Here is a 53,817-nt window from a genome sequence, read left to right as displayed (position 1 = left end):
TCCCACCTGACCCCATGCCGAACTCAGAAGTGAAACGCCGTAGCGCCGATGGTAGTGTGGGGTCTCCCCATGCGAGAGTAGGGAACTGCCAGGCTCTAAATTCAAAGCAGTAAAAGCCAGAATGTGACATCTGGTGGTAATAAGAAAGAAATTCGGTGGAGCGGTAGTTCAGTCGGTTAGAATACCTGCCTGTCACGCAGGGGGTCGCGGGTTCGAGTCCCGTCCGTTCCGCCACTTAATTAAGCCCTGAGTCTTCTAGACTCAGGGCTTTTTCGTGCCTAAAACTCATGAAATTTTCTCTATTATTGCTTTTTACGCAATTATCTTCTGCATTTATCCATCTTTTTCACCAAAGTTAAACCCTTCATAATCCTCGAAAGACAAAGATATATCTCCCAACGAGGTTAATAATGACAATTCCTGCATTTGGTTTAGGTACTTTCCGTTTAAAAGACGACGTAGTTATCGCATCAGTAAAAACAGCGCTTGAATTAGGTTACCGCGCGGTCGATACAGCACAAATTTATGATAATGAAACTGCTGTGGGACAGGCGATTGAAGAAAGTGGTGTTGCACGTAGTGAGCTGTTTATCACCACCAAAATCTGGATCGAGAATCTTAATAAAGAGAAATTAATCCCAAGCTTGAAAGAAAGTCTGCGCAAATTGCGTACAGATTATATCGATTTGACTCTAATTCACTGGCCATCACCAAACGATGCTGTGCCGGTAGCTGAATTTATGCAGGCTTTACTGGAAGCAAAAAAAGAAGGGCTGACGCGCAATATAGGTGTTTCTAACTTCACTATAGACCTGATGCAGCAGGCTGTTGATGCGGTGGGGGCTGAAAATATAGCGACCAACCAGATTGAGCTTTCACCGTATTTGCACAACCGTAAAGTCGTTGATTGGGCACATGAACATAACATCCATATCACCTCTTATATGACGTTGGCTTATGGTAAAGCTCTGGAAGATGAACTGATATGCCGCATTGCTCAAAAGCACAATGCAACTCCTGCGCAGGTCATCCTGGCATGGGCAATGAAGTTGGGTTATGCGGTGATTCCTTCATCTACAAAACGTGAGAATCTGCAAAGTAATCTCCAGGCGCAGACTCTCACGCTAGATGAGGAAGATATGATTGCTATAAGTGAACTGGACTGTAACGATCGATTGGTTAGCCCAGAAGGTTTGGCTCCAGACTGGGATTAATTTTCCATCACAGCCCCTGCGGGGGCTGTTGAACGTGCTCACTTAGAAAATCGATAAACGCCCGAATGCGGCTGCTAACGGCGCGATCGCTGTAATACACTGCACTAAATGGCATTTCTACAGGCAATAGTTTGTCTGCCAGTAACTCTACGAATGTCCCTTCAGCAATTTCTTTATTAATCATATAGTCAGAAAGACAGGCGATACCATTCCCGGTGAGGCAAAGCTGTTTGAGTGTTTCTCCACTGTTCGATGTTATTCCCGGTATGATGTCATAACGCAGCCCATCGGCCTGTGCAACTGGCCACTTATTCAGGCTCTCCGTTTCGGAGAAACCAAGACAAATATGATCCTGAAGATCCTCAGCACATTGTGGCATACCGAACTGCGCTAAATATTCCGGTGAGGCAATGATTTTACGACGGCTGTAAAAAAGAGGCCGCGCCCGTAACGTTGAGTCTGTCAAAGTGCCTGCTCGTATCGCTACATCGACTTTTCGCTCAATCAAATTAATAAATGTCTCAGATGAGATGAGGGAAAGTGTCACCTCCGGATAGCGCTCACGAAAGGGCTTAATCAGCGGCATTAAAAGATGAAGCATGACAGGCGTTGCAGCGTCGATGCGTAGTAAACCACGCGGGCTTTGTCGGGTCTCCATCAGCTCATTTTCTGCAGCAGCCATTTCCTGCAAAATCTGTTGAACACGGCGGAAGTAACGCTCGCCTTCCTCTGTGAGACTCAATTGGCGCGTTGTACGATTAAGCAGGGTTACACCTAATTTCATCTCTAATTTCTTTACCGAGCGGCTCACTGCTGAATTCGCCAACTCGAGTTGATCTGCTGCGCGACTAAAACTCCCGCTTTCTACGACAGCGACAAAAATCGACAGTTCTTCTGAGGTGGCCTTCATTATTGCTCCTGAGACAATATTCTATTGAGATTTTGCATATTTTTGTTATTTAACCATCACGCCATACTGCGTGTCATCAAAAGACACCCGTTATGGAGTAAATCATGCCTCTGGCGCTTTGGGCACTGACTATCAGTGCATTCGCAATCGGTACTACTGAGTTTGTCATTGTTGGATTAGTGCCAACAATTGCTGATCAACTTTCAATTTCGCTCCCTTCTGCTGGGCTGCTGGTTTCAATTTATGCGTTGGGCGTGGCTGTTGGCGCCCCTGTCTTGACGGCTCTGACAGGGAAACTTCCTCGTAAACAGTTGCTGATTGGTTTGATGGCGCTATTCACCGCGGGGAATTTGTTAGCGTGGCTTTCGCCAAACTACGAAACGCTGGTTGTGGCTCGCTTGTTAACCGGCCTTGCACACGGTGTTTTCTTCTCGATTGGTTCAACTATTGCAACCAGTCTGGTACCTAAAGAAAAGGCTGCTACCGCAATCGCCATTATGTTTGGTGGTTTAACCGTTGCATTGGTTACAGGTGTGCCCCTCGGAACATTTATCGGCCAGCATTTCGGATGGCGTGAAACATTTCTCGCCGTTTCAGCTATTGGTGTTATTGCCTTGATCAGTAGCACGATTCTGATTCCAAAAAATATTCCAACACGTGCAGTTGCCAGCTTAAAAGATCAACTGAAAGTGATGACACATCCCCGCCTATTGATCATTTACGCGATAACAGCTTTGGGCTACGGCGGTGTGTTTACCGCATTTACCTTCCTGGCTCCGATGATGCAAAACCTTGCGGGTTACTCACCAGCGGCAGTGAGCTGGATTTTGCTGGGCTACGGTGTCTCTGTGGCTATAGGTAATATCTGGGGCGGGAAACTTGCCGACCATCATGGAGCAGTACCCGCGTTAAAATTCATCTTTGCAGCACTTGCCGCATTACTACTGGTCTTCCAATTTACTGCGAGTTCACATATTGGCGCTTTAGTGACGGTGTTAATTATGGGCGTCTTTGCATTCGGTAATGTACCGGGATTGCAGGTGTACGTTGTGCAGAAAGCAGAGTTATATGCGCCAAACGCTGTGGATGTTGCCTCTGGACTGAATATTGCCGCTTTTAACGTCGGGATTGCATTAGGATCTGTTATTGGTGGTCAAACAGTTCAAAGTTTTGGTTTAGCTCAGACTCCGTGGATTGGGGCCGTAATTGTTGTTGGTGCACTGTTCTTAATTACCATCAGTGGTCGACTAGATACACGTCGTGAAGTTGCTATCAGTTAGTCAATCAGAACAAGGCTGTTAGCAATTACTTACGGTCTTGTTCGTCAATGGTTTGAATTGGTCGTTGAAACTCGACACCAAAGTCCCTATAACTGAAAGACAGCCTTCGATTTGGAGGCTTCTTTGGTTACAGAGGTCATTAGTAAAAACGTGCGCAAAAATACTTATGCCATGAGATATGTTGCCGGTCAGCCAGCGGAACGCATTCTGCCTCCTGGCTCGTTTGCAACTATTGGTCAGGCATTGCCGCCCGGGGAACCTTTACCAAGTGAAGGCTCACTAAAAGTATTGGTGTGGAATATCTTCAAACAGCAGCGTGCAGAATGGCTTTCTGTACTGCAAAACTTCGGTAAAGATGCTCATCTTGTTTTATTGCAGGAGGCTCAAACTACCCCTGAGCTGGTAAAGTTTGCCACCAGTAATTATCTGGCTGCCGACCAGGTTCCGGCATTTGTCCTGCCTCAACACCCATCGGGTGTTATGACACTTTCCGCTGCTCATCCTGTTTATTGTTGCCCACTACGTGAACGTGAGCCGATTTTACGCTTGTCTAAATCCGCATTAGTGACCGTATATCCACTGCCTGATGGTCGGCTGTTGATGGTTGTGAATATCCACGCGGTCAATTTCAGTCTCGGTGTCGATGTCTACAGTAAGCAGCTTGGGCCGATTGGCGATCAAATTGGCCACCATAATGGGCCGGTTATTATGGCGGGCGATTTTAACGCCTGGAGCCGTCCACGCATGAATGCGCTTTACCGCTTCGCTCGTGAAATGACTTTGCGGGAAGTGCGCTTCACTGATGACCATCGCCGCCGTGCTTTCGGTCGTCCACTTGATTTCGTGTTTTACCGTGGTTTGAACGTTGCAGAAGCCTCTGTTTTGGTGACCCGTGCGTCCGATCACAATCCTCTACTAGTCGAATTCCGTCCCGGCAAACCTGAGCTGAAGTAAGGTAAGTCAGGTCTGCCATTGGGCAGACTATGTGCTGCCCTTACTTACAATCATCTGCAAGGACAACAACATGACAACACAATCTCACCATGACAAAGTCGATCAACAGTTTGGCTCGCAAGCCAGTGCCTATCTGACAAGTGCTGTGCACGCTGCTGGTCGCGATCTGGAGCGTCTGAGCGCGCGTCTGGCAGATTTTCCTAATGCACGCTTGCTCGATATGGGGTGTGGGGCAGGGCATGCGAGCTTTATTGCGGCCGCTCAGGTGAAAGAGGTGATTGCTTATGATCTCTCAGAACAGATGCTGAGTGTGGTCAATGATGCTGCTAAAACGCGTGGCATCTTCAACATTACGACTCAACAGGGTTATGCAGAAGTGTTGCCATTTGATGATGGCTCTTTTGATGTGGTGATTAGCCGCTATTCAGCTCATCACTGGCATGATGTTGGTAAAGCATTGCGTGAAGTAAAACGAGTCCTGAAACCTGGTGGTGTAGTTATTTTTATGGATGTGATGTCCCCAGGCCATCCAGTTCTCGATATCTGGCTGCAAACGGTTGAAGCATTGCGCGATACCTCGCACGTTCGGAATTATTCCAGTGGCGAGTGGTTGAGCCTGTTTAATGATGCGGGCTTGGTCTCGCAAAACCTGTTATGTGACCGGTTGAATCTGGAGTTCACATCCTGGATTTCCAGAATGAGGACACCAGCCGCTCTGGCTGAAGCTATTCGCATCTATCAAAAGAGCGCATCGGATGAAGTGCAGCATTACTTTGAATTGCAGGCCGATGGTTCATTCATCAGTGACATTATTATGCTGGAAGCAAAGCGAGTGTAGTTCAGTGCGGGCATCAGACATAAAAAAGGCACCTAAAAAGGTGCCTTTTTCTTTGATTAACAATCAAGTATCAGGTGTAGAGTTGTTGCTAACGAATAGCGTCAACTGATCTCCAGGTTTCAGATCGTCTGTATCGTCGTTCCAGCGCAGAACATCCTTGATGTTCACACCGTGACGTTTCGCGATACTCGACAACGAGTCACCCTTACGCACCTTATAAGTGATGCTATCGTTCTTAACTAAACTCTGTGCGTCATTTTTGACGCTGAGTGTTTGGCCGACTTTAATGTGTGCGCCGCGTATGCCGTTCCAGCTTTGCAAATCTTTTGCACTCACGCCTAAGCGTGAAGCAATGCTCGATAAGGTATCACCTGAACGAACACGGTAAGATTTGCTGCCACCTGCAGTACTGCGGTTATCAGCAAATAGCCGAGGCTGCACTGCTGCAATTTCACCAGAAGCCAAAGAGGCTTTTAGCTGATCGGCATGCTTTTTAGGTACCATTACATAACGTTGATTCTTGCCAACGGTCGAGGTTTTCACCCCGGCGTTGAATGTCTTCAGCGTGCTTAATGATATACCAGCCATTTCGGCAACCTGCGTAAGCTCAACCGGATCGCTGACTTCTACACGTGCTAATGCACGGCTTTCGTCAGTAGTTGGTAAGCGTACACCGTACTTTTTGCTGTTTTTGAGAATATCACTCAAAGCCAACATTTTTGGTACGTAAATTTTGGTTTCCCGTGGCAGTGAAAGCGACCAAAAATCCGTAGATAAGCCACGAGCTTTATTCGCTTTCATTGCCTTCAGTACACGACCTTCGCCGCTGTTGTACGCCGCCACGGTTAATAACCAGTCGCCGTCAAACATCTTGTTCAGACGCTGCATCATATCGAGTGCGGCAGTGGTCGAAGCCACTACATCACGACGTGCATCGTATGCTTTGGTCTGTTTTAAACCATAATTTCGACCCGTACTCGGTACAATCTGCCAGATGCCAGCGGCATTTGCAGAAGATGTAGCGTGGGGGTCAAAAGCGCTCTCCACTATGGGTAGCAGTACTAGTTCCATTGGCATGTTACGTTTCTTAACTTGCCCGGCAATCCAGTACATATACGGCTCTGCCCGTAATGTTACATCGTGGAGATAGCTCTTATTCTTCAGGTACTTCTGTTTCTGTTCGCGGATCCGGATATTCTCCGGTACCCCCATCTTTAGCTCGTCGCCAATGAAGTTCCACAAGTTTTGGTTATCCGCGAGGTATGTCCCATCGTCCATCCATCGCGAACCTGTGTACTTTCCTGCTTCACCTTGACCAGCTGCAGACAGACTCTGTGCGTGCTGTTGGATGTTGCCGTCATGCCTTGACGCCTGGCACCCCACAAGCAAAACAGAGGCGAGTAATATCGCTTTTGCCTTCATGTGTGTGTCAAATGGTTGCTTAAAAGACGAGCAAGAATACCTTCCACTTTAAAACAACACAACCAAAAATTTAGAAACTATCCTTCTTTGTCCGTAACCAGGCGAAAATTTGCCGTGGTTGTTGCAAGTTTGTTTCTTTGTTAATTTTATCTATTAAATCAATATCATCCGTTCTAAGGAATAAATTTATTTCGCGCTCATTTGCTAAAGAACTCGGCAATGTTGATTGGTTTTTTGCGCGTAACTCATTAACTTTTCGACAGTATCGGTTTAACTTCTCATCGTCTGGAAGGATAGATAAGGAAAACTTCATGTTTGAAAGAGTGTACTCATGAGCACAACAAATTAACGTGTCACCGGGTAGCTTGTTAAGCTTTTGAAAAGAATCAAACATATCATTTGCAGTGCCTTCAAAAAGCCTGCCGCAGCCGCCAGAAAACATCGTGTCGCCGCAAAAAAGATAAGGTGCGCTATAGAAACAGATATGTCCTAAAGTGTGACCTGGTGTGGCAATTACAGTAAATTCATACTCCAAAATATTGACCAGATCGCCGTCTTTAACTACCCGGTTCGTTCCCTTATCTTGTGTCTCCTCGGGGCCGTATACCACAAGGCCTGGGTACTTTTTGAGAAGTTCTTTTACGCCGCCAACGTGGTCGTTGTGATGGTGGGTCAGTAAAATAGCTTCTGGTTGCCAGTGGTTATCCTCAATGGCTTTTAATACTGGATGAGCATCGCCCGGGTCGACGATGATACATCTGCCTTGCTCATCATTCAGAACCCAGATGTAGTTATCCTGGAACGCAGAAATACTGTTAAGATTCATAATTCAACCTCTCTGAATTGCGCTAAGTAGGTAGTGATGAAACCGGCAAGGATACCTGAAAATTTCATTTCGCCTCATCATTGGGGAGAACTGCCCTGGGGCGAGTACTACCGTGAGGCTCTGGAAAGCCAACTCCAGCCATGGCTCGCCAAAATGTTTGGTTTCCATCTGCTGAAGATAGGGAACTTAAGCACTGAAATTAATACTGAAGCTTGTGCTATTTCACACCAGGTGAATGTTGCCTTACAAGGTGAACGGCTCCAGGTGAATGCCGATCCGCTGTATTTACCTTTTGCGGGTAAATCAGTCGATGCATGTATGTTGGCTCATACATTGCCGTGGTGCCAGGATCCGCACGGGTTATTGCGTGAAGCTGACCGGGTACTCATTGATGATGGCTGGCTAATTATCAGCAGTTTCAACCCGGTGAGTTTATTAGGTTTAGGCAAAGTCGTGCCATTTATCCGCAAACGTGCGCCATATCGCTGCCGAATGTTTACGCCAATGAGGATGTTCGATTGGCTGGCATTGCTGAATTTTGAAGTGATGCACCAACGTAGTTTCCAGGTTTTACCCTGGAGTAAACAAGGTGGGAAAATGCTCAGTACCCATCTTCCTGCGTTGGGATGCATGCATGTCATTGTGGCGCGTAAGCGGACATTGCCCCTTACGCTCAATCCAATGAAAAGCCGGAAAGCAAAAACGCAAATCCGCTCAGCTGTGGGGGCGACACGGCAATTTAGTGAAACAACTAAGGTTTCGCCGTCTCTGGCTGATAACCCACATCCTCGAGAGTTGGATTAGAAGCTGCTTCACGGGCGAGTTCATCACAACGTTCGTTTTCAGGGTGACCGGCATGGCCTTTCACCCATTCCCAACTAATTTTGTGCTCGCTTAAGGCCGCATCCAGTCGCTTCCATAAATCGACATTTTTGACTGGTTTTTTATCGGCCGTTTTCCAGCCACGTTTTTTCCAGTTATGAATCCATTGGGTTATACCCTGACGAACATATTGGCTGTCGGTGCTGAGCACAACGTCACAAGGTTCGACCAATGCCTCAAGTGCAACGATTGCCGCCATCATTTCCATGCGATTGTTTGTGGTCAGGCGAAAGCCGACGCTAAAAATTTTTTCGTGCTGTTTATAGCGTAAAATAGCACCATATCCACCCGGGCCCGGGTTACCAAGGCAAGAGCCATCGGTGAAAATTTCTACCTGTTTGCGCATCTCTGGTAGACTTCCTGTGATTAAAAAACCAAGTCTGACATAAACGAGCGCTATGAGCACAGCAATTACACGACAGATCGTCCTCGATACAGAAACCACCGGTATGAACCAAATCGGTGCGCACTATGAAGGGCACCGCATTATAGAAATCGGTGCGGTTGAAGTCATCAACCGCCGCCTGACGGGTAATAATTTCCACGTATACCTGAAACCTGATCGTCTGGTAGACCCGGAAGCCTTTGGTGTGCATGGAATTGCCGATGAGTTTCTGGCAGACAAACCAACCTTCGACCAGGTTGCTGATTCGTTTATGGACTATATTCGCGGCGCAGAGCTAGTCATCCATAACGCATCGTTTGATATCGGCTTTATGGATTATGAGTTCGGCAAACTCAAACGCGATATCCCCAAAACCAATACCTTCTGCAAAGTTACCGACAGCCTCGCACTCGCGCGTAAAATGTTCCCGGGCAAGCGTAACAGCCTTGATGCGCTTTGCTCTCGCTATGAAATAGATAACAGCAAACGAACGTTGCACGGCGCATTGCTCGATGCCCAAATCCTTGCCGACGTCTATTTAATGATGACGGGAGGGCAAACTTCTCTGAAGTTTGCGATGGAAGGGGATGTGCAGCAGCGTAACGGAGACAATGGGATTCAGCGTGTTGTGCGCCGTAGCTCCGGTATACGAGTTATTCGTGCCAGTGATGCAGAACTGGAAGCGCATGAATCTCGACTCGACCTGGTGGAAAAGAAGGGCGGCAGTTGCCTTTGGCGTATATAAAAACAGCTGCAATGTATTAAAAAACACCGTTTGGGTGAAATTAACGGCAAACGATTAGTTTAATAAGAAAAAACGTTGACGCTCATGAGCCCTATACGTATTATCTGCCTCGTTCCCGACGGGGAACAAACGCGGAGCGGTAGTTCAGTCGGTTAGAATACCTGCCTGTCACGCAGGGGGTCGCGGGTTCGAGTCCCGTCCGTTCCGCCACAATCAGAAAGCCTGAATCAGAAATGATTCAGGCTTTCGTCGTTTTATTCCTTCGAAACAACAACCTGCCCATTGTATCCCACAGCGTCACCCACTTTATCTGCCCGTGCCAGCCAGCGGTAACAGCCTGCACTCATGAATGCGCCGATAAACCAGCTAAAGTTCGCCACTTCGTGTAACGAAGGGATAAAGCTGATGATTAAACCAACCGCAACCGAAGGCAGCAGCGCGAGAATCGCTTTTGGGTTAAAACCACTTTTGTACCAGTAGCGGCCTTTTGGCGTGTCATCGAACAAGTCATCGACATAAATTTTGCTGCGTTTGATGATGTAGAAATCAGTCAGCAGGATACCGAACAGCGGCCCAATGAACGCCCCCAGCACATCCAGCGTGTAGTGGATAAGCTCCGGTGACTGGAACAGGTTCCACGGTGTCAGCAGAACAGAACCCACGGCTGCAATCATCCCACCGGTACGGAAGCTGATTTTCTGTGGTGAGCAGTTTGAGAAGTCGAAAGCAGGTGATACGAAGTTCGCCACGATATTAATACCGATAGTGGCGGTAATCATGGTCAGTAAACCAATTGCCATCGCGAGGCTATTGCCCACATGGCTGACCGTTTCGATAGGGTCGGTGATCATGCGGCCAAACAGTGATTGTGTGCCGGAGACAATCACCACGGTCACGATGGAGAACAGCAGGAAGTTAAACGGCAGACCCCAGCGGTTACCACGACGGATCTCTTGCATACTTTTGCCGTAGCGCGAGAAGTCACCGAAGTTCAGCAATGGACCGGAGAAGTATGAAACCACCAGCGCGGTTGCGGTCAGCATCTGCCAGGCCTGCTCACCAGAAGAGAGTTGTTTGCTGGCAAGCGTAAACGAAATTCCATCAAAACCGGTTTGATACAAAATCCAGCCCGCCAACGCCATCATCACGATGTATACCGCCGGCCCTGCGATATCAATAAATCGTTTGATAGCATTCATGCCGTGCCAGAACACCATCGCCTGCAGCACCCACATAATGCCAAAGCAAACCCAACCGAGATGCGACAGGCCGAGGAAATGCCCGGTAGTCATTGGTGCAAGCGACGGCCAGAATTTCAACATAACCAGCATCAAAGCATTTGCCGCCAGATAAGTCTGGATACCGTACCAGGCAAAGGCGATTAACCCGCGAATCACGGCCGGAATATTGGCACCAAATACACCAAATGCCTGGCGGCAAATCACCGCATAAGGTACGCCTGCCATTTGGCTCGGTTTCGCGACCAGGTTCGCACACAGTTGCACAATGCAAATCCCTACTAGCAAGCAAAGTAAAACCTGCCAGCTTGCCAACCCCAGTGTGAAGAAGCTGGCTGCGACCACATAGCCGCCCATACTGTGCACATCGGACATCCAGAATGAAAAAATATTGTACCAGGACCATGTCTGGTTACGCGTGGGTGCCAGATCCTCATTACACAGGCGTGGGCTGTACCCTGAGTTGGCACTATCGGTCATCGTAGTCGTGTTGTGTTCAGTGCTTGGCATGATATCTGCTCCCTAATAAAAACAGATGCTGACGGATTGTATGAAACCTTTGTTGCATGAACCGGGCCAGGTTTTATTTTTCAGCAAGCAGGCAGAATACAGAGGCTTTTTAGAGTGCTATCGGCGTATATTGAGGCTCTACGCGCTATTGCATCGTGTATGAGTTGTGCACTGATAGTGCAAAAAAACATTTTTATGCCCGGAAATGGTGCTGACCATCGGGGAGTAAACTAAAAGGAATGAGCATGACGAAACATTTGATTCAGGTGATCAACCCCAATACTAACGTGGCGATGACGCACACCATTGCGCAAGCGGCACGCAGTGTCGCTGCCCCTTCCAGCGAAATCATCGCGGTTTGCCCAACACAGGGTGTGGAATCTATAGAAGGGCATTTTGATGAAGCGGTCGCGGCTATCGGTGTGCTTGAGCAAATCAAACTGGGTAAAGAGCAGGGCGTGAGTGGCCATGTCATCGCGTGTTTTGGCGATCCCGGTTTACTGGCCGCGCGTGAACTCGCCAGCGGCCCGGTGGTTGGCATTGCAGAAGCCGCGATGCACGTCGCGACTCTGGTGGCGACACGCTTTTCTATCGTCACCACGTTACCGCGCACCGTAATCATCGCGCGTCATTTATTACGCCAGTATGGGTTCGAGCACCACTGCGCCGCACTGCATGCGATCGATTTACCGGTGCTGGCCCTGGAAGATGGCACGGGTCTTGCTCAGATGAAGGTACGCGAGCGTTGTATACAAGCCATGAAAGAAGATAACAGCGGAGCGATTGTGCTCGGTTGTGGCGGGATGGCAAATCTAGCCCAGGAACTGACCGCTGAACTCGGCATTCCCGTGATTGATGGCGTCACTGCTGCGGTGAAAATGGTGGAGTCCCTCATCGCGCTTGGGCTTGGAACCAGTAAACACGGCGACCTTGCGTATCCAAATAAAAAGCCGTTATCCGGCTGTTTTGACATGCTGAGTTGATATTCTGGCTCGGCTCATAAGGAACCGAACCATGAATGAAGTACCGAAAACTAAAAACTATCACTTCACTGAAAACTACCCGCGTGACATGAAAGGTTATGCGGGTAAGCCACCCCATGCGCAGTGGCCGAATAATGCCCGCGTTGCTGTGCAGTTCGTTCTCAATTTTGAAGAGGGCGGTGAAAACCACGTTCTGCACGGTGACAGTGGCTCGGAACAATTCCTTTCCGATATCATCGGTGCTGCAAGTTTCCCCGATCGCCATATGTCGATGGATTCGCTCTATGAATACGGTTCTCGTGCCGGGTTCTGGCGCATCCATAATGAGTTCCAAAAACGCGGCCTGACCATGACGGTATTTGGCGTAGCAATGGCGCTGGCGCGTAACCCTGAAATTGTTGACGCGATAAAAGCGGCAGATTACGACGTGGTAAGCCACGGCTGGCGCTGGATCCACTATCAAAATCTGGATGAGGCAACTGAGCGCCAGCATATGCACCAGGCCATCGAAATCCTTGAAGATTTGTTCGGCAGCAAACCGCTCGGTTGGTACACCGGCCGCGATAGTCCGAACACGCGCAGGCTGGTGGCAGAAAATGGCAGCTTCCTTTATGACAGCGATTATTACGGCGATGACTTGCCATTCTGGAGCAAAGTCACCTGTAGCGATGGCTCGATAAAACCGCATCTGGTGGTGCCTTACACGCTGGATGCTAACGATATGCGCTTTGCGACTGCGCAAGGTTTCAATACCGCCGAGCAGTTTTACACCTATCTGAAAGACAGTTTTGATGTGTTGTACGAAGAGGGGGAAACGGCGCCGAAAATGATGTCTATCGGTATGCACTGCCGTTTACTTGGGCGGCCGGGTCGTTTCAGAGCGTTGCAGCGTTTTCTCGATTACGTGCAGCAGCATGATGATGTGTGGATTTGCCGTCGTCAGGAAATTGCCGAGCACTGGGCGAAGACGCATCCGTTTAGTGAATAGATCGTGAATAGATGATATGGCGGCGGGTGACGTTTCGTTTCCCGCCCACAGTCTTTAGCTCATCACGCTGACATGTGCTGCGACAATGCGCCAGCCATACGGAAATTTGACCCAGGTTTGCATCTGACGGCCAATTTTGTCGCTTCCTTCACGGGTGAATTCAGTGCTGGCAACGGCCATATCATCGCCGTAAGTGGTGATAGTGGTGTTTTGCAAAAGCCGGTCTAACCCTTGTGACGAACGGGCATTTCTGAACGCTCTTATCTCATCAATACCGTAGAGGTTTTCACTCGCACCAAAGCGAACGGTGCGGGGATCGGCCCAAAACAATTCATCTAAGACCGCAACATCGTTGCTGATCAACGCCTGTTCGTAGCGGTAAAATGCGGCACTCACCTCATTGACGATTGCCGGGCGATCGATATTGTCACGCATCATAGTATTTACCTTACCTGGTGAGTTTTCCCTACCAGCATACCCTGTATTTCAAGTAGATGGGCGGCTTGCAAGCAGATATCTTCCCGCCATGGCGGCGCAATCAGCTGCACGCCAATGGGATGCCCGCTTGCAGTCATTAACGGCACCGTAACTACCGGTAAACCGAGGAAAGAAATAGGCTGCGTCAGCATGCCCATACTGGCTTTGACAGGAAGATCAGCGCCGTTGATACGCATGGTTTGCTGACCAATCAGTGTGGCACAACGCGGTGTTGCCGGGGCGATAAGCAGATCATACTTTTCAAAGAGCGGCAGGGTATTATCGCGGAACCATGTCCGGAAGCGCTGCGCCTGAGTGTACCAGGCTGATGGCGTCATTGCGCCTGCTAAAAGGCGCTCGCGGGAATTGAGTTCGAAGCGTTCAGCATGTTCGCGCAAAGCAGGTAAATAATGGTTTCCCCCTTCCGCAGCAGAAAGCAAAAATGCTGCCGAACGGGCGAGTTCCGCTTCTGGCAAGATAATACATTCCAGTGCTTCAAGCCGATGGGCGACGGTTGCGACCGCCGTTTTCGCATCATCATCACACCAGTTATCAAAAAATCCCCCCAACACCGCACAGCGTAAACTCACCGTCTGCTTGAGCTTATCGGCGACCGGTTCAATGTTGCGGGCTGCCTGGAAATGATCGGCAGGATCAACTCCCTGGAGCGCATCATAAACCCGCGCCAGATCATCCACGCTGCGTGCAAGAGGGCCGATATGATCGAGACTGGCAACAAAAGGCTGGCTGCCGCTACGCGAGAGACGGCCAAAAGTAGGTTTCAGGCCAAAGACTCCACATAGCGAAGCCGGAACCCGAATCGAACCATTGGTATCAGTGCCGAGGCTAAAGTTGACCATTCCAGCGGCGACGGCTGCGGCTGAACCGCCGGATGAACCGCCTGCAATTCGCGTCAGGTCATGGGGGTTTCGGGTTGCCCCGTAGTGACTGTTTTCGGTGGTAAACCCGTATGCGTAGGCATCCATATTCAGTGCACCTGAAAGCATCGCACCGGCGGCACTGAGTTGTTTGATGGCAAAAGCGTCATCGTGTGCCGCGGGCTGGGTACTAAAAAGCTCGGCACCTGCAAGCGTTGTTACATCTTTAATATCAAAGAGATTTTTTACGGCATAGGGCACGCCTGCCAACGGCGGAAGCGTTTCCCCACGTGAGCGCTTTTGGTCAATGGCTGCGGCTTCTTGCAACAAACGCGCTGAGGTGACTTCGGTAAACGCATTAATTTCAGGATTAGATTGCGCTATTTTGGCCAGCGTCAGGTGCGCCAGTTCCTGAGCTGAAAATTCGCCACCAGCTAACCCTTGCTGAATGTCGCGAATAGCAAGTGGATTCATAGTTTGTAAACCCCGGCGACTTCCAGGCGTTGTGGTAACGGGAAATCCATCAGCGGTTCAGCCAGCCCGGCCATGCGCGTCAGTTGCACTTCCAGTTCTTTACGGCGAGTTTCATCCAGCGGGACGTTAAGCAATTGCTCCATTATCTGAATGTATGCGGGCCAGTTGATGGTTTGTGATGTCATATCTTTCTCCTTAGAATCCTGCGGCGCTGCCATTGCTGCGTGGGTCGTATGCGCCTTCAAGCATGCCGTTGGTGTGGCGCACAATGGCACCTGCGTGACCCACTGCCTCGCTGAAATCTGGCAGCGCTTCGACTTCATGTCCCAACTCACGCAGTGCGGCGAAAGTTTCTGGGCTGAATCGGCCTTCTAATTTCAGGCTGTCAGAGGCTTGCCCCCATGTTCTGCCCAGTAACCAGCGCGGGGCGGTCACCGCTTCTTGTAACGGTATGCCCTGAATCACATGGCGCGTAAAAATCGCCGCCTGCGTTTGCGGTTGCCCGTCGCCACCCATTGAGCCGTAAACCATGGTTCTGCCATCGGCAAGCCGTGCGGCTGCCGGGTTCAGGGTATGGAACGGTTGTTTACCGGGTGCCAGGCTTAACAGGCTATCTGGCTTGAGGCTGAACGCAGCCCCACGGTTTTGCCACAGTACACCGCTTTTAGGCAGCACCACGCCGCTGCCAAACTCGTGGTAAATACTTTGAATAAACGATACCGCCAGCCCGGTGCTATCAATTACCCCCATCCAGACGGTGTCGCCTGGGCCTTTGCCTGTTCCCCAGTTGGCCGCTTTGGTGTCATCAATTTGTGCGGCAAGAGCGGTGAGTGGTGCATGCTCCAGCAAGCTTTGAATTGATGTGGTGATATGGCGTGGGTCGGTGATGTATTTATCGCGCAGCGCGAATGCTTTTTTGGTGGCCTCAACGATGCGATGAACGGTTTGAGTTTCGTTGGCCTGCGCCATATCTAAATGGTCGGTTATCCCCAGAATCGCCAGCGAAACCAGGCCCTGCGTCGGCGGGGTCATATTATAAATATCACCCTGCTGGTGGCTAAGATGCAGAGGAATACGGCGTTTAGCGCGCTGCGCCGCGAGATCCTGCAAATTTATCGGCATCCCTAAATCCGCTAACTCTTCGGCGATGAGCGCGGCTAACGGCCCACGATAAAAACTATCAAGCCCTTCCACGGTCAGGCGTGTCAGCGTTTGTGCAAGACGTGGCTGGGTGAAGCGGCTACCCGCTCGGGGAATTTCACCGCGTTCTAAAAAGGTCTCGGCAAACCCGGCAATATTGACCAGCTCATCATATTTACTGTGAGTCGCCAGCGCCTGAGATTGCGTGACCGGAATACCGTCTGCCGCGTAGCGAATCGCATCGGCCAGTAAACGTGAGAGCGGCAGTTGCCCGCCACCAAGCTGTGCTGCGATTTTTAACGCTTCATCCCAACCGCTGAGGGTTCCTGGCACCGTTAACGCGGATTTAGGTCCACGATGCGGGATAGCGCTTTCACCTGCGTAGAACTCCAGACAGGCGAGCGAGCCCGCAGCTCCACTGGCATCAATCGCAATTGGTTCGCCTTCTGGCGGTACAATCAACCAGAAACCATCACCGCCAATGCCATTCATGTGGGGATAAACCACGGCGATCGTTGCCGCCGCTGCCACCATCGCCTCGATGGCATCGCCACCATGGCGCAACACGGATAATGCGGTTTCACTGGCTAAATGGTGCGGAGTAACCGCCATGCCGGAAGGTGCCAAATTGCTTTGCATCATCGTTTTATCTCTCAGAACGGAAGCCTGGGTAGAGAGCTAAGCAAGAGATGTTCCAGGTTGACTCGGTTAGTTTCACTGTGCCAGGCTCGAGTGAAACAAAAGTTACAGAGGTCATGATGAAACAACTAGATGAACGCCTAAGAGCGACATACGAGCAGCTTTCTCCTCAGGAACAGCGTGTTGCTGCGTTTATTGTCGATCATTTTGATGACCTGATTAGCTACAACAGTGCAGAACTTGCCCGCCTTTCGGGCGTATCAAAAGCCACGGTAAGCCGCCTGTTTAAGCGCCTTGGCTATGATCGTTATAAAGATATGCGTGAAGAGCTGCGCACGCTACGCCAGAGCGGGATGCCGCTGACAGAAAACCGTGATGCGGTACAAGGTAACACGCTACTGGCGCGGCATTACAAGCAGGAAATGGCCAATCTAACGCAATGGATAAGTCTGCTTGATACGCAACAATTTGCCGAGGTTGTCACGGCGCTTAACGCATCAAAACGGGTCTTTATCATCGGGTTAAGAAACTCATGGCCCGTTGCGATGCACTTGCGCCAACAGCTGTTACAGATTCGTAGCGATGTCTGGTTGCTGCCGCAGCCCGGCCAGACGCTGGCTGAAGAGGTGGTGGACATTAGCGAGCACGATTGTGTTATCGCCATCGCTTTTCGCAGGCGGCCGCGCATCATCAAACCTTTGCTGGCAAATCTGCATAAGCGCCAGGTGCCGCTGCTGGTGATGAGTGAAGCGCAGGGTTCTGGCCTGACGCCGTATTGCCGCTGGCATTTTGCCGCGCCACTCGACAGCGTTTCTGCCTTCGACAGCTACAGCAGTGCAATGAGCCTGGTCAATCTGTTATCTAACGCGGTACTGCACGAAGCATTAAGCACCGGTCGCCAGCGTATCCATCATATTGCGGAGTTGTACGCCGAATTTGATGAACTGGAACAGCGCTAGCGCACTGAAATGGTGCGGCTGCACAGGTCGTGGGAACCATTGTGGTTCATTGCCGTGATCGGGGCAGCGCCAGTTTTATCTGATTGCCAATGAAGAATGAAGCCGAAGAATATTCGTATCCCTTGCTTTGCCATTGGGGTAAATGAGTGGCACATTAGTTGCAGCATGTTTATTAAAGAATCTTTTGTTTCATGAATGAATAAAAGGAAATGCCATGTTCGATATTCAGCACTTCACGCAAATTAATCCGCCACACCGTTTGTTGATGGGGCCTGGGCCAATTAACGCGGATCCACGGGTATTGCGGGCAATGGCGAGCCAGTTAATTGGGCAGTATGACCCGGTTATGACCGGTTACATGAATGAAGTGATGGTGCTGTATCGCGAGCTTTTCCGTACACAAAACCGCTGGACGATGCTGGTGGACGGGACTTCCCGTTCCGGCATTGAAGCTATTTTGTTATCTGCCATTCGCCCGGGTGACAAAGTTCTGGTGCCAGTGTTTGGGCGCTTCGGTCATTTATTGTGTGAAATCGCGCGCCGTTGCCGCGCAGAAGTTCACACCATAGAAGTGCCGTGGGGGGAAGTGTTTACCCCTGACCAGATCGAAGATGCCATCAAAACCGTTAAACCCCGCTTGTTGCTAACCGTTCAGGGCGACACTTCAACCACGATGCTGCAACCACTGGCTGAGTTAGGTGACATTTGTCGCCGCCACGGTGTGTTGTTTTATACCGATGCGACCGCCTCGTTTGGTGGCAACGCGCTGGAAACGGATGCGTGGGGGCTGGATGCCGTTTCAGCAGGCCTGCAAAAATGCCTCGGCGGCCCGTCTGGTAGCTCACCGATAACCCTCAGCACGCAAATGGAAGAAGTCATTCGCCGCCGTAAATGTGTGGAGGAGGGGATCCGAACTTCCGCGCACCAGGATGGCGACGACGAAATGATCTACTCGAATTACTTCGATCTCGGCATGGTGATGGATTACTGGGGACCGGAGCGCCTGAATCACCATACTGAAGCCACCAGCATGTTGTTTGCCGCACGTGAGTGCGCACGCATTATGCTGGAAGAAGGGCTGGACGTGGGCATCGCGCGCCACGAATTGCACGGCCGTGCGCTGGTGGCCGGCATTCAGGGCATGGGGCTGGAAACGTTCGGCAGCCTGCAACACAAAATGAATAACGTTCTCGGCGTGGTGATCCCGTCCGTTGTCCACGGTGAAGAAGTGCGCAAAATGCTGCTGGAAGATTTCCATATCGAAATCGGCACCTCATTTGGCCCGCTACAAGGCAAAATCTGGCGCATCGGCACTATGGGCTATAACGCGCGTAAAGATTGCGTGCTGCAAACGCTGACAGCACTTGAAGCTGTATTGAACCGCCTGGGTTTCAAAACGACGCAAGGTGCAGCAATGCAGGCAGCGTGGGATGTTTATTCACAAGGAAAAAGCTGATGGTAAAACTTGTGATGAATGCCGCCGAAGCCAGCATTGCCGCTAAGCGTGTGATGCAGCGAGCGGATGAACTGGCGCAAATCAGCGAAACGCCAGGCCAACTTACCCGCGTCTACCTTTCGCATGAGCATCTGCGTGCTAACCATCTGGTGGCGCGCTGGATGGAACAAATTGGCATGACCACCTGGCAGGATGCGGTGGGCAATATCTGCGGGCGCTATGAAGGGACAAGGGAAGGCGCTCCGGCCATTTTGCTGGGGTCACATCTGGATACGGTGCGCAATGCCGGGCGTTACGATGGCATGTTAGGCGTATTAACCGCGCTGGAAGTTGTCGCTCTGTTGCATCAACACGATATCCAGCTGGAGCAAGCGATTGAAATCGTCGGTTTTGGCGACGAAGAAGGCACTCGCTTTGGTATCACATTATTAGGCAGTCGGGGGCTAACCGGAACCTGGCCTGACAACTGGCTGGCATGTGTTGATGCTGCGGGAATTAGCGTTGCACAGGCTCTGGCGAACGCGGGCTTTGACCCTGCGCGTATTCATGCGGCCAGGCGCAACCCGGAAGATTTCAGTGCTTATCTTGAGCTGCACATTGAACAAGGTCCGGTGCTGGAGCAGCAGGATCTTGCTCTGGGGGTGGTGACAGCCATCAACGGCGCGCGCCGTTTGAAATGCCGCTTTGTGGGTGAGGCGGGGCATGCGGGGACGGTGCCAATGAACATTCGTAAGGATGCACTCGCCGCCGCTGCCGCCTGGATGGTGTATGTCGAAGGCGCGACCCGCGCTTTTTCCCCGGATATCGTGGCGACCGTTGGAACCTTGCAGTGTTTACCGGGTGCCGCGAATGTCATTCCTGGTGAAATTCAGCTCACGCTGGATATTCGCAGCCCCGTGGATTCAAGTCTTGAAGCATTGCTGGAAAACTTATTAAGCAAGGCGCATGAGATTTCAGCCGAGCGTGGCATGATCTTCAGTGCTGAAACCTATTATTCGATTCCTGCCACACCTTGTGACGCCCGTTTGCTGCACCAGTTAACATCCGCCATTACTGCGGTCCAGGGGTTGAGTTTGTCACTGCCAAGTGGCGCGGGGCATGATGCAATTGCTATTGCCGAACAGTGGCCGGTAGGCATGCTGTTTGTGCGTTGCGATCGTGGCATTAGCCACCATCCGGCGGAGTCGGTTCTTGAGTCCGATGTTATGCAGGCCGTGCAAGCCTATGCGCAGGCTGTCGTTGCGCTGGCGTCGAAAAGTGTTTTAGCTGAATTTAACGATGCGCCTGTGCAGGACGCTCTGAGCCTTGTTGCCCCTTGTGTTGCGATACCCGCATGGGCTGAAAATGTCGTTGTCGCTCGCCCGTATTCGACCGTCGATGTATTGCAGCATTATGCTTCACAGCTCACCCACGAATGGGGAAGTGCTGAACTGGAACAGGCACTTTGTGCACATCCACGGATTGGTGAAAAAGCACAGGGCAGTGGCAAAGAAGCGGCTTTGTCTAAAGGTGAGCAATCGGCTGTAGACACCCAAAACAGCGCGTTAACGTTCGCGCTGGCGCAGGGTAATGCTCAATATGAAGAGCGATTTGGGCGCGTGTTTCTTATTCGTGCGAAAGGGCGCAGCGGTGAAGATATTCTCGCTGAACTCCATCGCCGCCTGAACAATTCCCCCGCGCAGGAAGAAGCTGAAGCGCTGGAGCAATTACGCCAAATCACGTTACTACGTCTCGAAGGAGTCTTTGCCCAATGAGCCAGTTAAGTACGCATGTTCTGGATACTGCGCTCGGGAAACCGGCGGCTGATGTGGTGATTCGCCTTGAGCAGCTGATTGATGGCCGCTGGGAGGCGTTAGCCCAGGGCGCTACAGATGCGGATGGGCGTCTAAAAGCGTTCTGCGAGGATTTGGCTTGCGGGCAGTATCGGCTGACGGCGGAAATTGGTTTGTACTTTGCCGTGACACAGCGGGAAACTCTTTATCCTACCGCGCAAATTGACTTCGTGATACCGCAAAACGGCGGGCATTATCACCTGCCGTTTTTGATTTCCCCGTGGTCGTGGTCGACGTACCTAGGGAGTTAAAGACTAAACGGATCGGCATCCTGCCATGCGGGGAACTTCTCGCGGTATTCTTGCAGTGCAATCAACGACAAATCGGCATCGAGGCGCATCGCTTGATGGGCTTCGCCATTCGCCAGAATTTCACCTTGCGGGTTAATGATCTTGCTGTCACCACGATAATGGTGGCCGTTACCGTCGGTGCCAACACGGTTACAACCTGCGACATAGGCCTGGTTTTCAATCGCGCGAGCGACAAGCAAACTTTGCCAGTGCAGGGAACGCGGGGCAGGCCAGTTCGCGACGTATAACGCCAGGTCATAATCATTGCGGTTGCGCGAAAACACCGGGAAGCGCAGGTCGTAACACACCTGCGGCAATATACGCCAGCCGCGCCATTCAACAATCACACGTTCATTTCCTGCCTGATAATGATGATGCTCATCTGCCATGCGGAAGAGGTGGCGTTTATCATAGAAATGAACTTTGCCGTCAGGCTGAACCAGGAGAAAACGGTTCACCGGCCCGCGATCGGTTTGTAGCGCGGCACTGCCGGCAATCATTGCCTGAGTTTGCTGGGCTTTAAACTGCATCCAGTCAATCACTTCCTCTTCAGCAAGTGATTGACTGGCAGCTTCCATCGCGAAACCGGTGGTGAACATTTCCGGCAAGACAATCAGATCGCGACCATGAATAGTATCTAACTGCACATCGAAATGGCGCAAGTTTGCTCCGCCATCCATCCAGACCAGCGGTTGTTGCAGAACGGTAATTTTCAAACCAGACACAATCGGAAGCCTCATGATAAGCAGTGTTTCATTCACTTTAGCATGAGTTAAGAATAAAAAACCCGCCGAAGCGGGTTTAGTGTAGAGAGGTGGAGGGCTTATGCCGCTTCAACTTTGCGATGCTTTTCCGGCACCTTTACCGGCATAGTTGCCAGCTCCTCCGGCTCAAACTCATCGACGTTGATACTGCGCAGGCGGCTTGCTTCAGCTTTGGTGAGGATCGCCGCTTCGTCTGCATTGATTTTCCCTTCGGCCAGCCACTGTTTCGCTTGTTCATCAAGGCGAGTAAATGACAGGTTCCGCCCGGTTTCTTTGCAGATGCGCAGGTGGATTGGCTCTGCAGCCATGACGTCCATCAGCGCTTCTTCCAGCAGACCTGCCGGGTTGAACTCACTTGGCGTCAAATACTGACCACGACCAATGCGTGAGCGGGTAGCCGATGGGATCTGCATGATCTTCGCCAGTTTATGATCCAGCTTGTCAGATGGGGCATCGTAACGGCGGCCCAGCGGGAAGATAACGACACGCAACATGCCAGCCACAAACGCATTCGGGAAGTTACGCAGCAGATCGTCGATCGCTTGTTCTGCCTGATACAACGCATCCTGTACGCCCCAGTGAACCAGTGGTAAATCCGCTTCGTTACGACCTTCGTCGTCATAGCGTTTCAGCACCGATGAAGCGAGGTACAACTGGCTCAGAATGTCGCCCAGACGAGCAGAGATACGCTCGCGACGCTTAAGGCTGCCGCCCAATACTGCCATGGACACATCTGACAGCAACGCCAGGTTGGCGCTCAGTCGGTTCATATACTGGTAGTAACGTTTGGTGGAATCTTTGGTTGGTGTGGCGCTGGTCAGGCCGTTGGTCAGACCGAGCCACAGGCTACGCATTTTGTTGCTGCCCACGTGGCCGATATGCTTAAACAGCAGCTTATCGAACGCGTTAACATCATTGTTTTGCGCCGCCGTCATCTCTTCCAGCACATACGGATGGCAACGAATCGCACCCTGGCCGAATATAATCATGCTACGCGTCAGGATGTTTGCGCCTTCCACGGTAATCGCGATAGGTGCACCCTGATAGGCACGTGCCACAAAGTTGGAATTGCCCAGCATAATGCCTTTACCGCCGAGAATATCCATTGCATCAAGAATGGCGCGCTGGCCACGGTGGGTGCAGTGGTACTTCACAATAGCTGACAGAACAGCAGGCTTCTCTCCAAGCATAATGCCGTAGGTCACCAGTGATGCGGCAGCATCCATCACATATGCGTTACCCGCGATACGTGCCAGTGGTTCTTCAATGCCTTCCATTTTACCGATAGAGATTCTGAACTGACGACGGATATGGGCATAAGCACCCGTTGCCATCGCCACAGATTTTAAACCGCCTGTGGAGTTGGATGGCAGAGTAATGCCACGGCCAACAGACAGACATTCCACCAGCATCCGCCAGCCCTGGCCGGCCATTTTCGGGCCACCGATGATGTAATCAATCGGGACGAAAATATCTTTACCGCGAGTCGGGCCGTTCTGGAATGGCACGTTAAGTGGGAAGTGGCGCTTACCAATTTCCACACCCGGCGTGTGAGTTGGGATTAGCGCACAGGTAATACCGAGATCTTCTTCTTCGCCCAGCAAGTGATCCGGGTCAGACAGTTTAAATGCCAGGCCTAAAACGGTAGCAATTGGTGCGAGCGTAATGTAGCGCTTGTTCCAGGTCAGACGCATACCGAGAACTTGCTGACCTTGCCATTCGCCCATGCAGACAACGCCGGTATCAGGAATCGCACCTGCATCTGAGCCAGCTTCCGGGCTGGTCAGCGCAAAGCATGGGATCTCTTGCCCACGAGCCAGGCGTGGCAGGTAGTGATCTTTCTGCTCGTCAGTACCGTAATGTTGCAGCAATTCGCCTGGGCCTAATGAGTTAGGCACGCCGACTGTAATCGCTAGTATCCCGGAAACCCCAGACAGTTTTTGCAGTACGCGAGATTGTGCGTAAGCCGAAAACTCAAGACCGCCGTACTCTTTCTTGATGATCATCGCGAAGAAGCGATGTTCTTTTAAATAAGCCCACAGCTCTGGCGGTAAATCTGCCATTTCGTGTGTGATTTGGAAGTCATTTGCCAGGCGACACGCTTCCTCAACCGGGCCGTCGATAAAGGCTTGTTCTTCTTCAGTCAGTTTAGGCTGCGGATAGTTGTGCAGCTTTTCCCAATCCGGCTTGCCACGGAACAGATCGCCTTCCCACCAGGTTGTACCGGCATCGATAGCTTCTTTCTCAGTACGCGACATCGGCGGCATAACTTTGCGGAAGCTACGGAAAACCGGAGCGGAAATCAGAGATTTACGCATTGGGGTTAAGACTAACGGTACCAGAATTATCGCGAGTGGAACCAGTACCCACATAGACCAGATACCAGCAAAGCCAAGCGCGGCTGTCCACGCCAGTAGAATTACGCTACTGAGCAACAAATTGACCTGGTGATAGAAAAGCACACCGAGGAGAACGACGGTTGCGACAATACTCAAAATCAACATAAAGGAAACTCCCTTGCTTGTAGGAGGTCTGACCACTTGGATGTATTGGTTTTAGTTCATGTGGTTTTTTTTAGCAATATATTCACAAAATAATTACAACTCAGCTCACATTGTTACCGCACGGAACAGCAAAAGCAGGAGGATATGGCGCTTCTCGCGCTATCCGGTAAACTGCTGGGGTTAATCAATCGAAAAATACTGAAGGATATCCTCATGTACCAGGATCTTATTCGTAATGAATTGAATGAAGCGGCTGAAACGCTGGCTAACTTCCTGAAAGATGACGCTAACATTCATGCTATTCAGCGCGCGGCAGTATTGCTAGCTGATAGCTTTAAAGCAGGTGGCAAAGTGCTGTCATGCGGCAATGGTGGCTCACATTGTGATGCCATGCACTTTGCTGAAGAGTTGACAGGTCGCTACCGTGAAAATCGCCCAGGCTACCCGGCAATCGCGATTTCTGATGTCAGCCACATCTCTTGTGTGAGCAACGATTTTGGCTACGAGTACATCTTCTCTCGCTACATTGAAGCGGTAGGACGTGAAGGCGATGTGCTACTGGGGATCTCCACTTCGGGTAATTCCGGTAACGTGATTAAAGCCATTGAAGCTGCACGTGCGAAAGGCATGAAAGTCATTACCCTTACCGGTAAAGACGGCGGAAAAATGGATGGAACAGCGGATGTCGAAATTCGTGTTCCACACTTTGGCTACGCTGACCGCATTCAGGAAATACACATCAAAGTGATTCATATCCTGATTCAGTTGATTGAAAAAGAGATGGTTAAAGCTTAAGTAGCTCTGTTCCCTCTCCCTCAGGGAGGGGGACTGGGTGAGGGTAGTTTAGTGGTGGGAGGTTAAAATGTGCGAACTGCTCGGGATGAGCGCCAATGTACCTACGGATATTTGCTTTAGCTTTACCGGATTGGTGCAGCGTGGCGGAGGAACGGGGCCGCATAAAGACGGCTGGGGCATTACTTTCTATGAAGGTAAGGGATGTCGTACGTTCAAAGATCCGCAACCGAGTTTTAACTCACCTATCGCAAAGCTTGTGCAGGATTACCCTATCAAATCTTGTTCAGTGGTCGCGCATATTCGTCAGGCTAACCGCGGCAAAGTGGCGCTTGAAAATACCCACCCTTTTACGCGCGAGTTATGGGGCCGCAACTGGACCTATGCCCACAATGGCCAGCTCAAAGGGCATCGTTCACTCGATACCGGCCCGTTCCGCCCGATTGGCGAAACCGATAGCGAGCAAGCATTTTGCTGGCTGCTACATAAGCTGACGCAGCGTTATCCACGCACGCCAGGCAATATGCAAGCGGTGTTTCGCTATATTACAGAGCTTGCGGTGCAATTGCGTGAGAAGGGCGTGTTCAATATGTTGCTGTCGGATGGGCGCTACGTGATGGCGTTCTGCTCCACCAATTTATATTGGATAACCCGACGGGCACCGTTTGGTGTGGCAAAACTGTTGGATCAGGATGTGGAAATCGATTTTCAGGAAGAGACCACACTCAATGATGTGGTCACTGTGATCGCGACTCAACCTCTTACAGGTAACGAAACCTGGCACAAGATTGCACCAGGGGAGTCGGAATTATTTTGTCTCGGGGAGCGCGTAGTTTGATGCCAACTGCGGTTGTGTCGTAGGCGCAACCGGTTTGCTTATCACATAATTACCGCTAATTACCGACACGCCTGGCGGCTGGTGATTCGCCGTGAAGTAGTCATATCCCGGCTTCAGCTGTTTCCAGAAGTTGATGTAATAAGAGTACTTGTGGCGTTCCATGTTGGCATCTGTCATGCGGAACGGATAAATGCTCACCTGCACGCTTGGTTGACCAAAGACTAAAGCCCCGGTAACAAACTGGAAGATCTCATCAATGTTGGTGTCGGTCATGGCATAGCAGCCAATAGAGACGCAAGCACCGTGGATCATCAGATATTGACCCTGATAACCATGCTGGCGATCAAACTCGTTCGGGAAGCCAATATTAATGGCTTTATAGAAGCGGCTATCAGGTTTTAGCTGGCTACGGGTCACGTTATAAAAACCTTCAGGACTTTTAAAATCACCCTGACGTTGTTTAGGACCTAGCCCACCGGAATAATTACAGATGCTATAGCTGTCGAGTAATTGGAACTTCTCGCCCATTTTCACATATAGCTCTAGCGTGCGCTCTTCCTTAAATATTTGAATATAAACAGGAGAGCCCATGAGTTGTTGCTTGAATTCTTTACTGACAGGCGTGTTGGACGTGTTGCCGCTTAATAAGCTGGCAAACGACATGCACGGTATCAGAAGCATCGCAATAATGAGTGCGATCTTACGCATACTGCTTTATTCCTTGAAAAACTTATACCAAATGCCAGGACGGCAAAAAGAGACCCAAAATCAGAATACTCTGTATCAGGAGCGCTCACATTAGCATCGTTCTGAATTTTCGCAAGCCCAACGCAGGGGGTGTAACGCTATTAATTTGGACTTTATACAATACTTCTGAAAAGGGGAAGGATTCGCTTTTTGCGTAACAGCTCGCATAGCTGCATATCTGTGTGTTGTTTTGTGCCCCTTCTAGCCTCTAATGATGCTAAAATCCCCGCCGAATGTTGACCTGCGGATATGAACGGAAACTATCCATAAGTCAGTTGTCCCGCTTGTCGGGGCGACTTATACCTCCCTCTCGCAATAGTGAATGGATGCGTTTCCTGTTTTCACCGCTTTATGTGTCGCATCGGTTGAACGTTAATTCAACCCATCCGTTGTCGGCTACAGTTTTTTGTCGGTATGTTTAAGCCAATTTTAAACGTGATAACCTTATGATAAAAATCAAAAAAGGTCTGGACTTGCCTATTGCCGGTTTGCCGGAACAGCAAATCCATGACGGCCCTGCGATACCTTTCGTGGCCCTGCTCGGTGAAGAGTATGTCGGCATGCGCCCTTCTATGCTTGTGCAGGAAGGTGACAAGGTATTGAAAGGCCAGCCTCTCTTCGAAGATAAAAAGAACCCTGGCGTGCTCTTTACCGCTCCTGCGAGTGGAACGGTAAAGGCGATTAATCGTGGTGAACGTCGCGTACTGCAATCTCTGGTTATTGAGGTTCAGGGTGATGAACAGGTCGTTTTTGAACGGTTTGCACCAGAAAACCTTGGCAAATTGCCGCGTGAAACTGTTCAGGCACAGCTGCTATCTTCTGGCCTATGGACTGCACTTCGTACGCGACCATTCAGTAAAGCACCGCAACCTGCGAGCATTCCCGCGGCCATTTTTGTGACCGCCATTGATACCAACCCGCTGGCAGTCGATCCGCAACCCATTATTCGCGCACATCGCGAAATGTTTGATGCGGGCTTAACACTGTTGTCACGGCTGACTGATGGAAAAGTCCATGTATGCCAGGCAGGTGGCGGTAAATTGGGCGGCCATGCTTCCGGACAAGTGACGTTTAATGAATTTTCCGGTCCTCACCCTGCCGGGTTAGTGGGCACACACATTCACTTCCTGGAACCTGTTAGCCTGCAAAAAACGGTATGGCATCTTAACTACCAGGATGTGATTGCCATCGGCAAATTATTTATTGAAGGTGAATTGTGGACCGAACGCGTTATTGCGTTAGCCGGCCCACAGGTTAAAAAACCACGCCTGATTCGCACTCGCCTGGGAGCCTCTCTGGAAGTGCTCACAGCCGGTGAGCTGGAAGAAGGCGAAAACCGCATCGTATCCGGTTCTGTGTTAAGTGGAACCATGGCAGTAGGCCCTCGAGCCTGGCTTGGTCGTTTCCACCTGCAGGTCACGGTTCTGAAAGAAGGGCGTGAAAAAGAACTGTTTGGCTGGGTAATGCCGGGAGCCGATAAATATTCGATTACACGCACCACAGTTGGCCACTTCCTGAAGCGCAAACTATTTAACTTCTCAACCGATACCAATGGTGGCGAACGCGCAATGGTGCCAATTGGCAACTATGAACGTGTCATGCCGCTGGATATTCTGGCCACGATGTTATTGCGCGACTTACTGGCAGGAGATACTGACAGCGCTCAATTGCTGGGGTGTCTGGAGCTGGATGAAGAAGATTTGGCGCTTTGTACCTACGTTTGCCCGGGGAAATATGAGTATGGCCCGGTGCTACGCGAGGTATTAACCCGCATCGAGCAGGAAGGATAAGTCATGGGCTTGAAGCATTTATTTGAAAAGCTAGAACCGCATTTTACGGAAGGCGGAAAGCTAGAGAAGTACTACCCGCTCTTTGAAGCGACGGCGACACTATTCTATACGCCAGGTATCGTTACGCCAGGCGCCTCCCACGTTCGTGATGCTATCGACCTGAAACGCATGATGATCCTGGTGTGGTTCGCGGTGTTCCCGGCGATGTTCTGGGGCATGTACAACGTCGGGCTGCAAACCATCCCAGCCCTGAACAAAATGTACGGTGCTGAACAACTCCAGCAGGTGATTTCATCTGACTGGCATTATGTTATCGCGCAGTGGCTGGGGGTGAACTTTACGCCTGATGCTGGTTGGCTCAGCATGATGACGCTTGGGGCAGTTTTCTTCCTGCCAATCTACATCACCGTATTTTTGGTAGGTGGTTTCTGGGAAGTTCTGTTCTCTATCATCCGCAAACATGAAATTAACGAAGGCTTCTTTGTTACTTCAATTCTGTTTGCGCTGGTGGTGCCACCCACTATGCCTTTGTGGCAAGCCGCGCTCGGTATCAGTTTCGGTGTGGTTATCGCTAAAGAGATTTTCGGTGGAACAGGCCGTAACTTCCTCAACCCCGCGCTGGCTGGCCGTGCATTCCTGTTCTTCGCTTATCCAGCGCAAATCTCGGGTGACCTGGTGTGGACCGCGGCTGACGGTTTCTCTGGGGCAACTCCGCTTTCACAGTGGTCCCATGGCGGCGGTGAAGCATTAGTCAATGTTGTTTCGGGCCAACCTGTGACATGGATGGATGCCTTCCTTGGCAACATTCCAGGTTCGATTGGTGAAGTCTCAACGCTGATGATCCTTATCGGTGGGGCGATTATCCTGTTTGGTCGTGTCGCCTCATGGCGCATCGTGGCGGGTGTTATGCTCGGTATGATTGCCACAGCAACGCTGTTTAATTTCATTGGTTCTGCAACCAACCCACTTTTCGCCATGCCGTGGTATTGGCATCTGGTACTGGGTGGTTTTGCTTTTGGCATGATGTTTATGGCGACCGACCCAGTTTCGGCCTCGTTTACCAACAAAGGTAAATGGTGGTATGGGGCACTCATCGGCGTGATGTGTGTATTAATTCGAGTTGTAAACCCGGCCTATCCAGAAGGAATGATGCTGGCGATTCTGTTCGCCAACCTCTTTGCACCGTTGTTCGATTACCTGGTGGTGCAAGCCAATATCAAGCGGAGGAAGTCGCGTGGCTGAAGTAAAAAGTAACGATAGCATTGGCAGAACACTGCTGGTGGTGCTGGTGCTTTGCCTGGTTTGCTCCGTTGTGGTAGCGGGTTCTGCTGTTGGGCTGAAAGCTCGTCAGCAAGAGCAAAAAGCCCTCGATAAGCAACGTAACATACTTGATGTTGCTGGCTTAGCCACACCAAAAATGACAGGTGAAGATGTTAAAGCAGTCTTTGAATCACGCATTACACCGCGTTTGCTGGATTTGAAAAGTGGCGAGTTGCTGGATAAAGACTCGTCAAAATTCGACCAGGCAGCAGCACTGCGTGACCCTAACCTGAGCACGACACTTGCGCCTGAAGACGATCGTGCCGGGATAAAAAATCGCAGCAATATTGTTGAGATTTACCTGGTTCGAGATGAGCAAAACAAAATCCAGGAAGTTGTCTTGCCGGTGTATGGCAAAGGCTTGTGGTCGATGATGTATGCCTTTGTTTCTCTGCAAACCGATGGACGTACGGTAAAAGGAATCACTTACTACGACCAGGGTGAAACCCCGGGCCTGGGCGGTGAGGTTGAAAACCCGAACTGGCGTGCGCAGTGGATTGGTAAGAAACTGCTTGATGATAATGGCAAGCCTGCAATTCGTGTTGTGAAAGGCGGTGCGCGTCAGGGGGATGAGTACGGGGTAGATGGTTTATCCGGTGCCACGCTCACAGCAAACGGTGTACAACACACTTTTGATTTCTGGATGGGTGAACTCGGTTTTGGTCCCTTCCTGAAACAAGTACGTGAAGGAGCGCTCAACAATGGCTGATATTTCAGACATGAAAGAGGTCAAACGGGTACTGGTTAGTCCTCTTGTGGATAACAACCCGATTGCCTTGCAAATACTCGGTGTCTGTTCGGCGCTGGCTGTAACAACGAAGCTGGAAACAGCATTCGTAATGACCATTGCGGTAACGGTGGTGACAGCGTTCTCCAGCATGTTCATCTCGATGATCCGTAACCTGATCCCAAACAGTGTGCGAATCATCGTACAGATGGCGATCATTGCTTCGTTAGTTATCGTCGTAGATCAGATTCTGCGTGCTTATGCTTACGAAATTTCCAAGCAGTTATCTGTATTCGTCGGCCTGATCATCACCAACTGCATTGTGATGGGGCGTGCCGAAGCCTACGCCATGAAGTCGCCACCGCTGGCAAGCTTCATGGATGGTATCGGAAACGGCCTGGGTTATGGCGTGATACTGCTGCTGGTTGGTTTTCTACGTGAGCTGATAGGTAGCGGCAAACTGTTTGGTATCACGGTGCTTGAAACGGTTCAAAACGGTGGCTGGTACCAGCCAAACGGGATGTTCCTGCTGGCGCCGAGTGCGTTCTTCATTATCGGCCTGCTTATTTGGGCACTGCGTACGCTGAAGCCTGCGCAGCAGGAAAAGGACTAACTGACTATGGAACATATGATTAGTCTGTTTGTGCGTGCCGTGTTTATTGAAAACATGGCTCTCGCGTTCTTCCTTGGCATGTGTACCTTCCTGGCGGTTTCCAAGAAGGTTTCCACGGCATTTGGTTTGGGTGTGGCGGTTACCGTTGTTTTAGGGATTGCTGTTCCGGCGAATAACTTGGTTTATAACCTTGTGCTTCGCGACGGTGCATTGGTTGAAGGTGTTGACCTCAGCTTCCTGAATTTCATTACCTTCATTGGTGTGATTGCAGCGCTGGTGCAAATCCTTGAAATGATCCTCGATCGTTTCTTCCCGGCACTCTATAACGCGCTGGGTATCTTCCTGCCGCTTATCACCGTTAACTGTGCCATTTTCGGTGGCGTATCGTTTATGGTGCAGCGTGATTACAGCTTCGGCGAATCCATCGTTTATGGCGTGGGTTCCGGTGTGGGCTGGATGCTGGCTATCGTCGCGATGGCTGGTATTCGCGAGAAGATGAAATATGCCAATGTGCCCGCAGGATTGCGTGGCTTAGGAATCACCTTTATCACCACTGGATTGATGGCACTGGGTTTCATGTCATTCTCCGGTGTGCAGCTATAAGGGCGGAAAGGTATGGAAATTATTCTTGGCGTGGTGATGTTCACGCTTATTGTTTTGGCCCTGGCGCTGATGATTCTGTTTGCCAAGTCAAAGCTTATTAACTCCGGTGATGTGCTGATCGAGATTAACAACGAAGCAGACAAGCAGTTCCATGCTCCGGCGGGTGACAAACTGCTCAACACACTCTCAAGCCAGGGGATTTTTATCTCCTCAGCTTGCGGTGGTGGTGGTTCTTGCGGGCAGTGCCGTGTAACCGTTAAAGAAGGTGGGGGTGATATTCTGCCTACCGAACTTTCGCATATCACCAAACGTGAAGCGAAAGAGGGCTGCCGTCTTGCCTGTCAGGTTGCGGTTAAGCAGGACATGAAAATTGAGCTGCCTGAGGAAATCTTTGGCGTAAAAAAATGGGAGTGCGAAGTTATCTCCAACGATAACAAAGCGACGTTCATCAAAGAACTCAAGTTACGTATTCCTGATGGTGACGTGGTGCCGTTCCGTGCGGGTGGTTACATCCAGATTGAAAGCCCACCTCACGAAGTTAACTACCAGGACTTCGATGTTCCGCAGGAATACCGTGGTGACTGGGATAAATTTAACCTGTTCCGTTTCAAATCTGTGGTGAAAGAACCCTGTGTTCGCGCCTATTCCATGGCGAACTACCCGGATGAGAAAGGCATTATCATGCTGAACGTGCGTATCGCTACGCCGCCGCCAAATGTGCCAGATGCACCTCCTGGGATTATGTCCTCCTATATCTGGTCGCTGAAAGCTGGCGATAAAGTGACAATTTCTGGGCCGTTTGGTGAATTCTTTGCCAAAGATACGGATGCAGAAATGGTGTTTATCGGCGGTGGTGCCGGTATGGCGCCAATGCGTTCGCACATATTTGATCAGCTTAAACGCCTGCATAGCACGCGCAAAATCAGCTTCTGGTACGGTGCGCGTTCGTTGCGTGAAATGTTCTACGAAGAAGAGTTTGAAAAACTGGCACAAGAAAACCCGAACTTTAACTTCAATGTGGCGCTTTCTGATCCGCAGCCTGAAGATAACTGGACGGGTTATACCGGTTTCATCCATAACGTATTGCTGGAAAACTATCTTCGCAGCCACCCGGCCCCAGAAGATTGTGAATTCTATATGTGTGGGCCGCCGATGATGAACGCCGCGGTGATTAAAATGCTCAAAGACCTGGGCGTAGAGGATGACAACATCATGCTCGACGACTTTGGCGGCTGACGGGAGCTATTATGCTGACGGTATTTTTAGCCACCTTCGTTATATTTTTGCTGGTGATATTTGGTATGTCACTGGGAGTTATCCTGAAGCGCAAAGCGCTTCAGGGTAGCTGTGGCGGCATTGCAGCACTCGGTATGGAGAAGGTTTGCAACTGTCCTGAACCCTGCGATGCGCGTAAAAAACGTATGGCGAAAGCCGAACGACTGGCAAAAATTCAGCAAAACCGCATCATATAAGCCTCTTAAATCCTCCCGCTTTGTCGGGAGGATTTCTTTGATACAGACTTTCCCCCTCTCATTAATTGACTGTATACTTATCCAGTGAAATTACTGGTGTGAAAAAGTATGCGTAAAATCATTCATGTCGATATGGACTGCTTTTTTGCAGCCGTGGAGATGCGCGATAACCCCAACTTGCGGGATATCCCGCTGGCTATTGGCGGCAGCGCGCAGCGACGTGGAGTTATCAGTACCGCAAATTACCCAGCACGAAAATTTGGTGTGCACAGCGCAATGTCGACTGCGATGGCTCTCAAATTATGTCCACACCTGACGCTTCTGCCCGGGCGTTTTGACGCGTACAAAGATGCATCAAATCATATTCGTGAGATATTTAGCCGCTACACCAATCTTATTGAACCGCTATCGCTTGATGAGGCTTATCTGGATGTTACCGATAGCCTGAACTGCCACGGTTCTGCAACGCTCATGGCGCAGGAAATTCGTCAGACGATTTCTGACGAGCTGAATCTCACGGCTTCCGCGGGGATAGCCCCGATAAAGTTCCTTGCCAAAATCGCTTCAGATCTGAACAAACCGAACGGGCAATATGTGATAACTCCTGAGCAAATTCCTGCATTTTTGCAAACTTTGCCGCTCGGTAAAATTCCAGGTGTTGGCAAGGTCACTGCCGGGAAGCTAGAAAGTCTGGGGTTACGCACCTGTGCGGATGTGCAGAAAACTGATTTAGCCTCGTTACTCAAACGTTTTGGGAAATTTGGGCGGGTACTGTGGGAGCGAAGCCAGGGCATTGACGAGCGGGAGATAAACAATGAACGGCAGCGCAAATCTGTTGGAGTAGAGAAAACATTGGCCGAAGACATTCATGATTGGCTGGAGTGTGAGGATATTATTGAGCAGCTTTATGCTGAACTTGAGCGACGTCTGAAAAAGGTGAAACCAGATTTATTGATTGCTCGTCAGGGAGTCAAACTCAAGTTTAATGATTTCCAGCAAACCACTCAGGAACATGTCTGGCCGCAATTAAATAAAGCCGATTTAATCGCAACGGCGAAGAAAACATGGGAAGAGCGTAGGGGAGGGCGAGGCGTAAGACTGGTGGGACTTCATGTCACGTTACTGGACCCGCAGTTGGAGCGCCAACTGGTTCTGGGATTATAAAAAACCCTCTCAATGAGAGGGTTTTGATCTACACGTATTTGGCTTACTTAACTGGAATTGCTTTTAGCAACTCAGTCAGCAGGATCCAGTATTGGCCAACGCTTGCAATATGAACTTGTTCATCAGGCGAGTGTGGACCTGTAATGGTCGGCCCAATAGAAACCATATCCATCTCAGGGTAAGGCTTCTTGAACAGACCACATTCCAGACCAGCATGGATAACCATGATGTTTGGCGTCTTGTTGAACAGCTTTTCGTAAGTTTCACGAACCAGAGCCATTACCGGGGATTTTGCATCTGGCTGCCAACCTGGGTAGCTGCCTTTTGCAACACTTTCTGCGCCAGCAAGCTGACCCAGTGCGTGAAGCATGCCAACCACATAATCTTTGCCGCTATCAATCAACGAACGAATCAGGCAGATGATCTCAGCGCTTTCGTCAGTCATTGTAACCACACCCACGTTCAGTGAGGTTTCCACTACGCCTTTTACAGCGTCGGAATTGCGGATAACACCGTTCGGCATTGCGTTGAGCAAGTTAATGAAAGCTTCGCGGCTTTTTACTGTCAGCGCAGATTTGTCTGTGCTGGTCGCTTCAACCAGAACGGTGGTGTTTTTCTCAACGGCACCCAGCTCATTTTGCAGAATTGACAAGAACTGCGCTGCCAGTTGCTTGAGTTGTGCAGCTTTATCGGCAGGTACAGCAAGGATAGCTGAACCTTCACGAGGGATTGCGTTACGCAGCGTACCGCCGTTCAGATCAATCAGACGAGCATCCAGTTCTGCTGCGTGAGCGAACAGGAAACGCGCCAGCAATTTGTTTGCATTGCCCAGACCTAAATGGATCTCAGCGCCAGAGTGACCACCTTTCAGACCTTTGATGGTCAGTTTGTAGGTTTCGTAACCTGCTGGAATCGCTTCACGTTGCAGTGGCAGCGTGGAGATAAAATCAATCCCGCCAGCACAACCCATATAGATCTCACCTTCTTCTTCAGAATCGGTGTTGATCAGGATATCAGCTTGTAACCAGCCAGCTTGCAGGCCAAAAGCGCCATCCATACCCGCTTCTTCGGTCATTGTCAGCAGGACTTCTAACGGGCCATGAGACACGGAATCATCAGCCAGCACTGCCAATGCAGATGCCATACCGATACCGTTATCCGCACCCAGCGTAGTGCCGCGCGCTTTAACCCACTCGCCGTCGATATACGGCTGAATCGGGTCTTTTGTGAAATCATGGACAGTGTCGTTATTTTTCTGCGGCACCATATCAAGGTGAGCTTGCAGGACGACCGCTTTACGGTTTTCCATACCAGCTGTTGCAGGTTTGCGGATCAGGATATTACCAACCTGGTCGCGCTCAACATGTAGGCCTTTTTCTTTTGCCCAGGACAGAATATGTTCCGCGAGTTGTTCTTCATGATAAGAAGGATGCGGAATAGAACAGATTTTGGCAAAAATATCCCACAGCGGCTGCGGAGATAATTGAGACAGTTCAGACACGATAAGTCTCCTTGACATCGACTCTGCTGACAATTTTGGTTCGCAGAGCGCAGGATTAATCTTAATGAAATACAACACAAGTAAGCATTGTGCGCTGGCCTGAGAATACCACTATAACTAAGGCTGTGACGACCTAAAGCACGTAAAAACGAGGGAGACAGGCCTACAGTACTGGTTTTTAGTGCGTCAGATCTCTATAATCTCGCGCAACCAAAACCCCTTTGAACATTTTTAAGCCGTTAATAACTGGCTGGGATAATTTCACATGAGCGAAAAATACATCGTCACCTGGGACATGTTGCAGATTCACGCGCGTAAGTTGGCAAGCCGTCTGCTTCCTGCTGAACAGTGGAAAGGCATTATTGCTGTTAGCCGTGGCGGCCTGGTTCCTGGCGCACTGCTGGCACGTGAACTGGGGATTCGTCATGTTGATACCGTATGCATCTCCAGCTATGACCACGACAACCAGCGTGAGCTGACCGTGTTGAAACGTGCTGAAGGTGATGGTGAAGGCTTCATCGTTATCGATGACCTGGTAGACACTGGCGGTACCGCTGTTGCTATCCGCGAAATGTATCCAAAAGCGCATTTCGTCACTATCTTCGCCAAGCCTGCTGGCCAGCCTTTGGTTGATGATTACGTTATCGATATCCCGCAAGATACCTGGATTGAACAGCCGTGGGATATGGGCGTGGTGTTCGTGCCACCTTTAGCTGGTCGTTAATAGCCGTCATCCTTCGAGTCACAGTGGCGTTAGCTACAGCTCAAATGATTTAGGTTATTGGTAGTTTAAGTATTTGCAGTGATTTACGCCCGGCATAGCCGGGCGTTTGTGTTATTTGGATGCTGACAGAGTACAATAGCCTCATTCCTGACGTTTGTATGGAGGCAGAAACGATGTCACAGGCCAATCTTAGCGAAACCCTGTTTAAACCACGATTTAAGCACCCCGAAACTTCAACTCTGGTTCGGCGCGCTAAGCATCAAGCTGCCCCCGTTATTCAGTCTGCTCTGGACGGTGCAACAGCCCCTCAGTGGTACCGTATGATCAACCGCCTGCTCTGGGTTTGGCGCGGTGTCGATCCTCTCGAAATCCTCGAAGTACAGTCGCGAATTGCCATTTGCCAGGCCGAACGTACCAATGATGAGTTATTTGATACGGTCATTGGCTATCGTGGTGGGAACTGGATCTATGAATGGTCAAAGCAAGCGATGCAATGGCAACAGCGAGCTAACCAGGAAACAGACAAGGTACTTAGTGGCAAGTATTGGTTACAGGCCGCTAATCTTTATAGCATTGCAGCCTACCCGCATCTGAAAGGTGATCAACTTGCAGAACAGGCACAAGTTCTGGCAAATCGCGCGTATGAAGAAGCGGCTCCGCGTCTTTCCGGAGGCTTGCGCGAACTTGAATTCCCAATTCCTGGTGGCGGAACAATAACCGGATTCTTACACCTTCCAAAAGAAGGGCAGGGGCCATTTCCGACTGTGTTAATTTGCGGTGGCCTTGACGCTTTGCAAAGCGATTATTACAACTTGTTTGATGAATATTTTGCACCTGAAGGTATGGCGATGTTGACCATCGATATGCCATCGGTTGGCTTCTCTTCAAAATGGAAACTGACTCAGGATTCCAGTCTTTTACACCAGCACGTTCTGAAGGCGTTGCCGAATATTCCGTGGGTCGATCACACTCGTGTAGCGGCGTTTGGCTTCCGGTTTGGAGCTAACGTAGCGGTACGGCTGGGATATATTGAAGCACCACGTTTGAAAGCTGTGGCATGCCTTGGACCTGTTGTTCATAGCTTACTGAGCGATGCATCCCGTCAGGCACAAGTGCCGGAGATGTATATTGATGTACTGGCGAGTCGCCTTGGGATGAATGATGCATCAGATAGCGCCTTGCGTGTGGAGTTGAATCGCTATTCATTAAAAACTCAGGGACTGCTAGGGCGCCATTGCCCAACGCCAATGTTATCTGGTTATTGGGCAAACGATCCATTCAGCCCTGAAGAAGACTCTCGTTTAATCACTTCGTCATCTGCGGATGGTAAGTTGGTAGCGATCCCGTTTAACCCGGTGTATCGCAACTTTGACAAAGCGCTGAAAGAAATTACCGGATGGATCAAGCAGAGATTACGTTAATGATTTGCTAAATTTCATTGATTTGGTAAAACAGTTGCTTCACAACAGGAGATCGCAATGACGTTACCGAGTGGACACCCGAAAAGTAGATTGATTAAAAAATTCGCCTCGCTTGGCCCATATATCCGGGAAGAGCAATGTGAAGATAACCGTTTCTTCTTCGATTGCCTGGCTGTGTGCGTTAATGTGAAGCCTGCACCAGAAAAACGTGAATTCTGGGGCTGGTGGATGGAACTGGAAGCGCAGGAAAAGCAATTTACCTATACATACCATTTTGGTCTGTTCGACAAAGATGGTAAGTGGACTGCAACAGCAGCAAAAGACAAAGAAGTAGATGAAAGACTTGAGCAAACACTGCGTGGTTTCCATGAGCGTCTGCGCGAGTTATTAAGCACTCTGGGTCTGGATTTGGTGCCCGCAGAAAACTTTGCAGAAAAACCAGTAAAGCTTTCGGCCTGAAATAAAAAACCCCCACCCATCAAGGATGGGGGTTTTCTTTTTCTAATTAGAATTGATAAACAATACCGATGGCAACAACATCATCACTATTCAGATTTAATGCATTGTCATCACTGAGTTGGTTAATTTTGTAATCAACATAAGTAGACATGTTTTTGTTAAAGTAATAAGTAGCCGCGACATCGATATATTTCACCAGATCGGCATCACCGATCCCTTCAATATCCTTAGCTTTTGACTGGACATAACCCAGTGATGGGCGAAGACCAAAATCAAATTGATACTGTGCAATAACCTCGAATGCCTGGTTTTTATTTGCAAAGCCACTAATGTTACTATTTATTCCATTAATTGATGCTGTACCAGAAATTGGCGTCATATTACGTGTCTCGGCATACATTGCAGCCAGATACACTTTATTCGCGTCATATTTAACGCCGGTAGTCCAGGCTTCGGCATTGTCACCCTTGCCGTAAGCCTGGTTTTTCTGTGCCAAAGTACGGTTGGAGTTGGCGTAACCAGCACCAACTGTCAGGCCAGTATCACCAATGTCATAAGATAGTGAAGTACCAAAACCGTCACCGTTTTGTTTACTGGTTGCACGGCCATCGTTCTCGTTTTTCCCTTGATATTGCAGGGAAAGTTTCAGTCCATCAACCAGACCAAAGAAGGTGTTATTGCGGTAGGTCGCAACACCATTAGCACGGCCAGTCATAAAGTTATCGGTTTTGGTGTAAGAATCATCACCAAACTCTGGCATCATATCGGTGTAGGAAGCGATGTTGTACAATACGCCGTAGTTACGACCATAATCAAATGAACCAATATCACCCGCTTTTAACCCAGCAAATGCCAGGCGAGTTTTGGTTGTATTAACATCACCTTCGGCTTTGTTAGCGGCAACTTGATATTCCCACTGCCCGAAACCAGTTAGTTGGTCGTTAATTTGAGTCTGGCCTTTAAACCCCAAACGGACATAAGATTGATCGCCATCTACAGCGTTATTATCACTTAAATAGTGTTCTGCTTTTACTTTTCCGTAAAGGTCGAGTTTATTGCCATCTTTATTATAAATTTCCGCTGCCTGCGAAGAAGTTGATGACGCCAGAAAACCCAATACCATTAATGCCAGTGTGCTTTTTTTCATTTTCTCATCCCAATGATGTATGCGCGCTAAAATTTAATCGGGAAATATCCCGTTAAAAAACGCAGAGAGTTTTATCGCCTTGAGATGAAAGTTTTATGACATGGTAAGAGAAAGTTTAAATAAACGTAATAATTTATATTTGTCATAAAATTGTCAAAATTTGCCGTTAGGGTTATCGATCGTTTACGCGAAGTTAACCGTTTTCCGTGCCGGGGCAGTTGGCATTCACCACGACTCCTGTTACAACGTCATTTGGCATTTTAAATTTCCAATTTCGCTAACACGGCAGAGAATCATGAGTGACAGCCAGACGCTGGTGGTAAAACTAGGCACGAGCGTATTAACCGGTGGCTCACGCCGCCTGAATCGGGCTCATATTGTTGAGCTGGTGCGCCAATGTGCACAACTTCATGCCTCCGGGCACCGTATCGTTATTGTGACGTCTGGGGCGATTGCCGCAGGACGTGAGCATTTGGGCTACCCCGAGCTCCCCGCAACTATTGCGTCGAAACAATTACTGGCCGCCGTAGGGCAAAGCAGGCTGATCCAACTCTGGGAACAGCTATTTTCTATCTATGGCATTCATGTTGGGCAGATGCTGCTCACGCGGGCCGATATGGAAGATCGCGAACGTTTCCTGAATGCACGCGATACCCTGCGAGCGCTGCTGGACAACAATATTGTACCTATAATCAATGAAAACGATGCTGTTGCGACGGCAGAAATCAAAGTCGGGGATAACGATAACCTTTCTGCGCTGGCCGCTATTCTTGCGGGTGCCGATAAGCTGCTCCTGCTGACAGATCAACAAGGGTTATTTACTGCTGACCCACGTAATAATCCAGCCGCTGAATTAATTAAAGAAGTCCATGGCATTGATGATGCGCTGCGCGCCATCGCCGGAGATAGTGTTTCCGGGCTTGGGACCGGCGGTATGGGCACTAAATTACAAGCTGCGGATGTTGCCTGCCGCGCTGGCATAGATGTTGTGATTGCTGCAGGAAGAAAACCTGGCGTTATTGGTGATGTGATGGCGGGGACTCCTGTCGGAACACGTTTCCATGCGCAGCAGTCCCCATTAGAAAATCGTAAGCGCTGGATATTTGGTGCACCACCAGCCGGTGAAATTACGGTTGATGATGGCGCGCTGGCCGCGATTCTTGAACGAGGTAGTTCTTTACTGCCGAAGGGGATCAAAAATGTAACAGGCAACTTCTCCCGTGGAGAAGTAATTCGCATTCGTAGCCTCGAAGGGCGTGATATTGCCCATGGGGTTTGCCGCTATAACAGCGATGCTTTACGGCGTATTGCGGGCCATCACTCTCAAAAGATCGGTGAAATCCTTGGCTACGAATATGGCCCAGTGGCGGTTCATCGTGATGATATGATTGTTAATTAAGGAGCAGGCAATGCTGGAACAAATGGGCAAAGCCGCTAAAGCGGCTTCTTATCAGATGGCCCTGCTCTCCAGTCGCGAAAAAAATCGTGCGCTGGAACGAATTGCAGATTATCTGGAAGAACAGGCTGAAGGTATTTTAACGGCCAATGAGCAGGATTTAGCTGAAGCAAAAGCCAATGGTTTGAGCGAAGCAATGCTCGATCGCCTACAACTAACACCTTCACGTCTGAAAAGCATCGCAGATGATGTTCGCCAGGTTTGCAATCTGGCCGATCCTGTTGGTCAGGTGATTGATGGGGGCTTGCTCGATAGTGGCCTGCGTCTCGAACGTCGCCGTGTTCCATTAGGTGTCGTAGGGGTAATTTATGAGGCCCGCCCTAACGTAACGGTTGATGTAGCCTCATTGTGTCTAAAAACAGGTAATGCAGCGATTTTACGCGGTGGTAAAGAAACATGGCGTACAAACGCCGCGACAGTAAAAGTTATTCAGCAAGCTCTAATGGAGTGCGGTTTACCTGGGGCGGCAGTTCAGGCGATTGAAAGCCCCGATCGCGCCTTGGTGAACGAGTTACTGCGCATGGATCGCTACGTAGATATGTTAATTCCGCGCGGTGGTGCTGGTCTGCATAAACTTTGCCGTGAGCAATCCACCATTCCTGTGATAACGGGTGGTATCGGTGTTTGCCATATTTTTGTCGATGAAAGTGCGGAGTTTACTCCTGTGTTGAAAATCATCGTAAACGCGAAAACACAACGCCCAAGTACCTGTAATACGGTGGAAACTTTGCTGGTACATCAAGAAATTGCCGAAACTTTCCTACCGGCTTTAAGTAAGCAAATGGCAGAATCTGGCGTTACATTACATGCGGATGAAAAATCGTTGCTGCTTTTGCAAAACGGCCCGGCAGAAGTGCTGCCAGTGAAAGCAGAAGATTACGACGATGAATGGTTGTCACTCCATCTGAATGTGAAAGTTGTTGCTGATATCGATGACGCTATCGATCACATTCGGCAGCATGGCACACAGCACTCAGATGCAATTCTGACGCGTACATTAAGCCACGCGAATCGCTTTGTGAATGAAGTCGATTCTTCAGCTGTTTACGTGAATGCTTCAACGCGTTTCACCGACGGCGCCCAGTTTGGTTTAGGTGCTGAAGTGGCTGTAAGTACGCAAAAACTTCACGCCCGTGGTCCAATGGGTCTTGAAGCACTAACGACTTATAAATGGATAGGGTTCGGCGACGATACTATTCGTGAATAATTGATATAAAGGTAATACATATAAATCTGGAAATTATAAGCTTATATGTATTACCCATCACTTTCAGAAATTAAATGCACCTGGCACATTTGAATATCAAATGAATCAAAATCTCTACTCTTCAATCCTGTACTTCCGCGTATAAAAGCCATCAGTTATTTACATGTGATCGATATTATACATCACGCTAACCTAATGATAACCCTCTTCATTTAAATAATATATTAATAAAATTTATTGATTCATTTTATATATGATTTGTTTTTTATTTTTGCATGTCGTTAATATGTAAATAATTACTGGCCATAAATGCTTGCAGCATGTTTGTCATGTTTGTCCTTTTTCATACTTACTAAAGAAATTAATTGAACGATTTGCTATCGGCACATAATAATCTTCGCCACTAATGACGTTACATGTATTAGTGGTTACCGTTTACTACTTACTGCATTGACTATTGATGGACCAACATAAGATCTAGTCCCTGAGGAGGGATGACAAATGCACTCTTGGAAAAAGAAACTCGTTGTATCACAACTTGCATTAGCCTGCACTTTGGCAATTGCTTCTCAGGCACATGCTGCAAGTAATGATATCTCAGGTACGACATATAATACTTTCGTTCACTATAATGATTCTACTTTCGCTGACGGTGTTTACTATAAGGGATATGCGGGCTGGAATAACTATGGTACTGACAGTGTTTACAATGGTGATATTTACCCAGTAATCAATAAATCTACCGTAAATGGTGTTATTTCCACGTATTACCTGGACGATGGTATTTCTACCAACACCAATAACAATAGTCTGACAATCGCAAATAGTACCATTCACGGTATGATAACTTCCGATTGTATGAACACTGATTGTGTTGACGGCCGCACTACTGGTTATGTCTACGATCGTCTGGCATTGAACATTGATAATTCAACGATTGATGACAACTACGAACACTATACCTACAACGGTACGTATAATGATGCAGCAGATTCACATGTTGTAGATGTATACAATATGGGTACAGCCATCACTCTGGATCAGGAAGTTGATCTTACCATTAAAAATAACTCACACATTGCGGGTATTACGCTGACTCAGGGTTATGAGTGGGAAGATATTGATGACAACACTGTTAGCACTGGCGTAAATAGCGATGAAGTGTTCAATAACACAATTAGTGTAACCGATTCTACCGTGACTTCAGGTTCATGGACAGATGAAGGTACATCTGGCTGGTTTGGTAATACCGGTAATGCAAGTGATTATAGCAACACTGCTACTCGTGATGATATTGCGATCTCTGCAATTGCTAGCCCGTATGTTGACAATGCCATGCAGACAACAGTTAACCTCAGCAATTCCACGCTGATGGGTGATGTTCTCTTCTCAAGTAACTTTGATGAGAACTTCTTCCCAAATGGTGCTGATTCTTATCGCGATACAGATGCCAGTGTTGATACTAACGGCTGGGATGGTACCGACCGTATGGATGTTACCCTGAATAATGGTAGCAAATGGGTCGGCGCAGCAATGTCCGTACATCAGGTTGATACTGATGGCGATGGTGTTTATGACACTTATGCATCAGGTACCGATGCAACTGAAAGATTGATCGATATCACAGCTAACAGCTTGTGGCCATCATCAACTATTGGTATCGATAATCCTGATACTGCATACAATGAAGGTCACGTTGCTGGTAACGAAGTTTATCAGAGCGGTCTGTTCAATGTTACGTTGAATGGCGGTTCAGAATGGGATACGACTAAAGCATCTCTGATTGATACGTTAAGCATCAACAGCGGTTCTCGGGTAAATGTAGTAGATTCTTCCTTGGTTTCTGACTCTATTGCTTTGACCGGCGGTTCTTCTCTGAATATCGGTGAAGATGGTCATGTTGCAACAGATTCTCTGACTATCAATAATAGTACAGTATCTCTTGCTAGTGATGTGTCTGCGGGCTGGACTACGGCTGATGCTGCTTTGTATGCAAACACAATCACTGTGACCAACAATGGTCTTTTTGATGTGAAAACTAATCAGTCTAATATTAGTTCGTTCCGTACTGATGTACTGAACGTAACTAGCACAACTGATAGTGCAGGCAACATCCATGCAGGTGCGTTCGACATTCACAGTAACCGTTATGTGCTTAATGCTGATTTGAGCAATGATCGTACCAACGATACCTCTAAGTCTAACTACGGCTACGGTATTATCGCTATGAATTCTGATGGTCACCTGACCATTATTGGTAATGGCGACGCTTATGACACAAATCAGATAGAAGCAGGTCAAAACGAAGTTGATAACGTAGGTGACGTCGTAGCTGCTGCTACTGGTAACTATAAAGTGCGTATCGACAACGCGACTGGTACCGGTTCTGTTGCTGATTATAAAGGTAATGAGCTGGTCTATGTTAACGACAATAACAGCAGTGCAACCTTCTCTGCTGCTAATAAAGCTGACTTGGGTGCCTATACCTACCAAGCTGAGCAGAAAGGTAATACTGTAGTTCTGAAGCAGGATCGTTTGACTGATTACGCTAATATGGCGTTAAGCATCCCTTCAGCTAACACTAATACCTGGAATCTGGAACAAGACGCTCTGGCGACTCGTCTGGCGAATGGTCGCCATACACCAAATGGTGATACAGGTGGTGCATGGGTTACTTATATCGGCGGTGGCTTCTCTGGCGATAACGGTACGCTGAACTACGATCAAGATGTTAATGGCATCATGGTTGGTCTGGATAAGCAGATCGACGGCAACTCTGCTAAATGGACTGTCGGTGCAGCAGCAGGCTTTGCGAAAGGTAGCATTAGCGATAACAGCGGTAATGTCGATCAAGACAGCCAATCTGCTCGTATCTACTCTTCAGCTCGTTTCCAGAACAATATTTTCCTGGATTCTACGTTGAGCTATAGCCATTACAGCAATGATCTGACTGCAACCATGAGCAATGGCGCTGCGGTGAGCGGTGATGCTTCTTCCGATGCTTGGGGCTTTGGCATGAAACTGGGTTACGACATGCAACTCAGCAAGGAAGGTTACCTGACTCCTTATGCTTCTATTTCTGGTCTGTTCCAGGATGGCGACAACTACCAGCTTAGCAATGATATGAAAGTGGGTAGTCAGTCATATGACAGCATGCGTTATGAGCTGGGTATGGATGCGGGATACACCTTCAACTATGGTGATCAAGCTCTGACTCCTTACTTCAAAGTGGCATACGTCTATGATGATTCAAACGGCAACAGTGCTAAGGTCAACGGTGATGACATCGACAATGGCGTTGAAGGTTCTGCTGTACGTTTAGGTCTGGGTAGTCAATTCAGCTTCACCAAAAACTTCGCAGCTTATGCTGACACTAACTATCTCGGTGGTGGCGATGTTGATCAGGATTGGTCAGCAAATGTTGGTGTTAAATACATCTGGTAATAATATAATGAATAATGTGGTTCAAACGATAATATGAACCATATCTAATCTGAATAAATTAGCAGTAATAAATGCCTGTCTCGAATAGAGACAGGCATTTTCTTGTGGCTCTTAAGATAAAGGAATATCGATATGTATATGAAACCATTAACCGAGCTCGAAGCTATTCGCAGCAGGTTGGTGGACGCGGGTAAGAGCTTCAATTTGCCGGCAGACAGTGAATTAAGCATGTTCAATGAAAATAACGAACAACTTATTTTATTCTTTAGTGAGGGGGCGATTGTACTACATCGAGAAATGGATGATCTATTGATGGATCTTATTTCAGCGCCAACATGTATTGGTCTGGCGAATATATTAAAGCCCTCTAAGTTTAAATACCGGGTAATTACTCAAACCGATTGTCATGGATTTACTATTCCTATAAGACATGCTTTTGAAATTATCGAAAAAAATAAACTTTGGCAGCCAGTTTGTCACTGGACAACCTTCCTTCTGCATAGTCTTGAGAACCGCGATGCTCGTTTCATTGGCGCAACAAAGTACTCTCAAATTCGAGCAACCTTGCTCATTATGGACTCATGGAGCCCTGAATTACGTGAGCGTACCGGTGTCATAACGTTTGTACAAAAAAGAACTAAAATATCACGCTCAGTTATTGCGGAAATTTTATCTGCTCTACGCAAAGGTAATTATATTGAGATGGATAAAGGCAAGCTTAAAAAAGTCAATCGCTTACCGACTAGCTATTAAAAAAAGCAGGTCGGTGAACCGACCTGCTTTACTACCTAAGAGGCAGGGCTAGTCAGTGGGGCAAACCCACTGAGTTCTGAAACTAAATCATTCACACCGTTACTCATATTCACGAAGCGAGTTAATGGCGAGCGAGTAACAACGACAAACACGCCGACATTACTTTCCGGGACCATTGCCATGTAAGTGATAAAGCCGCCACCACCACCGGTTTTCTGCACAATGCCTGGTCTGCCATTTTTAGGTGCCATATATACCCAGCCAAGCCCTAAAGCATCTGCTTTTCCTGGGACATCCATACCGATCACTTTAGTCAGCTGGGTACGTTGATATATCAGCGTCTGCATTCTGTCTGCTTGGGTATTACGGCGATGGAAATCAGAGCTCAGGAATTGCTGCATCCAGCGCATCATGTCATCAGGCGTTGAGTAAACACCGCCACTTCCAATTGCCGCGAGAGTGTTATCGCATGGACTCGCCCCTTTTTCAGCGACCATCAGGCGTTTGCACTGGTCAGGTGAAGGAGTGAACGTGGTGTCTTTCATCCCCAGTGGACGTGTGATTTGTTCTTCGAACAGAGCGGGATAAGGTTTTCCTGCTGCTCGAGACAACGCATCAGCCAGCAAGTCAAAAGCAAGGTTTGAATAAGCAGCGATGGTGCCTGGAGAGCTCTTTAAACTTGCAGTGGCAAGCCAGTTCCAGCGCTGATCGCGTGTCGGCCAGGTAAACACAGTTCGATGAGCCGCACCGCCGGGTTGTTCACGGGGTAAGGCACTTGTATGCGTAGCCAGATTAACAAGAGTGATGGGGTTACCATTGTATGTCGGGACTCTGGCTCCTGGCGGGGCATATTTGCTTAATGGATCATTAAGCTGAACTTTTCCCTGATCCAACATTTTTACCAACATCTCACTGGTCATCAGCTTGGTCAACGACGCAATGCGGATAACAGAGTCAAGCTGTGGGCGGACGTTATTTCCGGGTCGTGTTTCACCAAAGCTTCTGAAAACGCGCTGATTACCATCAATCACTACCATCGCCATACCGGTAGCTCCGCTGCCGTAATAGATATGGTTGGCATAACGGTCTGCAATCTCGGAAGCAAAAACAGGATCGGGAGATGTTTGTGCAAAGCTCAAAATTGGCAGCGCAGCAATAACGAGCGCCGCAAGGCGCGGGAGAAGAATTTTCAACGCAGGTAACCCGTAAACGAAGAGAAGCGATATTGATCGTATTTATACTACTCTATGGCGCTGCGCAAACGCGGAAAATGAGGAATGTGATAAGAAAAAGCGTAACGCGCTATTTCAACGAGTTTTTCGCTCAGTAATGCACCACTGCTTGTCGCCGTGGTGCACATGATATTAGTTAGTTTTTTGTACGTCTTTCTGCATTACGTCGTCAGTTGTGCCGCCTTTTTTAAGCATTTTATCGTCACCTTTGTGCTCAGAACGCATTTCGTGCCCTGATTCGCAGCCTTTTTTGTTTTCGTTTCCAGCCGCACGGCAGTCATCAATAATATGACCTGGATTATTGAGTTGTTCTTTCTCAGCCTGCATACGTGAGGTACTGGTAGCTGGGTTTTCGGCAAATGCTCCCGCGGATGCAAACAAAAGAGTGCTTGAAAGTAAGGCTAATGTTAGTTTTTTCATAGGGCCAGCTTCCTGAAGTATGTAGGGAAATCCCAATAAGTATTGGCACAAATATCGGTTTGCGACAGGTGAAAAGATTAAAATTTATTCATCAGAAATGGCTGAGTGATTGGTTGCGTTTTACCATAGAAAGACCAAAACCAGACTTTTATTGCCTGTTTTTTGAGCTGAAATGTGCGTGTAACGCCTGGTGTTGATGCAATTGTAGGAAATACGCAAAAAAACTGACAACTCCTATACATAGCTTGATCAGAAAATGAGTATCATCAGCGGAATATTGATTATTGTGCTGCAACTATTACTACCAGATGGCGTCTTAGTGATGGCACCTCGCTGTACCGCTAATGATTTAACTCCTTATGCGATACACACCAATTACGCATAAAGAAGCAGAAAATGTCTAGCAAACCGTTTTTCCGAAAAGATCTCCTTCACCCCCGCTATTGGCTGACCTGGTTTGGTCTGGCTATTTTGTGGCTTTGGGTGCAACTGCCATATCCCGTATTACTGAAAATGGGTGACATAATTGGTCGGGCTTCAATGCGTTTTCTTAAACGCCGGGTTTCTATTGCTCGCCAGAATCTCAAACTTTGCTTCCCGCATTATAGCGACGTGCAAATTGAAGAACTCGTTAAGCAGAATTTCTCCTCGTTGGGGATGGGGTTGATTGAAACAGGAATGGCCTGGTTTTGGTCTGATGCACGGGTTCGGAAATGGTTTGATGTTAGCGGCCTTGAACACATCACCGCAGCTTGTGATAAAGGGAAAGGCGTTCTGGCCATTGGCGTGCATTTCATGTCGCTGGAATTAGGTGGCCGCGTCATGGGCCTTTGCCGACCAATGATGGCGATGTATCGCCCACATAACAATAAAGCGATGGAGTTTGTGCAAACTCGCGGTCGCTCCCGTTCCAATAAAGCCATGATCGACAGACGCAACTTGAAAGGCATGGTGAAGGCGCTTAAGTCCGGCGAAGCGGTGTGGTTTGCACCTGACCAGGATTACGGCCCAAAAGGCAGTTCATTTGCACCCTTCTTCGCTGTACCGCAGGCAGCAACCACCAACGGGACTTACACTATTGCCCGTCTGGCGAAGCCCGTGCTTCTTACAATTGTTCTGTACCGTAAATCTGATGGTTCAGGTTATCAGTTGGTTATTGGGCCAGAGATGGATGACTACCCGCTCGATGATGAACAAGCCGCAGCGGCGTATATGAACCGTAAGATTGAGCATGAAATTATGCGTGCGCCAGAACAGTACCTTTGGTTGCATCGTCGCTTTAAAACCCGGCCTGACGGTCAGCCCAAACTTTACACGGTTTAAAGTAAAACCAGGCTTATGCTACGCTCATGACTTCCTTGTTCATTGAGAGCTTAATGATGCCTGCCCAACGTGTACTGATGGTTATCGATATGCAAAATGGGGTATTTGATGCCCCACGTTTTAACCGCGAAACCTGCACGACTCGTATTAACCAACTGAGCGATGCCGCAGAAAAAGTTATTTTCATCCAGCATACAGAACCTGGTCTTGAGCAGGGGAGCGCGGCGTTTGATTTGTTACCTGAGCTAATACAGCCAGCTGATGCGCTGTATGTAACCAAAACAGCCTGTGACGCTTTTTATCGCACGGAACTTGATGAACTGCTTCAACGCCACAAAATAAACGAATTTGTGGTGTGTGGTTGTGCCACTGATTATTGCGTGGACGCTACTATTAAAAACGGTGCCAGTCGCGGATATGCCATGACTGTTGCCCTTGATGCCCATACCACAGCAAATCGTCCGGCGGCTCTTGCTGAAGTGTTGATCGAGCATTACAACGATGTCTGGCGTAACTTTACGATTCCTGGAAATACCCTGCGGGTAAAATCTACCGCAGAAATCCTCGAACAGTGGTAGAGCTGCACTAACCCTTACATCTCTTGATACAACATTCAGTAAGCCTTATTTTTCCGGGAAAGTTATAACAATAAGAGTGTGTTTTCAGGAGTGTTGTAATGTTTAAATCGTTTTTCCCACGCCCGACAGCTTTTTTCCTATCGGCTTTTATCTGGGCAATGATCGCCGTTATTTTCTGGCAGGCTGGTGGAGGCAACTGGCTTGAGCATATCACTGGCGCAAGTGGCGAAGTGCCAATCAGTGCTGCTCGTTTCTGGTCGATGGGCTATCTGGTGTTTTACGCCTATTACGCTCTTTGCGTGGGTATGTTTGCACTATTCTGGTTTATCTACAGCCCGCATCGTTGGCAGTATTGGTCTATTCTTGGCTCCTCGCTGATTATTTTCGTGACCTGGTTCCTGGTGGAAGTAGGGGTGGCGGTGAATGCGTGGTATGCCCCATTCTACGATTTAATCCAGACTGCGCTCAGTTCTCCCCATAAAGTGACTATTGAGCAGTTCTATCATGAAGTTGGCGTATTTCTCGGTATTGCACTGATTGCGGTGATTGTTGGCGTGATGAATAACTTTTTCGTCAGCCACTATGTCTTCCGCTGGCGTACCGCAATGAACGAATACTACATGGATAACTGGCAGATGCTGCGCCATATCGAAGGTGCCGCACAGCGTGTGCAGGAAGATACCATGCGCTTTGCCTCCACTCTCGAAGATATGGGTGTCAGCTTTATTAACGCGATTATGACCTTAATTGCCTTCCTGCCAGTGTTAGTCACTCTGTCAGCTCACGTTCCAGATTTACCGATCGTTGGGCATATTCCTTACGGTCTGGTGATTGCTGCCATTATCTGGTCACTTCTGGGAACAGGGTTGCTGGCTGTGGTAGGGATTAAACTGCCAGGGCTTGAGTTCAAAAATCAGCGTGTTGAAGCGGCGTATCGTAAAGAGCTGGTCTATGGCGAGGATGACCCAAGTCGTGCTTCTCCACCAACAGTAAAAGAGCTGTTTGATGGCGTGCGCAGAAACTATTTCCGACTCTATTTCCACTACATGTACTTCAACATTGCCCGTATTCTCTACTTGCAGGTTGATAATGTGTTCGGCTTGTTTCTGCTCTTCCCATCGATTGTGGCGGGGACTATTACGCTTGGCCTGATGACGCAAATCACCAACGTGTTTGGTCAGGTTCGTGGTTCATTCCAGTATTTGATTAGCTCGTGGACCACGCTAGTTGAGCTGATGTCTATCTATAAACGTCTGCGCAGCTTTGAGCGCACGTTGCAGGATATTCCGGTAGAAGCGGCAGGTGAGTCGGTCTAAAAAGAGAAATCTGGCGGGTATTCCCGCCAGATTGATTTAATGCCCTGCAGATGGCGCGCTTGGTGCGCCCGAACGTACAAACGGTGGCCGTGCGAACCAGATAACTACAATCAGCGCCATAAACCCCCAACCTAAAATCCAGAAGTAGTCGATGGTCGACATCATGTAGGCTTGCTGCTCAATGGTCTTATCTACAAACGCCAGATGCTGCTGCGTCGCGCCACCCATTTTATCCAGATAATCAACCGCTGAAGGGTTATAAATCGACACGCTCTCGGTCAGATTGGCGTGGTGGAACACTTCACGACGTGACCAAATCCACGTCGTGAGTGATGACGCAAAAGAACCACCCAGCACGCGGAAGAAGGTAGCCAGACCGGAACCTTCTGCCACTTGTGCGCCATTCAGGTTCGACAGCACAATCGTGGTAATAGGCATAAAGAAGAAGGCTACGCCAATCCCCATAAACAGCTGCACTTCTGCGATGGTGCGGAAATCGACATCGGTATTGAACTGCGCACGGATAAGACACGAAGCCCCCATGGTCAGGAACGATAGTGAGGCCAGAATACGCAAGTCGAACTTGCTGGCGTAGCGCCCGATAATCGGTGTCATCATTAACGGCAACACCCCCATTGGCGCGGCAGCAAGACCCGCCCAGATAGCCGTATAGCCCATCTGCGTTTGCAGCCACTGGGGCAAAATGATGTTGATGGCGAAGAACGCGGCGTAGCCCAGCGTCAGAGAAATCGTACCGATGGCAAAGTTGCGGTCCTTGAACAGACGCAGGTTAACAATCGGATGACGCTCACCCAATTCCCAAATAACAAACGACACCAACGAGATAGCTGAGATCGTTGACATGATAATAATGTGCGACGAGGCGAACCAGTCGAGATCGTTTCCCTTATCCAGAACTACCTGCAATAGCCCAACACCGAGGACGAGCAGAGCGATACCGATATAGTCGATGGGCGAATGAGTCGTGGTTTCTTCACGGCTACGCAGTTGCGTCCAGACGACTATCGAAGCAAATATCCCGATCGGTACGTTGATATAGAAGATCCACGGCCACGAGTAGTTATCCGTTATCCAGCCACCGGTAATCGGCCCCACGATTGGCGCAACGACCGTCACCATCGACAGCAGCGCCAGCGCCATGCTGCGTTTGCTCGAAGGGAAGATAACCAGAAGTAATGTCTGGCACATCGGGAACATGGGTCCGGCGAAAAAACCTTGCAGCGCGCGGAAGAAAATCAGTTCGGTCATGCTGTGGGCAAAGCCGCACAGGAACGAGGTGAGGGTGAACATCACCACTGAGCCAATAAATAGCTTAAGTTGGCCGAAACGCCGTGTGAACCAGCCAGTCAGCGGCAAGGCAATGGCGTTACACACCGCAAACGAAGTGATAACCCATGTGCCCTGATCGGCACTTACACCAAGGTTCCCTGCAATGGTCGGCAGCGCCACGTTTGCAATGGTGGAGTCCAGCACTTGCATAAAGGTCGCCAGCGATAGCGCGAGCACCGCCAGCCACATGTTGGGAGGCGTAAATGCGGCTTTATCTTGCATAACGTCTCTCTTAATGGGCGCTTGAAGCTACCGCATTGCTGTTGTCATGAAGGATTTTTGCCACAAGTTTATCTGCCGCTTCCAGCGAGTCTTTATAAACATCGGTGGTAAAGCGAGGCGTGCTAACGGTTTGTTGTGGCAGTAGATGGCCATCTTCATTGTTGCGAATATCTACACGGGCATTCATCGATAAGCCAACACGCAACGGGTGCTTCTGCATATCGTGCGGGTCAAGCGTGATGCGCACAGGTAAACGCTGAACGATTTTGATCCAGTTACCGCTGGCGTTCTGGGCTGGCAACAAAGAGAACGCGCTGCCGGTGCCGATTCCCAGACTTTCAATGGTTCCGTGGTACTCAACATCATCGCCGTAGAGATCGGCGCTAAGCGTTACTTTTTGCCCAAGGCGCATGGTGCTCATTTGGCTTTCTTTGAAGTTGGCATCAACCCAAACCTCATTCAGTGGCACGATGGCAAGTAATGTTGTACCGGAGGTCACTCTCATTCCTAACTGCACCGCGCGTTTCGCAACATAGCCACTGACAGGGACAACAATGGTAGTACGCGCATTATCAAGGTAACGCTGGCGCAGTGTCGCCACTGCGGTTTT

The 53,817-nt window shown here is 49.2% G+C and carries 50 protein-coding genes, 2 tRNA genes, 1 rRNA gene and 1 pseudogene (1 of these 54 cut by a window edge); 36 read left to right on the top strand and 18 right to left on the bottom strand.

What is annotated here, in order from left to right; genetic code table 11:
- The 3 genes from rrf to dkgB form a co-directional block, all read left to right on the top strand.
- Positions 1-94: ribosomal RNA gene (gene rrf / locus EDF88_RS09005) — 5S ribosomal RNA — on the top strand; the annotation flags it as partial.
- 63 nt (positions 95-157) lie between these two features.
- A tRNA-Asp gene (locus EDF88_RS09000) sits at positions 158-234 on the top strand.
- A gap of 176 nt (positions 235-410) precedes the next feature.
- Positions 411-1,214, top strand: coding sequence for a 2,5-didehydrogluconate reductase DkgB (dkgB, locus tag EDF88_RS08995; protein ID WP_064516396.1), 804 nt, complete (start codon positions 411-413; stop codon positions 1,212-1,214).
- Between the two features lie 7 nt (positions 1,215-1,221).
- Here dkgB and yafC read toward each other — a convergent pair whose 3' ends face one another.
- Positions 1,222-2,124 carry a DNA-binding transcriptional regulator YafC gene (yafC, locus tag EDF88_RS08990; protein ID WP_064516398.1) on the bottom strand — a complete coding sequence of 301 codons (903 nt, stop codon included), beginning with the start codon at positions 2,122-2,124 and terminating at the stop codon, positions 1,222-1,224.
- 104 nt (positions 2,125-2,228) lie between these two features.
- Here yafC and EDF88_RS08985 point away from each other — a divergent pair, with 104 nt between their 5' ends.
- The 3 genes from EDF88_RS08985 to EDF88_RS08975 all read left to right on the top strand — a co-directional run bounded on the left by EDF88_RS08985 (position 2,229) and on the right by EDF88_RS08975 (position 5,196).
- The gene (locus EDF88_RS08985; protein WP_134184157.1) at positions 2,229-3,404 is read left to right on the top strand and encodes an MFS transporter; all 1,176 of its coding nucleotides are present in this window, start codon (positions 2,229-2,231) and stop codon (positions 3,402-3,404) included.
- Between the two features lie 150 nt (positions 3,405-3,554).
- Positions 3,555-4,358 carry an endonuclease/exonuclease/phosphatase family protein gene (locus tag EDF88_RS08980; RefSeq protein WP_034461607.1) on the top strand — a complete coding sequence of 268 codons (804 nt, stop codon included), beginning with the start codon at positions 3,555-3,557 and terminating at the stop codon, positions 4,356-4,358.
- Between the two features lie 70 nt (positions 4,359-4,428).
- Entirely contained in the window at positions 4,429-5,196 is a 768-nt protein-coding gene (locus tag EDF88_RS08975) for a class I SAM-dependent methyltransferase (protein ID WP_134184155.1), read from the top strand.
- Between the two features lie 63 nt (positions 5,197-5,259).
- Here EDF88_RS08975 and mltD read toward each other — a convergent pair whose 3' ends face one another.
- A complete protein-coding gene (gene mltD, locus EDF88_RS08970; RefSeq protein WP_134184153.1) occupies positions 5,260-6,618 on the bottom strand; it encodes a murein transglycosylase D in 1,359 nt (452 codons plus the stop codon).
- Positions 6,619-6,688: 70 nt separating this feature from the next.
- A complete protein-coding gene (gloB, locus tag EDF88_RS08965) occupies positions 6,689-7,444 on the bottom strand; it encodes a hydroxyacylglutathione hydrolase (protein ID WP_134184151.1) in 756 nt (251 codons plus the stop codon).
- Between the two features lie 36 nt (positions 7,445-7,480).
- Between gloB and EDF88_RS08960 the strand changes: the two genes are divergently transcribed.
- Positions 7,481-8,248 carry a methyltransferase domain-containing protein gene (locus tag EDF88_RS08960; RefSeq protein ID WP_134184149.1) on the top strand — a complete coding sequence of 256 codons (768 nt, stop codon included), beginning with the start codon at positions 7,481-7,483 and terminating at the stop codon, positions 8,246-8,248.
- Here the strand turns inward: EDF88_RS08960 and rnhA are convergent.
- Positions 8,196-8,771 (bottom strand): ribonuclease HI, encoded by a 576-nt coding sequence (gene rnhA / locus EDF88_RS08955; protein WP_166671959.1) that lies wholly within the window; start codon positions 8,769-8,771, stop codon positions 8,196-8,198. The two genes, EDF88_RS08960 and rnhA, sit on opposite strands and share 53 nt — an antisense overlap.
- On the opposite strand from rnhA, the gene dnaQ reads away from it, so the two are divergent.
- Both dnaQ and EDF88_RS08945 read left to right on the top strand, forming a co-directional pair.
- Entirely contained in the window at positions 8,725-9,456 is a 732-nt protein-coding gene (gene dnaQ / locus EDF88_RS08950; protein WP_134184147.1) for a DNA polymerase III subunit epsilon, read from the top strand. The genes rnhA and dnaQ overlap by 47 nt on opposite strands.
- A 133-nt stretch (positions 9,457-9,589) precedes the next feature.
- Positions 9,590-9,666 (top strand) — tRNA-Asp (locus tag EDF88_RS08945).
- A 44-nt stretch (positions 9,667-9,710) separates the two neighbouring features.
- On the opposite strand, the gene EDF88_RS08940 is transcribed toward EDF88_RS08945, so the two are convergent.
- A complete protein-coding gene (locus EDF88_RS08940; protein WP_134184145.1) occupies positions 9,711-11,204 on the bottom strand; it encodes an NCS1 family nucleobase:cation symporter-1 in 1,494 nt (497 codons plus the stop codon).
- A 245-nt stretch (positions 11,205-11,449) separates the two neighbouring features.
- Between EDF88_RS08940 and hpxA the strand changes: the two genes are divergently transcribed.
- Together hpxA and puuE are read left to right on the top strand one after the other, a co-directional pair.
- Entirely contained in the window at positions 11,450-12,187 is a 738-nt protein-coding gene (hpxA, locus tag EDF88_RS08935) for an allantoin racemase (protein ID WP_064556887.1), read from the top strand.
- Between the two features lie 31 nt (positions 12,188-12,218).
- A complete protein-coding gene (puuE, locus tag EDF88_RS08930) occupies positions 12,219-13,175 on the top strand; it encodes an allantoinase PuuE (RefSeq protein WP_064516464.1) in 957 nt (318 codons plus the stop codon).
- A 54-nt stretch (positions 13,176-13,229) separates the two neighbouring features.
- On the opposite strand, the gene hpxZ is transcribed toward puuE, so the two are convergent.
- The 4 genes from hpxZ to EDF88_RS08910 are packed head-to-tail and all read right to left on the bottom strand — an operon-like array spanning position 13,230 to position 16,786.
- On the bottom strand, positions 13,230-13,613 hold the full coding sequence (hpxZ, locus tag EDF88_RS08925) for an oxalurate catabolism protein HpxZ (protein ID WP_034461580.1): 384 nt from the start codon (positions 13,611-13,613) through the stop codon (positions 13,230-13,232).
- A gap of 5 nt (positions 13,614-13,618) precedes the next feature.
- On the bottom strand, positions 13,619-15,004 hold the full coding sequence (locus EDF88_RS08920; protein WP_134184143.1) for an AtzE family amidohydrolase: 1,386 nt from the start codon (positions 15,002-15,004) through the stop codon (positions 13,619-13,621).
- Positions 15,001-15,189 (bottom strand): oxalurate catabolism protein HpxX, encoded by a 189-nt coding sequence (gene hpxX / locus EDF88_RS08915; RefSeq protein ID WP_064516468.1) that lies wholly within the window; start codon positions 15,187-15,189, stop codon positions 15,001-15,003. Before hpxX ends, EDF88_RS08920 begins: the two co-directional genes overlap by 4 nt.
- Positions 15,190-15,199: 10 nt before the next feature.
- Positions 15,200-16,786, bottom strand: a complete 1,587-nt coding sequence (locus EDF88_RS08910) for a gamma-glutamyltransferase (RefSeq protein WP_134184141.1) — start codon at positions 16,784-16,786, stop codon at positions 15,200-15,202.
- 116 nt (positions 16,787-16,902) lie between these two features.
- Between EDF88_RS08910 and EDF88_RS08905 the strand changes: the two genes are divergently transcribed.
- The 5 genes and pseudogenes from EDF88_RS08905 to uraH all read left to right on the top strand — a co-directional run bounded on the left by EDF88_RS08905 (position 16,903) and on the right by uraH (position 21,281).
- Positions 16,903-17,742 carry a MurR/RpiR family transcriptional regulator gene (locus EDF88_RS08905; RefSeq protein WP_134184214.1) on the top strand — a complete coding sequence of 280 codons (840 nt, stop codon included), beginning with the start codon at positions 16,903-16,905 and terminating at the stop codon, positions 17,740-17,742.
- A gap of 214 nt (positions 17,743-17,956) precedes the next feature.
- Positions 17,957-19,198, top strand: a complete 1,242-nt coding sequence (locus tag EDF88_RS08900; RefSeq protein ID WP_134184139.1) for an alanine--glyoxylate aminotransferase family protein — start codon at positions 17,957-17,959, stop codon at positions 19,196-19,198.
- A pseudogene (hpxK, locus tag EDF88_RS08895) lies at positions 19,198-20,454 on the top strand (allantoate amidohydrolase); the annotation flags it as partial. The gene EDF88_RS08900 and the pseudogene hpxK, both read left to right, overlap by 1 nt.
- A complete protein-coding gene (gene uraD / locus EDF88_RS24930) occupies positions 20,443-20,952 on the top strand; it encodes a 2-oxo-4-hydroxy-4-carboxy-5-ureidoimidazoline decarboxylase (RefSeq protein ID WP_279586336.1) in 510 nt (169 codons plus the stop codon). The pseudogene hpxK and the gene uraD, both read left to right, overlap by 12 nt.
- Positions 20,949-21,281, top strand: a complete 333-nt coding sequence (gene uraH, locus EDF88_RS08890) for a hydroxyisourate hydrolase (RefSeq protein WP_134184134.1) — start codon at positions 20,949-20,951, stop codon at positions 21,279-21,281. The genes uraD and uraH overlap by 4 nt, the downstream gene beginning before the upstream one ends.
- Here uraH and EDF88_RS08885 read toward each other — a convergent pair.
- Both EDF88_RS08885 and fadE read right to left on the bottom strand, forming a co-directional pair.
- Complete coding sequence (locus tag EDF88_RS08885; protein ID WP_134184132.1) at positions 21,278-22,045, bottom strand: amidohydrolase; 768 nt, start codon at positions 22,043-22,045, stop codon at positions 21,278-21,280. The genes uraH and EDF88_RS08885 overlap by 4 nt on opposite strands.
- A gap of 98 nt (positions 22,046-22,143) precedes the next feature.
- Positions 22,144-24,588 carry an acyl-CoA dehydrogenase FadE gene (gene fadE, locus EDF88_RS08880; protein WP_134184130.1) on the bottom strand — a complete coding sequence of 815 codons (2,445 nt, stop codon included), beginning with the start codon at positions 24,586-24,588 and terminating at the stop codon, positions 22,144-22,146.
- Positions 24,589-24,801: 213 nt separating this feature from the next.
- Between fadE and lpcA the strand changes: the two genes are divergently transcribed.
- Positions 24,802-25,383 carry a D-sedoheptulose 7-phosphate isomerase gene (gene lpcA, locus EDF88_RS08875; protein WP_064516752.1) on the top strand — a complete coding sequence of 194 codons (582 nt, stop codon included), beginning with the start codon at positions 24,802-24,804 and terminating at the stop codon, positions 25,381-25,383.
- A gap of 67 nt (positions 25,384-25,450) precedes the next feature.
- Entirely contained in the window at positions 25,451-26,218 is a 768-nt protein-coding gene (locus EDF88_RS08870; RefSeq protein WP_034493585.1) for a class II glutamine amidotransferase, read from the top strand.
- On the opposite strand, the gene dpaA is transcribed toward EDF88_RS08870, so the two are convergent.
- Positions 26,189-26,926, bottom strand: coding sequence for a peptidoglycan meso-diaminopimelic acid protein amidase (gene dpaA / locus EDF88_RS08865; RefSeq protein ID WP_134184128.1), 738 nt, complete (start codon positions 26,924-26,926; stop codon positions 26,189-26,191). The two genes, EDF88_RS08870 and dpaA, sit on opposite strands and share 30 nt — an antisense overlap.
- Before the next feature lie 485 nt (positions 26,927-27,411).
- Here dpaA and EDF88_RS08860 point away from each other — a divergent pair, with 485 nt between their 5' ends.
- The 8 genes from EDF88_RS08860 to dinB all read left to right on the top strand — a co-directional run bounded on the left by EDF88_RS08860 (position 27,412) and on the right by dinB (position 34,654).
- A complete protein-coding gene (locus EDF88_RS08860; RefSeq protein ID WP_134184126.1) occupies positions 27,412-28,755 on the top strand; it encodes a Na(+)-translocating NADH-quinone reductase subunit A in 1,344 nt (447 codons plus the stop codon).
- Positions 28,756-28,758: 3 nt separating this feature from the next.
- A complete protein-coding gene (locus tag EDF88_RS08855; protein ID WP_134184124.1) occupies positions 28,759-29,997 on the top strand; it encodes an NADH:ubiquinone reductase (Na(+)-transporting) subunit B in 1,239 nt (412 codons plus the stop codon).
- Positions 29,990-30,784 (top strand): Na(+)-translocating NADH-quinone reductase subunit C, encoded by a 795-nt coding sequence (locus EDF88_RS08850; protein ID WP_134184122.1) that lies wholly within the window; start codon positions 29,990-29,992, stop codon positions 30,782-30,784. Before EDF88_RS08855 ends, EDF88_RS08850 begins: the two co-directional genes overlap by 8 nt.
- The gene (locus EDF88_RS08845; RefSeq protein ID WP_081908371.1) at positions 30,777-31,415 is read left to right on the top strand and encodes an NADH:ubiquinone reductase (Na(+)-transporting) subunit D; all 639 of its coding nucleotides are present in this window, start codon (positions 30,777-30,779) and stop codon (positions 31,413-31,415) included. The genes EDF88_RS08850 and EDF88_RS08845 overlap by 8 nt, the downstream gene beginning before the upstream one ends.
- Before the next feature lie 6 nt (positions 31,416-31,421).
- Entirely contained in the window at positions 31,422-32,018 is a 597-nt protein-coding gene (gene nqrE / locus EDF88_RS08840) for an NADH:ubiquinone reductase (Na(+)-transporting) subunit E (RefSeq protein ID WP_034461600.1), read from the top strand.
- 12 nt (positions 32,019-32,030) lie between these two features.
- Positions 32,031-33,254: an NADH:ubiquinone reductase (Na(+)-transporting) subunit F gene (gene nqrF, locus EDF88_RS08835; protein WP_134184120.1), complete on the top strand. Its 1,224-nt coding sequence runs from the start codon at positions 32,031-32,033 to the stop codon at positions 33,252-33,254.
- 11 nt (positions 33,255-33,265) lie between these two features.
- A complete protein-coding gene (gene nqrM, locus EDF88_RS08830) occupies positions 33,266-33,490 on the top strand; it encodes a (Na+)-NQR maturation NqrM (protein ID WP_134184117.1) in 225 nt (74 codons plus the stop codon).
- 108 nt (positions 33,491-33,598) lie between these two features.
- Positions 33,599-34,654, top strand: coding sequence for a DNA polymerase IV (dinB, locus tag EDF88_RS08825; protein ID WP_134184115.1), 1,056 nt, complete (start codon positions 33,599-33,601; stop codon positions 34,652-34,654).
- A gap of 43 nt (positions 34,655-34,697) precedes the next feature.
- Here dinB and pepD read toward each other — a convergent pair whose 3' ends face one another.
- Positions 34,698-36,155 (bottom strand): beta-Ala-His dipeptidase, encoded by a 1,458-nt coding sequence (pepD, locus tag EDF88_RS08820; protein ID WP_134184113.1) that lies wholly within the window; start codon positions 36,153-36,155, stop codon positions 34,698-34,700.
- A 265-nt stretch (positions 36,156-36,420) separates the two neighbouring features.
- Between pepD and gpt the strand changes: the two genes are divergently transcribed.
- The 3 genes from gpt (at position 36,421) to crl (ending at position 38,759) form a co-directional block, all read left to right on the top strand.
- Positions 36,421-36,879, top strand: coding sequence for a xanthine phosphoribosyltransferase (gene gpt, locus EDF88_RS08815; protein WP_034457839.1), 459 nt, complete (start codon positions 36,421-36,423; stop codon positions 36,877-36,879).
- A 173-nt stretch (positions 36,880-37,052) separates the two neighbouring features.
- A complete protein-coding gene (gene frsA / locus EDF88_RS08810; RefSeq protein ID WP_134184111.1) occupies positions 37,053-38,300 on the top strand; it encodes an esterase FrsA in 1,248 nt (415 codons plus the stop codon).
- Between the two features lie 57 nt (positions 38,301-38,357).
- Positions 38,358-38,759: a sigma factor-binding protein Crl gene (crl, locus tag EDF88_RS08805; RefSeq protein ID WP_064516497.1), complete on the top strand. Its 402-nt coding sequence runs from the start codon at positions 38,358-38,360 to the stop codon at positions 38,757-38,759.
- 46 nt (positions 38,760-38,805) lie between these two features.
- On the opposite strand, the gene EDF88_RS08800 is transcribed toward crl, so the two are convergent.
- Positions 38,806-39,906 (bottom strand): porin, encoded by a 1,101-nt coding sequence (locus EDF88_RS08800; protein ID WP_134184109.1) that lies wholly within the window; start codon positions 39,904-39,906, stop codon positions 38,806-38,808.
- A gap of 295 nt (positions 39,907-40,201) precedes the next feature.
- Between EDF88_RS08800 and proB the strand changes: the two genes are divergently transcribed.
- From proB to EDF88_RS08780, 4 genes are all read left to right on the top strand, one after another.
- On the top strand, positions 40,202-41,305 hold the full coding sequence (proB, locus tag EDF88_RS08795; protein ID WP_134184107.1) for a glutamate 5-kinase: 1,104 nt from the start codon (positions 40,202-40,204) through the stop codon (positions 41,303-41,305).
- 10 nt (positions 41,306-41,315) lie between these two features.
- Positions 41,316-42,569, top strand: coding sequence for a glutamate-5-semialdehyde dehydrogenase (gene proA, locus EDF88_RS08790; RefSeq protein WP_134184105.1), 1,254 nt, complete (start codon positions 41,316-41,318; stop codon positions 42,567-42,569).
- Between the two features lie 501 nt (positions 42,570-43,070).
- Entirely contained in the window at positions 43,071-46,013 is a 2,943-nt protein-coding gene (gene ehaB / locus EDF88_RS08785; protein ID WP_134184103.1) for an autotransporter adhesin EhaB, read from the top strand.
- A gap of 138 nt (positions 46,014-46,151) precedes the next feature.
- Positions 46,152-46,766 carry a helix-turn-helix domain-containing protein gene (locus tag EDF88_RS08780; protein WP_166671958.1) on the top strand — a complete coding sequence of 205 codons (615 nt, stop codon included), beginning with the start codon at positions 46,152-46,154 and terminating at the stop codon, positions 46,764-46,766.
- Between the two features lie 35 nt (positions 46,767-46,801).
- On the opposite strand, the gene ampH is transcribed toward EDF88_RS08780, so the two are convergent.
- Together ampH and EDF88_RS08770 are read right to left on the bottom strand one after the other, a co-directional pair.
- Entirely contained in the window at positions 46,802-47,953 is a 1,152-nt protein-coding gene (ampH, locus tag EDF88_RS08775) for a D-alanyl-D-alanine-carboxypeptidase/endopeptidase AmpH (protein ID WP_064516754.1), read from the bottom strand.
- A 177-nt stretch (positions 47,954-48,130) separates the two neighbouring features.
- Entirely contained in the window at positions 48,131-48,418 is a 288-nt protein-coding gene (locus tag EDF88_RS08770; RefSeq protein ID WP_134184099.1) for a hypothetical protein, read from the bottom strand.
- Between the two features lie 396 nt (positions 48,419-48,814).
- Between EDF88_RS08770 and lpxP the strand changes: the two genes are divergently transcribed.
- The 3 genes from lpxP (at position 48,815) to sbmA (ending at position 51,635) form a co-directional block, all read left to right on the top strand.
- The gene (lpxP, locus tag EDF88_RS08765) at positions 48,815-49,741 is read left to right on the top strand and encodes a kdo(2)-lipid IV(A) palmitoleoyltransferase (RefSeq protein WP_064516511.1); all 927 of its coding nucleotides are present in this window, start codon (positions 48,815-48,817) and stop codon (positions 49,739-49,741) included.
- A 56-nt stretch (positions 49,742-49,797) separates the two neighbouring features.
- Complete coding sequence (locus tag EDF88_RS08760) at positions 49,798-50,319, top strand: isochorismatase family protein (RefSeq protein WP_134184212.1); 522 nt, start codon at positions 49,798-49,800, stop codon at positions 50,317-50,319.
- Between the two features lie 98 nt (positions 50,320-50,417).
- The gene (gene sbmA, locus EDF88_RS08755) at positions 50,418-51,635 is read left to right on the top strand and encodes a peptide antibiotic transporter SbmA (protein WP_134184097.1); all 1,218 of its coding nucleotides are present in this window, start codon (positions 50,418-50,420) and stop codon (positions 51,633-51,635) included.
- 36 nt (positions 51,636-51,671) lie between these two features.
- Here sbmA and EDF88_RS08750 read toward each other — a convergent pair whose 3' ends face one another.
- A complete protein-coding gene (locus tag EDF88_RS08750) occupies positions 51,672-53,207 on the bottom strand; it encodes a DHA2 family efflux MFS transporter permease subunit (RefSeq protein WP_064516515.1) in 1,536 nt (511 codons plus the stop codon).
- A 10-nt stretch (positions 53,208-53,217) separates the two neighbouring features.
- Positions 53,218-53,817, bottom strand: partial view of an efflux RND transporter periplasmic adaptor subunit gene (locus EDF88_RS08745; RefSeq protein ID WP_134184095.1) — the 3' portion only. Its footprint extends 582 nt past the window's final position; only the last 600 of its 1,182 coding nucleotides appear in the window; the start codon falls outside the window, past its right edge — the gene reads right to left on this strand; it ends in the stop codon at positions 53,218-53,220.

The organism is Buttiauxella sp. BIGb0552, from assembly GCF_004366275.1.
Classification (GTDB): Bacteria; Pseudomonadota; Gammaproteobacteria; order Enterobacterales; family Enterobacteriaceae; genus Buttiauxella; species Buttiauxella gaviniae.
This window is presented reverse-complemented; position numbering and strand designations above follow the sequence as displayed.

Coding starts and splice junctions, on each gene's coding strand:
- dkgB (WP_064516396.1), top strand. CDS start 411: ATGACAATTCCTGCATTTGGTTTAGGTACTTTCCGTTTAAAAGACGAC.
- yafC (WP_064516398.1), bottom strand. CDS start 2,124: ATGAAGGCCACCTCAGAAGAACTGTCGATTTTTGTCGCTGTCGTAGAA.
- EDF88_RS08985 (WP_134184157.1), top strand. CDS start 2,229: ATGCCTCTGGCGCTTTGGGCACTGACTATCAGTGCATTCGCAATCGGT.
- EDF88_RS08975 (WP_134184155.1), top strand. CDS start 4,429: ATGACAACACAATCTCACCATGACAAAGTCGATCAACAGTTTGGCTCG.
- mltD (WP_134184153.1), bottom strand. CDS start 6,618: ATGAAGGCAAAAGCGATATTACTCGCCTCTGTTTTGCTTGTGGGGTGC.
- gloB (WP_134184151.1), bottom strand. CDS start 7,444: ATGAATCTTAACAGTATTTCTGCGTTCCAGGATAACTACATCTGGGTT.
- EDF88_RS08960 (WP_134184149.1), top strand. CDS start 7,481: ATGAAACCGGCAAGGATACCTGAAAATTTCATTTCGCCTCATCATTGG.
- dnaQ (WP_134184147.1), top strand. CDS start 8,725: ATGAGCACAGCAATTACACGACAGATCGTCCTCGATACAGAAACCACC.
- EDF88_RS08940 (WP_134184145.1), bottom strand. CDS start 11,204: ATGCCAAGCACTGAACACAACACGACTACGATGACCGATAGTGCCAAC.
- hpxA (WP_064556887.1), top strand. CDS start 11,450: ATGACGAAACATTTGATTCAGGTGATCAACCCCAATACTAACGTGGCG.
- puuE (WP_064516464.1), top strand. CDS start 12,219: ATGAATGAAGTACCGAAAACTAAAAACTATCACTTCACTGAAAACTAC.
- hpxZ (WP_034461580.1), bottom strand. CDS start 13,613: ATGATGCGTGACAATATCGATCGCCCGGCAATCGTCAATGAGGTGAGT.
- EDF88_RS08920 (WP_134184143.1), bottom strand. CDS start 15,004: ATGAATCCACTTGCTATTCGCGACATTCAGCAAGGGTTAGCTGGTGGC.
- hpxX (WP_064516468.1), bottom strand. CDS start 15,189: ATGACATCACAAACCATCAACTGGCCCGCATACATTCAGATAATGGAG.
- EDF88_RS08910 (WP_134184141.1), bottom strand. CDS start 16,786: ATGATGCAAAGCAATTTGGCACCTTCCGGCATGGCGGTTACTCCGCAC.
- EDF88_RS08905 (WP_134184214.1), top strand. CDS start 16,903: ATGAAACAACTAGATGAACGCCTAAGAGCGACATACGAGCAGCTTTCT.
- EDF88_RS08900 (WP_134184139.1), top strand. CDS start 17,957: ATGTTCGATATTCAGCACTTCACGCAAATTAATCCGCCACACCGTTTG.
- uraH (WP_134184134.1), top strand. CDS start 20,949: ATGAGCCAGTTAAGTACGCATGTTCTGGATACTGCGCTCGGGAAACCG.
- fadE (WP_134184130.1), bottom strand. CDS start 24,588: ATGTTGATTTTGAGTATTGTCGCAACCGTCGTTCTCCTCGGTGTGCTT.
- lpcA (WP_064516752.1), top strand. CDS start 24,802: ATGTACCAGGATCTTATTCGTAATGAATTGAATGAAGCGGCTGAAACG.
- EDF88_RS08870 (WP_034493585.1), top strand. CDS start 25,451: ATGTGCGAACTGCTCGGGATGAGCGCCAATGTACCTACGGATATTTGC.
- dpaA (WP_134184128.1), bottom strand. CDS start 26,926: ATGCGTAAGATCGCACTCATTATTGCGATGCTTCTGATACCGTGCATG.
- EDF88_RS08860 (WP_134184126.1), top strand. CDS start 27,412: ATGATAAAAATCAAAAAAGGTCTGGACTTGCCTATTGCCGGTTTGCCG.
- EDF88_RS08855 (WP_134184124.1), top strand. CDS start 28,759: ATGGGCTTGAAGCATTTATTTGAAAAGCTAGAACCGCATTTTACGGAA.
- EDF88_RS08845 (WP_081908371.1), top strand. CDS start 30,777: ATGGCTGATATTTCAGACATGAAAGAGGTCAAACGGGTACTGGTTAGT.
- nqrE (WP_034461600.1), top strand. CDS start 31,422: ATGGAACATATGATTAGTCTGTTTGTGCGTGCCGTGTTTATTGAAAAC.
- nqrF (WP_134184120.1), top strand. CDS start 32,031: ATGGAAATTATTCTTGGCGTGGTGATGTTCACGCTTATTGTTTTGGCC.
- nqrM (WP_134184117.1), top strand. CDS start 33,266: ATGCTGACGGTATTTTTAGCCACCTTCGTTATATTTTTGCTGGTGATA.
- dinB (WP_134184115.1), top strand. CDS start 33,599: ATGCGTAAAATCATTCATGTCGATATGGACTGCTTTTTTGCAGCCGTG.
- gpt (WP_034457839.1), top strand. CDS start 36,421: ATGAGCGAAAAATACATCGTCACCTGGGACATGTTGCAGATTCACGCG.
- frsA (WP_134184111.1), top strand. CDS start 37,053: ATGTCACAGGCCAATCTTAGCGAAACCCTGTTTAAACCACGATTTAAG.
- crl (WP_064516497.1), top strand. CDS start 38,358: ATGACGTTACCGAGTGGACACCCGAAAAGTAGATTGATTAAAAAATTC.
- EDF88_RS08800 (WP_134184109.1), bottom strand. CDS start 39,906: ATGAAAAAAAGCACACTGGCATTAATGGTATTGGGTTTTCTGGCGTCA.
- proB (WP_134184107.1), top strand. CDS start 40,202: ATGAGTGACAGCCAGACGCTGGTGGTAAAACTAGGCACGAGCGTATTA.
- proA (WP_134184105.1), top strand. CDS start 41,316: ATGCTGGAACAAATGGGCAAAGCCGCTAAAGCGGCTTCTTATCAGATG.
- ehaB (WP_134184103.1), top strand. CDS start 43,071: ATGCACTCTTGGAAAAAGAAACTCGTTGTATCACAACTTGCATTAGCC.
- EDF88_RS08780 (WP_166671958.1), top strand. CDS start 46,152: ATGAAACCATTAACCGAGCTCGAAGCTATTCGCAGCAGGTTGGTGGAC.
- EDF88_RS08770 (WP_134184099.1), bottom strand. CDS start 48,418: ATGAAAAAACTAACATTAGCCTTACTTTCAAGCACTCTTTTGTTTGCA.
- lpxP (WP_064516511.1), top strand. CDS start 48,815: ATGTCTAGCAAACCGTTTTTCCGAAAAGATCTCCTTCACCCCCGCTAT.
- EDF88_RS08760 (WP_134184212.1), top strand. CDS start 49,798: ATGCCTGCCCAACGTGTACTGATGGTTATCGATATGCAAAATGGGGTA.
- sbmA (WP_134184097.1), top strand. CDS start 50,418: ATGTTTAAATCGTTTTTCCCACGCCCGACAGCTTTTTTCCTATCGGCT.
- EDF88_RS08750 (WP_064516515.1), bottom strand. CDS start 53,207: ATGCAAGATAAAGCCGCATTTACGCCTCCCAACATGTGGCTGGCGGTG.